This window comes from Saccharophagus sp. K07 (assembly GCF_014336955.1).
Classification (GTDB): domain Bacteria; phylum Pseudomonadota; class Gammaproteobacteria; order Pseudomonadales; family Cellvibrionaceae; genus UBA5868.
Map to the genome: position 1 here is coordinate 230,687 of NZ_QRAI01000004.1, position 57,671 is coordinate 288,357.

A 57,671-nucleotide genomic window follows, 5' to 3' on the forward strand; every position below is an offset into this window, starting at 1 on the left:
TGCCCTCCAATATGCTGCCGACGCAGGGCACCTTTATTGATACCACCCTGGGGTTGGCCTTTCATTCGGACAGCGGTTTTTTGCGCGGCATTCTCGATCGCACCAGTCCCGCCACTCAGGCCAATATCAACGGCGCAGTGATCGCGGCACGGTCGGAAAATGACACCGGTAACAACCCGCACAATCCCATGTACGGCATCCATATGGCCGGGGCGCGCGGTTCTTTATTGGCGCTGTGCGGCTCGCAGAGCAGTGAGTCCGGCGGCAATTCCGCCGCACCCGCCATGCTGGTCAACAGCGAGGTGCGCCCGACCAAAATCGACCGGCCCTCGGATGTCACTGGCTTGGTGGATGTGGGAGATTTGGTGGGACTGCTGAGCAAGGAGGAGGTGGTCGCCGTTATGGAGACCATGTACCACATGTCCAAACACAAGATGGATCGCGTCGCGACTGCCGAGGCTATTCGCCAGGCAGTGCCGTGCAAGTATCTGGAAAGCGCAGGCCTCGCTGAGCGCTACTCCAGCCCCGCCTCTCTGGATCCCTTAGCCGACCCGGATATAGTCGGGCCGAACGGTATCTTTACCGAGGACGAAATGAAAGACGGCGAATTTCGCAAAACCGCCTCGGTGATGAAGCTGGTGATCGAAGGCTATGCCGGCGCCGGCACTATCACCATGGGCGGCTTTGACTACCACACCGGCGACCGCGCCACCGGCGAATTGCGCGATTTACGCGCCGGGCGCTGTATGGGAGCGTGTCTGGAATACGCCGCGCGCAAACGCAAACCTTTGATGCTGTACGTGTTCAGCGACGGCTCGGTGTTCAGCAACGGTATGATCGACGACTCCCCCAACGGCGGCGGTAAGGGTGTGTGGACCGGCGACAGCCAACAGACGGCGGCGTCCTTTTTCCTGGTGTACAACCCGCTGGGCAGGCCCGAACTGTTGGAAGAGGGGACTTCGCGCGCGGCGCGCCATCAGCAAATCGGCTATATGCGACCTTCCGGCGATGTGGAGACCGCCTCCAGCCCCGCTGCTAATAACGTCAGCCAACTGGTGCAGACGGTCATCCTCAACTACATGGCTCTACACGGTGAACAGGGTAATTTTGCTCAATTATTCACCAGTCGCGGCCTCACTCACGGCTTAGGTAGCGCCGCTTCCCTCGACGCTCTCACTGCCTTCCAGCCGATCGTTATTTAACCTGTGTCGGGGGCTGCTCGAGGGCTACTTCGGTAAACCGGGGTGTGGCGCGCAAATTTGCGCTCACACCTCTGGCATCTGGCACCTTACGGGCATTTAGGCGTCTCTTATGAACGGGTTTAGCAAAAACGGCGGAAAGCTTGTCTTATAAGGGATTGAGGAACTGGACTCGCTGTCAAATCGCCATAACAAGTTATGTTTTTAGATTTTTTGTGTCATTTTTGAACAAGTTGTGGCGCATTATTCAACCTGTTGGTTATGATTATGGCTCCTTGATCTGATATTAAGAGGCACATGAATCATCCTATGGAGACTCTCCCTATCTTATTACAAAAGGCGAAAGAAGCCTCTGTTGCGCAAGTGCGGAATACACTTGCAGGCTTTGGCCTGACGGAGCAGCAGTGGCGAGTTATCCGCGCATCTTTTGAATACGGCGAAATGAATGCCCAAGAACTCGCAAAACGAAGTGCGATTCTGGGGCCGAGTCTCTCGCGCATTCTCAACCGTCTGGAAGCCGATGGGATTTTGTCCCGCCGCACTTCCGAAGGTGACCTGCGTGAGCTGACCATCAAGCTCAGCGCCAACGGCAAGCGCCTGCATAACAAGGTGCAACCGATGCTGAACCGACATTACGATGCGCTCGCCGAAAAGATCGGGAGCCGCAAAACAAAACAGTTGACGGAACTCCTGGAGTTTGTGGCTTCCCTGAATGACGCGGAACCCCAGCATTCTTGATAATGCTGCGCCCGGCCAATCTCGGCCGGGCACTCCTCTCCTGCCTACCTCTCCCTGAAATCCTTCTTCTTCGCTGTTTATTTTTCGCACAAAATCCATGCGTTGACTCGATGAGTCAATAACGCAAGGGGATTTGTGGAAATTCAACGGCAGCGAGAGCAGTGCTGTGGCGGTGGGTCCGCCGGCGTCCGTTAATTAGAATTGATCAACTGTTAATCAGTTTGAGTAGTAATGCTTAATCAGTGATGGGGTTTCACATATTTGTCGAGCAGGCTGCGCCAGTTTTGGCGTGCTGCACAATGGCGACGGCGCGCTTCTTCCCAGAGATCTTCAGAGATATTAGCTCGTCGGACTTGCAGCTGGGGAGTGAGCTGGTCGGCGGATTCATCGTTGACTACAGCGCTGGATTCATTGGTCGCGGCACCCGGTGCGTATAAGGCAGTACCGTCGCGATCAAACAGGTCGTGTGCAATCAGGCTGTGTTGGTGAAATTCCCTGGACATGACTGTCACCTCTCTTGCGTAAACGCTGCGAGTTTCCCTGCAACGCTCTGTTCTGTTTTCCCCTTGCCCCAACTTGGATTTGCTGAAGGTGTCTTCTGGGGAAAGATCATCAAAACCTGTTTGTAACTAAGCAACAAGGTGGCCAAGAAATAAAACTGAAAGTAATTCAGTGAATTAGAATTTTGCGCGCGTTTTAGGGGTGCGACATTGGTTGCTAAGGTTAAAAAAGCCGACAGGTTTTTTGCCGTTTTTTGTGAATAGTTGGCAAATTATTGACGAAAAATGTCACTCGGCTATGCCGAATTTAACGAGCATTGCAGCAGAAATTAGTCTACTTTTTTCACAGGAGCCGCGTTTTTCGCGAGTCTGTTCAGTCGGGCTTGAGACAAATCATCTGGGACGAACGACGTTATTTAGCCGATATATGAGCGAGATTTAAGCGTTCAGACCCGAACGATTTGGCGGCCTCGGTAAGACAACTTCATCAGGACCACCCGTGTGAGTGCATTTCCTGCTTTGGCTTTGGCAATCGCCTTGACCTACGTAATTGGAGACTTTTTTCGTCCCCACCTCCCTCAGGCCGTCAGCATAGTGCTGGACATACTGTTGTGTTTTGTTTTGTACAAGGTCTCAAATCACTATCTAAAAAAATTGCGTGAATAAGTTTTAAGCATGTCCGACTCGCGCACGTAAACCAGCTAAAAAAGCCTTATAAATACGCTAAAAACGTCCAACTGCTTTTGTGATGCCGCATAATGATCGCCGGCCCATCTAGGTTGGCAGGTGAATGTCGGCATTGTTGACACTCGCCGGTTTCCGCATAATGCGCCCCTTGTTCCGTTAATGAATCGCCATCTCATGAACACAATCTATTCCCGAATCGCGCAAGAATTGCAGGTTAATATCCAACAAGTGCAGGCCGCTGTCGGCTTGCTGGACGATGGTGCCACGGTGCCGTTTATTTCCCGCTACCGCAAAGAAGTCACCGGCGGGCTCGACGATACACAGCTGCGCAACCTGGAAGAGCGGTTGCAATATTTGCGTGAATTGGAGGATCGACGCTCAACGATCCTGAAATCCATTGAAGAGCAGGGCAAGCTCACCCCTGAACTCGCGGCGCAAATTCACAACGCCGAGACCAAAACCACGCTGGAAGACCTTTATCTCCCCTACAAACCAAAGCGCCGCACCAAAGCGCAAATTGCGCGCGAGGCCGGATTGGAGCCGCTGGCGGATCTGCTGCTGCAGGATCCAACGCAAAATCCCGAAGCCGTGGCCGCGACCTATTTAAATCCCGAACACAAAATCGAAACCGCCAAAGACGCGCTCGACGGCGCCAAACAAATTCTCATGGAGCGTTTCAGCGAAGATGCGGCGCTGCTGGAAAAATTGCGCAACTTTTTGCGCACCGACGGTTATTTGAGTTCGAAGGTGATTGCTGGCAAAGAAGTCGAAGGAGAAAAATTCCGCGATTATTTCGAGCACAAAGAATTATTGGTCAAAACGCCATCGCACCGCGCATTGGCCATGTTCCGCGGCCGCAATGAAGGTGTTTTGGCGCTGGCGCTGGAATTAAAAGAAGACTTGGAACCGACACAATTGCATCCGTGCGAAATCATGGTGGCAGAACATGTCCAAATCCAGGACAAAGGTCGCCCGGCGGATCGCTGGTTGAGTGAAGTTGTGCGCTGGACTTGGCGAGTAAAATTGTTGACCCATCTGGAAACCGACTTGCTCAGCGAATTGCGTGAACGCGCAGAAGCTGAAGCCATCGAAGTTTTTGCGCGCAATTTAAAAGATTTGTTGCTGGCTGCACCGGCAGGACAAATTCCCACTATAGGTCTCGACCCAGGCTTGCGCACCGGCGTAAAAGTCGCGGTGATCGATGCGACTGGTCAGGTGGTAGACCACGGCGCTATTTTTCCAACGCCGCCGCAAAATCGTATTCAGGAAGCCGAAGCGGTTCTGCTGCATTTGTGCAAAAAACACAACATCGGCTTGATCGCCATTGGCAACGGCACTGCCAGTCGCGAAACCGATAAATTTGTTGGCGACTTTTTAAAACGCCATAAAGATTTGAAAGTGCAAAAAGTCATGGTGAACGAGTCCGGTGCGTCGGTTTACTCCGCCTCGGAATTCGCTGCCAAAGAATTTCCGGATTTGGATGTCACCATTCGCGGGGCGATTTCCATCGCGCGGCGGTTGCAGGACCCACTGGCGGAATTGGTAAAAATCGAACCCAAATCCATCGGCGTCGGCCAGTATCAACACGATGTATCGCAAACCCGTCTTGGCAAAGCGCTGGATGCGGTAATCGAAGACTGCGTAAACGCGGTAGGTGTGGAAGTGAATACGGCATCCGTGCCTTTGTTGGCGCGTGTGGCCGGTTTAAACCAGACCATCGCCAGCAATATTGTGGAATTCCGCAATAAAAATGGTGCGCTGAAAAGCCGTCGCCAATTGCTGGAAATTCCACGCTTGGGGGCAAAGGCGTTTGAACAGGCCGCAGGCTTTTTGCGCATCGCCAACGGTGAAAACCCGCTGGACGCATCTGCAGTGCACCCGGAATCCTATTCTGTGGTGGAAAAAATCGCGCAGAAAAGCGGGCGTGAAATCAAACAATTAATCGGTGACACCAGCTTTTTGCGCGCGTTGAAACCGCAGGAATTTGTCGATGAAAAATTCGGCCTGCCAACCGTGACCGATATCATCAAAGAGTTGGACAAACCCGGCCGCGACCCGCGTCCGGAATTTAAAACCGCACAATTCCAGGAAGGTGTCGAAACCATTAAAGATTTGGTGCCCGGCATGATTCTGGAAGGTACGGTAACCAACGTTACTAATTTCGGCGCGTTTGTGGATGTGGGGGTGCATCAGGACGGTTTAGTGCATATATCCGCGTTGTCGGAAAATTTCGTCAAGGATCCGCATTCCGTGGTTAAAGCGGGCGATATTGTTCGGGTAAAAATCATGGAAGTGGATGTGCAGCGTAAACGCATTGCCATGTCCATGCGATTGAGTGACGAGCCGGGACAAAATCGCACCGCGACATCAGCTGATCCCGCATCGAAAAAACGTGCACCACAAAATCGTGAATTTAAAGCGGATGTAAAACAAGGAACTATGGCTGCACTTTTTGAGCAAGCCATGAAGAAAAAATAGTAATATTTTTCGCGCAACGCAACGCGCTCGAAAGATCATATTGTCTTATTAATTAGACGACAATAAAACTGCCCGGCTTCGCTCTGGGCAGTGATTTTCCCACAGATTTTCCGCATTTTTCTGCATTATTTTTCTAATCGCTGTGTAACTGAGAACGGCGTCATCGTTTCACTATCTTCTCTGCGTTAGTTTAATCTGGTTTTTTTTGGAGTGAATTCTGCTTATACGGCGGAGCGCTCAAGAAGTCGTTAAAAACTCAAGAGGTCGTAAAAAAGAAACATCCAGACATCCTAAGAAGCGTGCGTTGATGTTATTGCCGTTGCTTCAAAGGTTCATCAAAAAAGCGGGGGATGTATTATGAATATCGACTACAAATCGCAAGTCGCAAGTCTGAGTAAAGCCAGTATTGCTTTGGTTCTGGCTGCTGCGTTGGCTGCTTGCGGTAGTAATGGTGACGGTTCCAGTAGTTCAAGCAGTAGTAGTTCCAGCTCTAGCAGTTCAAGCAGTGCATCGTCATCCAGTTCTTCATCGAGCAGTTCGTCTTCAAACAGTTCTTCAGCGAGTAGCTCCTCTTCCAGTTCCAGCTCGAGTGGTGTCCCTGATCCTTCTGGTCCTCCGGTGAGCACAGGTCCGGCCAACGCGCCCTACAGTCCGGCATTCCCAGGGCAAACTCGTGTACCGGAAGTACGATCGGATTTTTCTCTCGCTACACAAGTGGTGACCGAAGACTTGTCTAGCCCTTGGGGTATGACGGAATTGCCGGACGGTCGCTTCATCATTACCCAGCGCGGCGGCACAATTGTGATCGTCACCCGTGAAGGCCAGACCTCTGCGGTGGGAGGTCTGCCCACTGTGTACTTCAACGGGCAGGGAGGCTTGCTGGATATCGCCCTCGATCCTGACTTTGCCAACAATCGGCTGGTGTATTTCAGTTATGCCGAAAGCCGCAATGGCGCCAATGGCACCACGGTTGCGCGCGGGCGTTTGGCCGATAATGAGAGCAGCCTGGAAAACGTGACGGTGATTTTCCGCCAAGTGCCGGAGTGGAATTCCAGCCTGCACTACGGCTCGCGTTTGGCGTTTGATCGCAACGGCCTGCTGTATATCACCCTGGGCGAGCGCTCCGATCCGCAACCGCGCCAACAGGCGCAGGATCTCAACTCATTGCTTGGCAAAGTGGTGCGCATTCATCCGGATGGCTCCATCCCTGAAGACAATCCATTTGTAGGTCAGGCCAACCGGCGCGGAGAAATCTGGTCCTACGGTCACCGCAACGTGCAAAGCGCAGCGATTCACCCGGTTAGCGGCGATTTGTGGACAGTTGAGCACGGCCCGCGCGGCGGCGACGAACTCAACCGCCCAGAGGCGGGTAAAAACTATGGCTGGCCGATCATTACCTACGGTATTGATTACAGCGGCGTGCCAATTGGTTCGGGTATTACTCAGCAAGCAGGCATGGAGCAGCCGGTTTACTACTGGGACCCGGTGATAGCGCCGTCCGGAGCCACTTTCTACGAAGGCGAAATGTTCCCGGAGTGGCAGCACAATCTGTTGATCAGCTCGCTCACTCCGGGCGGCGTGGTACGCCTTATGTTCAATGGCAATCGTGTCGTGGGTGAAGAGCGCTTCCTACGCAGCTTCGGCCGCATAAGGGACATAGAGGTCACATCCGACGGCGCTTTCTGGCTGATCAACGACAATGGCCAGTTGGTGCGGGTGTCGCGGGGCGATTAAATGAACGGGCGGCTATCTGGCCGCCTTTTTTATGTTGCGATCAGATGGCCCTCACCCCGGCCCTCTCCCGGAGGGAAAAGGGGAGTAAGCGGTGCAAACCGGCAACATAGGTAACAAAACAAACCGGCCACATGGGTAACACTTTGGACCGGTTCATCGGCACAATCCCTCTCATTTTGAGAAGGGACGTGATGGCAGCACGCTCTCGCCCCCTCTCCCTCCGGGAGAGGGCTGGGTGAGGGGCCTTCCAAAAAACAAAACGCCCGATAGGTTACATCGGGCGTTGAGTAGATTCCTTTCCAGTCGGGAAAGAAATTAAGCCGCCAATTCCAGAATTTTGCGTGAATCTTCCGGTGTAATGTCGCCGTGTTCGCCCAGCGCCACGTAATTGTGTTTCACCAGCATATTCACCAATTTTGGGATGGACTCGCGCGGCACGCCGTAGCTGCTCAGTGTGGTCGGGTTGCCCATGGACTCGAAAAACTGTTTGGTCGCGGCAATGGCGCCGTCGATGATGGCGTCGTCGGAGCCTTGCAGATTCCAGACGCGTTTACCGTACTGAATCAGCTTTTCGCGTTTCTGCGCGCGTTTGTGTTGCATAACGGCGGGCAGCACGATTGCCAGGGTCTGAGCGTGATCCAGACCGTGCATAGCGGTGAGTTCGTGGCCGATCATATGGGTCGCCCAATCCTGTGGTACGCCTACGCCGATCAAACCGTTTAGCGCCAGAGTTGCTGCCCACATGACGTTGGCGCGCACGCCGTAGTCGCGCGGATTTTCCAGAGCTTTGGGGCCTTCTTCGATCAGCGTCAGCAGCAGACCTTCAGCGATGCGGTCTTGGACCTTGGCGTTGACCGGATAGGTCATGTACTGCTCCATGATATGAACGAACGCGTCCACTACACCGTTGGCGATCTGGCGCGGCGGCAACGAGTAGGTGGTGGTCGGGTCGAGAATGGCGAATTGGGGATAAACCAGCGGGCTGCCAAAGCCGAGTTTTTCTTTGGTCGCTTCTTTGGTGATGACCGCGTTACCGTTGCTCTCGGTACCGGTCGCGGGCAGGGTCAGCACACAACCGAGGGGAGTAGCGCGGTGGACCGGCGCATTCTTGGCGAGGATGTCCCAGGGATCGCCTTCAAAATGCATGGCTGCGGCGATCAGTTTGGTGCCGTCGACCACGCTACCGCCGCCGACTGCCAATAGGAAATCCACTTCCCGCTCTTTTGCCAGTTCAGTTGCCTGCATCAGGGTTTCGTAATGCGGGTTGGGTTGGATACCGCCGAACTCAAACCAGGTTCGACCTTGTAAGGCACTGACGACCTGATCATAAACGCCATTTTTGATAATCGAGCCGCCGCCGTAGGTCAGCAAAACCCGCGCATTTTTCGGCAGCAGATTTTTCAGCTCTTGAATCTGCCCTTCGCCAAACGCAATTTTGGTTGGGTTGGAAAAAATAAAATTGTTCATGGAATCTCCGTCGTGCGGTTAATCGTTATCCCAGCGGGTCGGTTTTGGATTTCGTTCTTCGAATTGGACCTGATGCCAGTAGGGATAAATTGGGGTTTTGAAGCTCGCCCGGTCGAGCAGAGCAATTTGTTCAGCCGTCAATTTCCAGCCGACGGCGCCGAGGTTGTCTTGCAGTTGTTGTTCGTTGCGCGCACCGATTACCAGGTTGACTACGCTGGGTCGTTGCAACAGCCAGTTGAGTGCAACCTGCGCAACAGTTTTACCGGTTTCCTGGGCGACTTGATCCAGGGCATCGACAACGTTGTAGAGATATTCGTCGTCGATCGGAGGACCACCGACGGCGCCGCCTTTTTGCAAACGCCCTTCCGGCAGAGGTTGACCGCGGCGGATTTTACCCGTCAGCCGGCCCCAGCCGAGCGGACTCCACACCATGGTGCCGACACCTTGATCCAAGGCGAGCTGCATCAATTCCCACTCGTAATCACGGCCCACCAAAGAATAATAGCCCTGATACACCACATATCGAGCGAGACCGTATTTTTCTGACGTCGCCAGCGACTTCATCAGCTGCCAACCGGAAAAATTGGACGCTCCTATATAGCCGATTTTGCCGCTGGTAATCAGATCGTCCAAAGCGCGCAGCGTTTCTTCCACTGGCGTCAGCGCGTCGAAGGCGTGCATAAAATAAATATCGATATGGTCCGTGCCCAAACGCCGCAAGCTTGCCTCACAGGCGCGAATCAACGCGAATCAAATGGTAGCGCGATGACCCTTTATCGTTCGGGCCAGGGCCGGTAGGAAAAGTGGCCTTGGTGGAAATAATAGCTTGGTCGCGTCGCCCTTTTAGCGCTTCGCCAAGAATCTGCTCGGAAAGTCCGTCGTCGTAAGTGTTGGCCGTATCAAAAAAATTAACGCCCGCTTCCAGGCACAGGCTCACCATGCGCGATGCCTGCTCCACCCCGGTATTACCCCAGGTTTTGAAAAACTCCGACTTGCCGCCGAAGGTTGCGGTGCCAAGGCTGAGAACGGGAACTTTGAGACCAGAACGTCCTAATAACCGGTATTCCATAGAGATACCCCCCAAATGACGTGGTTGGAATGTGTCGGCGATTATGGGGGTGTTGGCGTCGGGATTAAAGAGGTGTTTGCCGTGGGCTTATCAATAGGATTTGTAGGGTTTTGCCCGGCCGGTTTACAAATTCGCGTCACAAAAAAAGAGACTTCGTTGGAAGCCTCTTTTTTAGTATGAACTTTTTTATTATTAATGTTTGCGTGCGTCGCGCACGGCTTCTTTGGCATCACCGTAGGCTTTTTGAGTTTTGCCTTCAGCTTGTTTGCCCGCGCCTTTTAATTGATGTTCGCTGCTTCCAGTGGCTTCGCCAATTTTACGTTGGGTTTTGCCAACTGCATCTTTAACGCCGCCTTTTACTTGGTCTTTGTTCATATCGCAATCCTCGTTTCAGTTTTATCGTTAAGTGATTTATTGCCGATAACCAAAGCGATTAATCACCTCGTACAACTATGACAGGCTCGCTAAAGTGCGGTTCATATTTTTATTTAAAATTTAGAAATAATTTTTATTTTGTATTTTTTACATATTTTATTTAATGAAATTGAATTTTTTGGAAGTTATTTTCTGCTTATTTTTCACTGTATGTGGTGGCGCACAGAGGGCGGAATGATTGACCTTTCCAGTGTTGCACTGGATACTCGCAAGCTTTCTCTCGACAAGAAGGATTTGGCTGCATGATGCGTTATTTGGCGTCTCGTCTCCGTGGCACCGCGAGTGTCGGACCCGGCACTCCACCTTCCAATCTTCTCGGTTTTTATTGGCATTACGTCAAGCAGACCAAATTCTGGTTCGGTGCCGTGATTGTGACCGTGCTTCTGGTTGCGCTGGCCGATATGGTCATTCCAGTGATGATCGGGCAGATCACCGCGTTGGTTCAGGAAGCGGAGCCTGTATCTGCATTACGAGAGCGTTGGCCATTGCTATTGCTGCTGATGGTGGTGATCTTGATTGTGCGGCCTTTGATACAGATGGCGGATACGGCGATTCGTCACGTGGTGGTTGTACCGGGTACCACGAGCCTTATACGCTGGCAAGCGCATTGGCATGTGGTGCGCCAGAGCTGGCCATTTTTTCAGAATGATTTTGCCGGCCGCATCGCCAACCGCGTAATGCAAACCGCCAATGCGGTGCGCGACAGCGTTATGGCCAGCATACGCGCAGGATTATTTATTGCGACTTACGGTATCAGTTCACTGGTGGTGATGTTTGTCGGTGATTGGCGTTTGGCGCTGCCGACCGGTTTATGGATGATTGGCTACGTCTGTTTTTTGCGTTTTTTTATTCCGCGTCTGCTCAAGCTCGCCAAAGTTGGTTCAGAACAGCGCTCGATTGTGATGGCGCGTGTGGTGGATAGTTATACCAATATTCTGACGTTGAAATTATTTGCCCGTGCTGAGGATGAAGATGCGCACGTGCGCGACGCTATCGATAGTCATCAGGACGCCATAGCCGCGCATATGACGATGATGAGTTATTACTTGTTTATGCTCAGTGCGATGAATGCATTGTTGATTACAGGTACCGCAGTCATCGGCGTTTATTTATGGGTAAATGGCAGTGTCAGCGCAGCGCTCGTGGCAACTGCGGTTCCGCTCGCCTGGCAAATTGCCAATATGTCCGGTTGGGTGTCATTTGAGATTGCCGGAATTTTTGAAAACATTGGCACCGTGCAGGAAGGTATGCAAAGTATCGCGGTGCCCCTGACTTTGTTGGATTCGCCCAACGCAAAAGATCTTAAAGTGACGCGCGGTGAAATTTGTTTTTCCTCCGTCGATTTTGCCTACAACGCATCAACCAAAGTGCTGGATAAATTTGATCTGCGCGTCAAACCGGGCGAGCGCGTCGGTATTGTCGGCCGCTCCGGCGCGGGTAAATCCACGCTGATTAATTTGTTGTTGCGCTTTTACGATATTAATTCCGGCTCTATTACCATCGACGGGCAGGATTTGCGCGATATAACGCAGGAAAGTTTGCGTGCGGCAATAGGAGTGGTTACGCAGGATACGTCGCTGTTGCACCGCTCTATCGCCGATAACATCCGTTACGGCAGGCCGCGCGCTACTAATGAAGAAGTGGAAGCGGCCGCGCGCAAAGCGCAGGCGCACGAATTTATTGTCGGTCTGGTGGATTGGCACGGACGCAAGGGCTATGACGCCCATGTGGGCGAGCGCGGCGTGAAATTATCCGGCGGCCAGCGCCAGCGCGTTGCGATTGCGCGCGTGATTTTAAAAGATGCGCCGATTCTGGTATTGGATGAAGCCACCTCCGCCCTCGACAGCGAAATCGAAGTGGCTATTCAGGAACAGCTAATCGATTTGATGGAAGGCAAAACCGTTCTTGCCATTGCCCATCGTTTATCGACCATCGCGCGTATGGACCGGCTGATCGTGCTCGACCGCGGACGTATCGTCGAGCAGGGAACCCATGCGGAACTGTTGGCGCTGAACGGCCACTATGCGGCTCTCTGGCGCCATCAATCGGGTGGGTTTTTGCCTGAAGATCTGCCTGAAGATTAATTCGCCAATATTGCGCAATAAAACCGCCAGCAAACATGCAATCCGGAATTGGTGCGCATGTAGTACAGCTCGTTAAAGTCGTCGACGCTGTAAAAATCTTTTGGCTGGTCGGTGCCGTGGAACACGGCAAAATTCATGTCCTGCTCCTCATTTTTGGCGATATGCCAAAAGCGCGGTAATTGTTCCGGCAGGGAAATCGCCAATACGGAATCATCGAACAACGCATCAATGCCGGCGCCGTCATCGGTGCTGCTACCGGAATCGGCGAAGCGGGAAACGGTGCTTAATTGTTGATTGTCGTTCAGCACGGATAACGAAAATTCATCCCCCTCACGGCCGAGCATATAAATGCGATTACCAATCTGCCGCACTGTAATGGGCGAATAATTAGCTGGTACATTCAGTGTGCGTTTTTCGCTTACATTGCCGCTTTGCGAATCCATAAATTGCAATGCGTATTTATTGGCTTCGCGCACCAATAACAGCAATTGATCGCTGCCGCGGAAAAAATTGCCATCGATAATTTGTCCGCTCAGCCGTTTGCTCGCGCCACCATCTAATGCAACCAACTCAAAAATATCCTGCGCTGCTGAATTGGCATTTAACTGGCGATAACGCAACAGCGCCTGGGTTCCCGCAGTATTAAAACGCGCATGCACAACCCCATAATCACCGGGTTTGGTCAGTGTCGGCTGATAGCTGCGAATGGTTTTAACACCGCTGCGCAAATCCATATCCACTAAACGGCTGGGCTCTTTTGTGGTGGCGAGGGCGCGTGCGCCGTCATGGGCGACCCAAATTCCGGAAAATCCGTTGCTGGAAGAGCCGATCCCCGCAGAGGAATCAAATACAACCGTGCGCTCGCCAGTGTTGGTGTCCACGGAAATTACGCGCGCGCCGCTGGTGGTCAGCAAAATTCCGCGTGTGTGATCCAATGCCAAAGTGGTGGGCGACAATAATTCCGCGCCACTCCCATCAAAGGCGGAATAATTGCCGGTGCTGAGATCGAGTTTGCCGATTTGATGAGTTTCACTGGCGGCGATATAGAGCAGATTATTGTCGTAAACCAAATGGCCGATACGTTTGCCCGGCAATTTCACATTCGCGCTGGTCGCGGTTTCTCCCGGCGTTAATACCTCCACGCCCGCGCCGTTTTGCGGTGCTAAAAACAGGCGTCGGCCCATATCGTCATAGGCGAGCTGCACAGGATCACTGGTCGAGAAAGCACTGGCGTATTGAATCTCCTGCACAAAGCCGGTCATGGAATCTATTTGCGCGTAACGGCCAGCAGTGGCGGCAAACAGAGTGCTGTTCAGATGATCGTAGACCAATGAGCCTTTGGGCTGACGCACTACCTCACTGTCCAGATTGTCGCGAATAGGAAATACGCTTTCGACCGCTGAGCCAAGGCGGAAAAGGGTGTTGGGCGTAGTGAACAGGCTGCTGCCGGTCATAGGGTCGTAGGCAAAGTCGCGAGGTTGCGGCGCTTCTCCGGTCCAGGGGTAGCGCTTCTGCGAGGTTCCTGTTGTGGGGTCTATCACCAGGGCTTCCAGGCGCTGCGGGTGCGGCACCACGATCTGGTTATTCATACCGTCGTAAATCAAGTACGAATGGTCGCTGATCACGTGCTTGTGCCGAATGGGAATGAATTTGCGCTCCAGCACCTCCTCGCCGCGCCAGAACACCATCTCCACCTCGAGTTCTGTGTCAGTACCGGCTTTTTCCAGGTTGATGGAACCGCTCCAGGTCATGCGCGAAGCCGAAGCCGGGTTCATAATCTCGCCGTCGACTATGACCTGGAAGCGTTCGGGATAGTCGTATTCCACCCACAGTGCAATGGGCAGACGGCTATAGCGCTCCAGCTCCAATACGGTGTTGGGTAGGGGGGAGAGCACTTCGTAGGCGAAGGCGACGTTGTTGACCTGTACCGTCAGCGGCTGGCGTGCCTCTGCGCCGCGGCTGTCTTTCGCGATGATGGTCAGCTCGTAACGATTGTCCTTGTCGGCATCCAGCGGCTCCTCAAAGTTGGGGGGCGAAACAAAACGCAGCGCTCCGCTGTGGCGATCCAGCACAAAATACTCAGCATCCTCGCCTGCCAGCTCAAATTCGACCGCGTGACCATCGGCATCGCGAGCCCGCGCGGTAAAAAACACGGACTTGTGGTTTTCATCCACTTCCACGAAAGTGCCGCTCGTCAATTCCGGCGGCGTGTTTACGCTTCTGTCTTTGTTATCGCCACAGGCAGACAAGGCCGAGGCGGCAATGACCGAGAGGAAAAAAGCACGATTACGCATGGAGCCCAGTACCATCACACAATAACAGCGGGAGCATAGCAGCCTACAAATTCAAACGCTCGTGTCAATTTCACGTTTGAGCGGGGGCGGCGAACAGCGCTGGATTCCGCACTTTATGAGTAATAGCCGACGACTAACCGAATAATAGAGAAAGTGATGCTAAAACAGCCATCCGTAATCCTGAGTGCAGGATTGATTTCCATTGCCGCCATTATCGCCTTTGTAAATTGGCTTCCACTTGTTTTGTTAATGCTATTGCCGCTTTTTGCTGCGGGTTTATATCGTGTGGCCCAGCATAAATCCGGTTGGTTGGATGGGGTATTGTGGGTGGCGACTCTGTTGCTGGGATTTTTTATTGCGATTTATCGGCCCGCCGGATTTTCCTATCCGCCAATATGGCAGTTTGAATCCCTCAGCAACTTTACTTTGTATTTGAATAGCGCCAAGGCAATTGGTGGTTATCTGGTGCTGGTTTGGTTGATTAGGGCACGAGCTCAGTCGCCCAGTCTGGCATTATTGCCGTCGCTGCTGATTGCATGTGCTGGAATTGCGCTGGTGATTTCTGCAGGAATGGGATGTGGGCTGGCATTTGCTCCGAAACTGCCGGAAGGATTTGTTTATTTTATCTTGCTCAATTTATTGGTAACCGTGGTGGCGGAGGAGGCTTTTTTTCGCTTGTTGTTGCAAAACCGCCTTGTCCATATGATGGGAAATTCGCGAGCTGCAATCCTTGCGGCTTTAGGTATTACAGCACTTATGTTTGCGCTTGCGCATACAACCATTATTGGCCCGGCATTTTTCCTATTTTTATTCGCCGGCTTTGTTTACGGTCTGGTCTACACCATCACAAAACGATTTTCCATGGCGTTGGTTGTGCATTTCGGCACGAACCTGAGTCATTTTTTGTTATTGGAATATCCCCTGCCGGCGCGGCTACTGAACTTTTAGGCATCCCCGGGCGGATTTTTTGTAAACCAGTCGACAATCATCGGCATTTGCGGCTCAAAAGGGCCGGGAATGGACAGGTTGAGAACTCCTGCGCGGGCGTCGGTGCGGTTTTCAAAATCATGGATCATGCCGCCCGGCGCCAGCACAAAAGAACCTTTTGGCGCATCGTTCCATTGCTCGCCCAATAAAAACGTCATAGTGCCTTCAATGACAAAAAATACATCGTCTTCCGGATGGGAATGTGCACCTGGGCCTTTGGTATGAGGCTCCAGCCACCATTCGGAAATGGAATAGCACGAATCTGTCTCGGCTTCATCGGCTTTAAATACTGCGCTTATGCGCCCCATGGAATATAAGCGTCCTGCACCGGGCGCGAGGATAATGGGTTTGCGTTGCATTAAATAATCTCCCTACCAGTTTTCCAAATCGGGCAAATGATTGGCGACATCCAAATAAGTTTTGGAATTTTCCAGAATTTCCACCACCTGCGGTAAAGGCTCTGGCCAATAACCCGGAATATCCGCTTCGCCTTCACTGATAATGGCAAAGGCCAATTGTTCCTGCGGTGGGCAAAATTCTGCGCTTACACCCGGTTTATTGCCGCGCGCATCTATGCGATACCAGCCGTGATTTTCTAAATAAATGGCGTTAAGACCGTGCAAACAAAATGGTGGTTTATCGTTGGCGATGGTCAATCGCTGATAACAGAGCGCTGCGGGAATATTGTTGGCGCGCAACAGCGCTGCCAATAAATGGCTTTTGGCATAACAAAAGCCTGTGCCGTATTTCAGTACGTCGGATGCGCGGCAGGTTACCGGGTTCATTTGATAGTCCCAGCTGTGCTTGATTTTATCGCGCACAAATGTAAAACAATTTTTGCCAATTTCTTCTGGCGTGTCGCAGCCACTGGCAAGCTCGGCGGCGAGGTTCATGATGTCCGGATGTTGCCAATCAATATAGTGGCTTGGCTGAAGAAATTTTTTGTCGACGGTCATTTATCTGGCTCAAAAAATAATGCGATTTATCTGATAGATCTAAAGGTAACAAAGCGAACCTGGTTTAAAGCCTGAATGTCATGTGACAAAGCCCTCAATTTTTCACCAGTAACGTTGTTTTAGGCGACATTCCGTTTACTATCTGATCAGTTCAAGGGGTCGTTCAGGCCTTGCAGTCGGGTTAGGTTTTACCGTTGGATGTTGTATGAAGTTGTGGATGATAGGCCTTTTTGTTGCTGTATGCCTTACCGGCTGCTCTGCGCAAGCGCCATCCACTATTGATGCGGATCTGCAAAGTTCTTCTACGCCCAATCAGGGCAAACCCAGTTCTTCTGAATGGCCGTATTTTGACTGGGATTCCCTGGGTGACCGGCCCGTTTCTTATAGCCGCAATCTTTGGGTCGAGGCAGGCACAAAACAATATAGCGACGAAAATCTGCTAGTGACGCTGAAAGGAGATGCGCACTCCAATAATCAATATGACATTGCACAGGTGCGCTGGTGGCAGCATTCCGGGCCGGCGGCATTCATCATTAATCCCAATCAGCTGAAAACCCAGGTTCTGCTGCCGCAGGTAGCACAGCCCACTACCGCCGTTTTTCGTTTTGCTGCGATTAATTCCAATGGTGAGGTCAATTCCGACCAGGTCAGCGTGGTGATTCAGCCGGTGGCATCGCCGGTAAAAGTTACCGCCAGCGGCATGTTGGAAGAGGAAGCCGCAATAGAATTTATGATTACCCTTGCGCAACCCGCACAGGAGGTAGTGACATTTAGTTATTTTACCGAGGACGGCACGGCGACGGCGGGAGAGGATTATCTCAGTGTCAGCGGTATTGTGAGTTTTCAACCTGGCCAAGTTCAGAAAACGATTGGCATCCAGGTATTGCAAGATAATAAAGAAGAAAATACCGAGTACTTTTATCTTCATTTAAATGGCGAAATCGCTGGCAAAAAAATCGATGTGAAACGAGTCGGCCTAATTGTTGATCCGCACTCAACGCGCAACTTTTTGTCCAGCATTCCGTACGAAAAGGATATTTCTCCCCGTATTGCAGAATCCCTTCCTGCTCTCGATGGTTTACCGAGACTGCTTTTGCAGACGGAAAATGGTGCTGATGTTCGCCTGTTGGTAGAAGATCCCTGTGGGAATATGGTGATGGCGGAGGGTGGGCAACCTACCTGCCAGGGATTTCGCCCAAATACGCAAAAAGGCCTGTTGCCAGAAAATGTGTTTTATTCTGCTTATCAGAATATTGCGTGGAATTCCGGTGCAGCTAAAGGTGACTACAAGGTTTTTCTGGAACACCTTGCCGGTGCCGCCGTGGAATATAAGTTGTTCGTATTCGGCGTGGAGAGCACCAAGGAATTTAGCGGCGTCATAGCCAATGGTGAGCGTATCGACATCATTCAGCTATGGCATGAGGGATCCATTCCGGCTGGCGGCAATCGGGTGATGGGCAATTTGGTCAATGCTACAAATGCCCAACCGATTGAACAGGCAAAAGTGCGATTTTTGCAGGATGGCAACGAAATTCTCGGTGCCTATCTCCAAGCGAATTTCGATATTTCGTTACCGGAGGGCGATTACCTTATGGAGGTTGAAGCGGAAGGTTATTTGCTTTGGTTGCGTGAAATTACCATCGAGCAGCACCAGCCGCTTAATTTGCAAATCAGCCTGTCACCTACGCTGGTCAGCGGCAGTGAAACCGCACGCATTGTGCTGAGTTGGGGCGAACATCCCGGGGATCTGGATTCTCATTTGTTGGGCTTTGGCGAATCCATGCTGCATGTGTCCTATCGCGCTATGCGAGCCGATGGTGCGAGGTTGGATGTGGATGACACAGACGCCTTTGGACCAGAGACCATTACCATAGAATCCTGGAACCGCGCTCTGTATCGCTATTATGTGGTGGATTTTTCCAATCAGAATTATTCGACCAGTAGCGCGCTTGCCAATTCCAATGCCGTGGTGCAGCTCTATATTGGCAACGAACCTGTGCAGGCGTTTGAAGTTCCGCAAGAGCCCGGCGTTATCTGGCATGTATTCGATTATCGGCCTGCGACGAATGAGCTGACATTGGTCAATAAAATGGTCGCCGATGAAACCGATCTGCTGCAGGAATAAGGATTACTTTTCTGCTGGATGTGTGGTGAATTCGACGGTTTTGGCCGTTGGTTCTGGTTAATCTGGCCTTTTGGCGTTAATCAGCCGAGGCCTATCTATGAAAGCACGACCGGAATACGTATGGGAAAAGTTCTTTCAGGAACCGCGGGAACTTATCTGGCGGATGTGGACAGATGCTGCGCTTTTTTCCGCTTGGTACGGCCCCAACGTCGAAACCGTGGTTCATGAAATGCGCGCGGAAAAAGGTGGTGTTGCGCACATCGAAATGAAATGGGGCGATAGCGCCAGTCAGTATCAAAAATTCGAATACCTCGAGGTACAACCGCAGCAAAAATTAATTTGGCTGCAATCTGCGACCGATAGTGAGTGGAATAGCCTCTACACTTCCAATTGGCCAAAAATCTTACTGGCGACTTTGGATTTCCATAAAGAGGCAGGAAAAGATTGTCTGCATTTCACTTGGTCGCCTTATGGAGATGCAAGCGATATGGAAATCGATAATTTTAAAAAGGCCCGCCTGGATATGGACGCAGGTTGGAAAGCTGCGTTGGCGTTATTTGATGAGGTGCTGAAAAATTCGTTGACAGTTGTGGAACTGTAAGCGGCGGATGACCACACTCCCAATAGTACTGCTGCGAAGTGTGGTCGGAGTGATAATTTATTTCACGCCCAATATTTCGTGATAATCCTTGCGAACCTTGCCCATTTGAGCCAGAAGGGATTTGGCCTCTTCCAGATTGCCAGCCGCTACGGCTTGTTCCAGCAGCGAGATTAATTTCGTTAATTTTTGCATGCCTTCATCAAAGGACACTTGGTCTTCCGCTTTTACCTTTTGTACTTTCGCAATTTCCACTGCTTTAACAAAGGTCATCAGTTGGGCTTGGATAGTGGCTAAATCATTGGCTTCGCGCATGGTCTTGAAGGGTTCCTTCATATCTTCCATCGCATCGTGCAATTCGTTGGAGCGCGAACAGCCGGTGAGCGCGACGAGTAAGGCCAGGCACGGCAAAAAACGTTTCATGGTATCTCCTAAAAATTACTAATGTCTCGCCGCCGAATGTAGGCGGGCAGCGTCAATTGACGCAGACCCGGCAAGCTAACTGTCCCGCCCATAAGCGTCAAGCACACTTTATCGCTTTTGAAGAATAGGTCGCCGGCGTCTATCTTTGATTGATCTATATCATGAAGTTTTTATTCCCAGATGCATTGCTTCCGGTTACATCATAGAAGGAGAGGACCTTGATCCAGCGCTGGCTCGGTCTTCTGTGCCAACTGCTGCCTGGTGTGTCAGGCGCAGTGGTGACTCGCAGGGACGGCAGTTTATGGGCCTCCTGGCCGGAAGGATTGGAGCCGGAGCCTCTGCGCGCCTTTTGCGCTCAGGTGGAAGACGTCAATTCAGAAGCCGGTAACGATGGGCTGACGCGCTTGGCTATGCCCTTGTACAGCGGCAAATTGCATGTGGGGGCGGTCGCTGTGGAACTGCCGCTCCGGGCGGACCAGCGCAGTACCACGGAGCTGCTGTTGCGTTGGTCCCAGGCATGGCTGGAATTGCTGAGCGAAAACCTGCGGGAATCACAGCGCGGCCTGGAAAAAGTGTTGCGCGTGGTAGAGCAGGGCAGTCGCTTTGCCAGCGTCAGCGAAAATGCCACTGCGCTTGCCACAGCACTGGCGGAAGAGATGCATGTGGCGCGGGTTCTGGTTGCCTTGCATTGGCGCGGCAAGGTGCGCGTGGCAGGCGTATCCGGTACGCCGACCTTTGATCACCGCAGTGACATGTTTGCCTTGCTGGAAAAGGATTTAAATTCCGCACACGAAATTCCCTCCGATAGCGAATACCGCCGCTGGCTGGCAACGCGCAATCCACCGCTGGATGCCATATCACTGCCGTTGGCAGACGGCTGTATGGTTTTGCTGTTCCCGCCGGAGCAACCGCCGAGCAACGCGATAAAAGCGCAATGCCGGCAAATTTCCCGTTTAATTGGTCCTTTATTGCAGAGTCAAAACGAGGCGCGCCAGGGATTTTTCTGGCGCTGGCAGACGCGGTTTAAAAAATGGTGCAATGAGGCAAGTGCGCGCAAAAAAACTCTGGCTTTCAGTGCAGGAGCTCTGCTGTTGCTGGCCTTTTTATGTTTTCCCGGCACTCATCGCGTCACCGCCAATGCAGCACTGGAAGGCAAAATTCAACGCGCTGTAGTGGTGCCGGAAGACGGTTATTTGCAGGAAGCCGCTATCAAAGCAGGAGAAGTGATTCAAGCAGGCCAAGTATTGGCGCAGCTGGACAATAAAAGCATTCAGTTGGAAATTCAGCGCTGGCAAGCGGAAAAGCAGGAATACGAGCGCCAGTACAATCGCGAGTTAACCGCATTGAATCCGGTGGAAATGCGCATTGCCAAAGCCAAAATTGCCCAAGCGGAAGCGCAATTGAATTTATATCGCGAACGTTTGCAGCGCGTGCGCATTACTTCGCCTATCGACGGTGTGATAATTAAAGGCGATTTAAGTCGCGCTATAGGATCGCCAGTGCAACGCGGGCAGGTGTTATACGAAATTGCGCCGCTCGATGCCTTTAAATTGGTGATTCAGGTTGCGCAAAAAAATATCCGTTATGTGCAGGAAGGGCAGAGCGGCCATGTGGTCCTGTCCGCACTGCCACACGACAGCATTCCATTTTCCGTCACTTCCGTCGCATCGGTTTACAGCGAGCGCGATAAAGATATCGTCTATCGCGTGGAAGCGGAAATCACCGGGCAATTTCCCAGCTTGCGCCCCGGCATGAGCGGCTACGCCAAAATCGAAACCGGTAAAAAACCTTATGCGTGGTTGGTGGTACATCCACTTTGGGATTGGCTGGTATTGAAACTCTGGCGGTTTTGATCGTGCTGCATATGCAACTCTCCACTGCGCGCGACGACGAACTTTGGCTGGCATTGCAAAATACCCGTCTGCGGCTGGCCAGTCAGGTGGAATTCAGTGAACAAATCCAGCGCGGCCAAGCATGGGTGGTGATTCACGATCCGGTGCGCAATCTGTTTTATAAAACCACGCCGGAAGTGCAGAAACTACTGATCAGTCTGGATGGCGAGCGCACGCTCGCGCAAATATTGGCGCAGCAACCGGAGCTGGCACAGCTGATGCGCGAACGCTCACCGGCGATGCGCACTATTGCCCAATTGCTCGAAGCCGGTTTATTGCAAGGCGATTTCAATTACGACTACGGCGAGGATATCGCCAAGCACAGGGAAAAAAAGCGCGCCCTCGGGCGTATGCGCTGGCAGCGGCCCTGGATGCTGAAATTGCCTTTGTTTAATCCGGACACACAATTGACCTGGCTGTATCAGAAGACGCGCTTTATCTGGTCGCGCGCGGGTTTTGTGGTTTGGGGCATTACGGTTCTTATAGCGGCAATATTGCTGGTGGATTATTTTCCGCATCTACAGCAATTCTGGTCCGCGCGGTTTTTGGACCCGCTGAATCTCGCCTTATTGATTGTGGTTTATCCCTGCCTGAAAGCCCTGCATGAACTGGCGCATGGCCTTACCACCAAAAAATGGGGTGGGCAGGTTTACGAAGTTGGGGTGATGTTGCTGGTATTTATGCCGGTTCCCTACGTAGATGCGTCAGCCAGTACACGTTTTTCAGACAAAAAACAGCGCATGCTGGTCGCCGCCAGCGGTGTGATGACGGAATTATTTTGTGCCGCTGTGGCATTTTTTGTCTGGCTTGGCAGCGACACCCTATGGGTGCGCGATATCTGCATGAACATCATGATCATAGGCGCCGTATCGTCGCTGCTATTTAATGGCAATCCGCTGCTGCGTTTTGACGGTTATTACGTGTTGAGCGACTGGCTGGAAATTCCCAATCTCGGCACCCGCGCCAGCGTCTATCTCAAAACTCTTTGGCAAAAAAAACTGCTCGGTGTCGAAGTCGACAGTTTTCCCCTCGCGGCAGGCGAAAAAAAATGGTTGCTGACTTACGGTGTGTTGTCCGGCGTTTATCGCTTGGTATTGGGCATTGGTATCGCGATCTATATTGCCGGCCATTATTTTTTCGTCGGTGTTTTGCTGGGCATCTGGTCGTTGTTGTTGCAATTGATTCTGCCGCTCAAAAAAGGCTTAACCGCCACTTTTTCAATTGCCAAACAGCAACGCAAATTGCCGCGCTTCTGGCTGGGGCACGCACTGCTCGGTTTAGTCGTTTATCTGCTGCTGTTTGTCGTCCCTGTGCGCCATGCGACGGATGCCCAGGGGATTATTTCGGTCGCGGGTGACCATCAAATTAAAACCGCCGCAGACGGGTTTATTCAGGAAATTCTGGTGCGCAGTGGCGAAACTGTGGAGGCCGGTCAGCCCTTGTTGATTCTGGAGAATGCCTCCCTGCCTGCCCAACTCAAGGTGATTCAATCACGTATCGCCGAGCAGGAGGTGCTGCTCAGTCATTATTTGACCCGAGATCCCGCCCAGGCGGGCTTCTACCGCGATGAATTGCAACACCTGCGGCAGGAGGAGGCCGATCTGCGCGACAGCCTTGCCAATCTCACCGTGCGCAGTGCTGTGGCCGGACAGGTGGAGATTGCGGAGGAGGGCAATCTGCCCGGCCGTTATCTCAATAAAGGCGATAGGGTCGGCCATGTGCTGGCGCGGGGCGGCTATAGCTTGACGGCGGTGGTGCCGGAGCGATTGGGCGACCGACTGTCGCGCGAGGTGCAGGAAATCCAGGTGCGCTCCCATAGCGACCCCCACACAGTGCTGCCTGGCCGAGACATGCGCCCGGTGCCGCAAGCGGGCACCCAGCTGCCCGATCCGCGTTTTGGTTCTCTCTACGGTGGCTCGATCAGTGTCGACACCTCGGATACTTCCGGCACACGCGCCCTGGAGCCGTTATTTCAAGTTGAGGTGCAACTCGATCTGAGCGCGAGCGACGCACCTCTGCCCGGGCGGGCCAACGTTCTATTTATCCACCGCAATGAACCCCTCGGAATACGCCTGTGGCGGGAGCTGCGGCTGTTGTTGCTCGATCGCTTCCAGTGGTAGGTCGTCGGAACTAGGCCAGCCGATTTCTGGCAAAAAAGGCAGAAGCCGCTATTCTCATGAAAATAATGTTTAACCGGAACGCAGTCGACCGGAAATATCCCTTTTATGATCACTCGTTGTATTTCATTTGCCTGCGCATTAGCAGTTGCTACTAGTGCCGCACCACTGGCGGCGCAAAACCTTCCGGCGGCCGACTGTGTTATTACGCCTCATAGAGTTACCGAACTCAGCAGTCCGGTTATGGGGCTGATCGAAGAAGTGCTGGTCGATAAAAGCGATAGGGTCTCGCGAGGACAAGTGGTCGCGCGCTTGGAATCCAGCGTCGAAAAAGCGGCGGTGGATCTCGCCCGTGTACGCGCCACTCTGGATTCGGAAATAGAAGAAGGCAAAATCAATCGCGAATTTGATAGTAAGCGCAAACAACGCATGGATTCGTTATACAAGCAGAAAAATATTTCCGAAGACATGCTCGATGAATTTCTGCGCGAAGAAAAAATCGCCCAGGTGCGCCTGCGCCAGGCAGAGGATCTGAAAAAAGTCCGTCAATACGAACTCGTCGGCATGGAAGCGCGTTTAGCGCAAAAAATTATTCGCGCTCCTTTTGATGGTTATGTGTTGGAGCGAATGAAAAATCCGGGTGAGTTCGTCGAAGAACAAGCCATATTGCGCATCGCCCAACTTGATCCTCTCAATGTTGAAGCGATTTTCCCCATCGAATTATTCGGCCAGATCAAAATCGGCATGACCGCCAAAATCGTTATGGAAGCCTTTCCCTCGAAAATGCAAACCGCCAAAGTTGTGCTGATCGACACCGTCGGCAATGCCGCCAGCGGCACCTTCGGCGTTCGCCTGGAAATGCCCAACCCGGATAATGCAATTCCGGCGGGGTTGAAATGTCAGGCGCAGATTCAGTAAACCATTTATAGCGCGGATAAACCTGATGACTTTCAGGGATCATCACCTGACCCCTGAAAGAGGGATTATGTTATTCCTCTACCTCAACACCTGCTGGATTCCAGTGGGTGTCCATACATTCCGAAAAATTCGGCCCCGGAACATCCGGGATGCTATATCGGACAACCTCGTTTTCATCCTTCCTCAAATACGAGTGCTTTTGATTGTAAGGAGAGCGGGTCAACTCCTCGCAATATCGGGTTACGTATTCTAATGAGCCGGGTTTAGGTCGGGGGGGACGTTCATGGTTTGCACAACTTGCGAGCGTTAATGAACCAGTTAGAAGCAAAGCCAAATAGGATATTTTCATATATCTCTTTCAAATGTAGGTTTTATGTTTGAATTCAACCGCTTTTTCCTTCAGGTTTGAATTCTTGTCAAGCGTACCACCGCAGGATAGCGGTAGGCATCACATCTAGACCGCAGGCTGGGCTAGGGGTTCTGGCTGCCGGCTCCAGCGTGTCATCTAGCGAGAGTGTTCGGCGAAACCTTTGAAAAACCCCAAGTGACTGCTGAAAGCGCCACACTTATCTGCTGATAAATCAATAGTCCGTTGATTTACGCTCACGACGGTTTTTCGTGAATTCCATATTTTTTCCTAAGGCATCCTTCAGAGCGAGCACCTTTAGCCTGTTCACCGATACTGTTTGATTCGATTCGTCACTTGGAATAGGGCTTGCTATAACGCTCGCTCATCGAGATTTTCTGTGCACAGACCTCCGGGTGAATAATCATGAAAAAACTTTTCCTTACCGTGGCATGGGCCACTCTTTGGGTGTCGGGTTCGGCTTTTGCACAACCGACCAGTGAGGCCAAGCCGCAATACAAAACCCCAGAGCTTACTCCCGCCCAAATAGATGATTGGCTGGCAAAGCCAGATAAGGTTTTGGTCATTGATATACGCCGTCCTGACGAACTGATCAAGTTCGGTAGCTTCCCGGTATTTTTGAGCATTCAATACAGCGACCTGGAAAAATACGCCGCTTTTATTCCTAAAGATCGCAGCATCATCACAGTATCCAACCACGCTGGTCGCGCCTTCAGAGCGGGTGATTTGTTGAGCGAAAAAGGATTCAAAGTCGTTGGCGCTGCCGGTTCGGAAAATTACGAACAACAAGGTGGTAAAGCGGTCAGCAAAATCCAGCCGCGCGAGCGTAATCCCGTAACAGCGGCAGCTGCTCAATAACAATTAGGAGATTTTCAGTGGTTGTGCGTGCGTTAAACCTTTTATCTCTGGGGTTGGTGTATTTGTTCTCCAACCATGCCCTGGCCATTCCCAGCGTATATCCCACAGGCGTTACGATTTACGATCCGGCAAAAGCCTATAACAGCTATGTGTTGTTCGCCGGGCAGGATCGTAAAACGCATTTGATCGATCTCAACGGCAATGAGGTTCATCAGTGGAAATACAACGGCTTTCCGCCGGTTTTTATTGATCCGGCAATTAACGGCGGCAAACGCGGGCACGTGCTGGTGCAAATCGCCGGCGAAACCGGTGGTCGGCAAAACAATTCGGTTCAGTCGATTGGCGAAGTGGATTGGCACGGCAATGTGGTGTGGCAATGGGGCGGCGCCAGTGTGCAGGACGCCTACAGCGGGGCAGGCACTGCGACAGATGCCAGCGGTTACGGCACCTCCATCCGCCAGCATCACGACTGGCGCCGCTTGCCCAACGGGAATACGGTAATTCTGGTGAATTACGTGATTCCAGTAACGGGCTGGAAAGCAGAAAAATTGCTGGAAGACGCCGTTTTTGAAGTGAATCCACAAGGCGAAGTGGTATGGAAATGGGCCGCCTTTGAACATTTGGATGAATTTGGTTTCAGTCCAAGTGCTTTGCAGTTGCTGAAAGACAGCGTAACCCGCAGCGATCCGTCGATTCCGTTTGATTATCTGCATTTCAATAATCTGTCTGTGGTCGGTCCCAATAAATGGTTTGATCAGGGCGACCAAAGGTTTCACCCGGATAATTTATTGTTCGATTCGCGCGAAGCCAATGTGATTGGCATTATCGACAAAAAGACGGGAAAAATCGTCTGGCGTATAGGGCCGGATTATCCTTCTTCCATCGGTCAGAATGCGGTGCCGCGCCCGGTCGATCAGATTTCTGGTCAGCATGATGCGCATATCATCGAAAAAGGTTTGCCCGGCGCTGGCAATTTATTGGTATTTGATAACCAGGGGCAAGCCGGTTATCCGCCCGCATTTATCGGCACACAACCGCGTTCGCGCGTGTTGGAAATCGATCCCATCAAAAAAGAAATCGTCTGGCAGTACACGGGCGCTGATTCAGGTCGGCCAGCCTACACGTTTTACAGCTCTTATATCAGCAGCGCACGCCGCTTGCCCAACGGCAATACGCTGATTGCCGAAGGCATGAACGGCAGAATTTTTCAGGTCACGCCCAAAGGGGAAATCGTCTGGGAATATATCAGCCCCTATTTCCGCGAGCCGCGCCCGGAAGATCCGCAACCGGTAGTCACCAATACGGTCTATCGCGCCCAGCCAGTACCTTATAACTGGGTACCTGAAGGTACTCCTCGCTCAGAAAAACCGGTGATTCCGGCATTTCGTCTTCCTGCAAAAAACTGAAATAGCTGTAAAGCTGAAATACTTGAAAAAAAGAAATAGAAATACTATGTCCATTGATAAAAACCGACGCCGTTTATTAACGCAAATTTCTCTCGCATCTGCCGCCTTCTCTGTAGCTCCGACCGGCATTTTCAATACAGCGCAAGCGCGCAGCAAAAATATCAGCAAGCCCAATATTATTTTTATTCTTGCCGATGATATGGGTTATGCGGATCTCGGCGTTTGCGGCCAGCGCCATTTCAAAACACCGCATCTGGACAAACTGGCAAAAGAAGGCGTGCGCTTTACCGATGCCTATTCCAATTCGCCGGTCTGCTCGGCCACGCGTTTTGCCTTGATTACCGGGCGCTATCAGTACCGCCTGCGCGGCGGGTTGGAAGAACCTTTGGCGAGCGCCGCTGGCAATCATATAGGTTTGCCGCCGGAGTGCCTTCAATCTTGCGTCTGCAGGGCTATAAAACCGCATTATTTGGCAAATGGCATTTGGGTTCGCTGCCGCATTTCGGCCCATTAAAAAGTGGTTACGATGTATTTTTCGGCAATTACGGTGGTGCGCTGGATTATTTCACCCATAAAACCGGCGTCGGCGAAAGTGCGCCCGATGGTTTGTATGAAGGTGAGGTGCCAGTGGAAAAGGTCGGTTATTACACGGATTTAATTGCCGATCGTGCAGTGGACTATATCGGCGCGCAGAAAAAAAACGAACCGTTTTTTCTGTCTCTCCATTTCACTGCTCCTCACTGGCCATGGGAGGGCCCGCACGATGTCGAGGTCGCCAAGCAAATCAAAACCCTGTTCCACTACGACGGCGGCAGTCTGGAAACCTACGGAAAAATGATGGAGGCGCTGGATTCCGCAGTAGGCCGGGTGCTGCAAAAATTGCACAAACATGGCCTTGTCGACAATACCTTGGTGATTTTCAGCAGTGATAACGGCGGCGAGCGTTTTTCCGATACCTGGCCGTTTACCGGACAAAAAACCGAACTGCTGGAAGGCGGCATAAGGGTGCCTACCATTGCCCGCTGGCCGCGCGCCATTAAAGCTGGGCAGGTTTCATCTCAAGTCGCAGTTTCCATGGACTGGCTGCCAACCCTGGTGGCTGCGGCGGGAGCACAGCCGGATATCCATTATCCGTCTGATGGAGAAAATCTGCTGCCGGTACTTTTTAATGAGCAAAAAACCATTCCGCGCACGCTGTTCTGGCGCTATAAATCCCACGGTCAGAGAGCCGTGCGCTCCGGCAACTGGAAATATCTGAAAATCGCCGACAATGAATTTCTCTTTAATCTCGCCAAAGACCCGCGCGAACGCGCCGATCTCAAGGAAAAAGAACCGCAGATTTTTGCGCAATTGAAAAGTCAGTGGGAAGAATGGAATGCAACCATGTTGCCGATTACCGAAGACGTGCGCAGTCATTCAGTGGATGGCAAGGTGCAGGCGGATCGATATGGGGTTTAGCTGCGTTGCTGCCCCTCTCAAACAATTCCCGTTATTTGCCATAAACCAACAAAGGATTTTGATATGAAAAATATCTTTGCTGCTGCGCTATTGGCAGCTGCCTTGTCCAGTACTGCCTTCGCCCAGATTCCCGTTACCCCAGCGCCGGACCACGCCGCTCTTCTGCACAGTGCAGATCCGAAACTGGCGCACAACAAACGCCTGGTTTATGACTTTTGGCGCGAGGTTTTTGAGGCGGGCCAACTTGAATTGGCCGAGAAATATATGGCGGAAACCTATATTCAGCACAATCCGAATGTGGCCACCGGCCGCGCGGCGTTTGTGGAGTTTTTTGGCAAGATCAAAAAGCCAAAACCCATTGAAGACAAGGTTGCCGCTCCCCTGGTTGCGATCACAGCGGATGGCGATCTGGTTATTCTCAGTTTTGTGCGGGAATACCCGGATCCGAAAGACCCAGCAAAAAAATACACCACCACCTGGTTTGATATGTTCCGCATTGAAAATGGCAAAATTGCCGAACATTGGGACCCAGCGCTTAAACAATAAACCCCTGCTTGCTCATCTGCTTTATGCCCCTATGAAGCAGAGCTTCTCTTAAAATGCCTTCCAAAATTGGTGCTGTAACTTTCGCAGCACCAAAACAAACAACATGTGAATTAATTGAAACAAGGCGTCGTCTTTTTCGCTGGTGACAAATAGCGAAAAATCTCCAACTTGATGATTTTGCTGCAGAAAAATAAATGGCATAGGTTTTGCGATTGAGCTGTGCCGGCAAGCGATTTTCTCATCATGAATTTCTTTTCATCTCTTTTAGAAAAACTTGGAGAAAAATTATGTCGATCATTGTTTCTGAAAATATTGATAAACCCGTAGAAAAATCAGCCGAGCAATCCGCTGGTGTCAATCGCCGCGCAGTACTGGGCAAGGCCGGGATATTGACCGCTGCCGGTCTTGCGTCACCTCTGTTGAGCAAATCGGCGGGTGCGCACGCGCCGGACGATCACGATCACCCGGGCAAGGATCATGCGCATGCAAATCATGATGATCAATATGGAACGCTGCACACCAAAACCCTCGCCAAAAAATCCTACAAAGCTCGCATCGATTCTGCATCCAAACAATACGCGAACGATATTCCCCCGCACCCCAACAATGGTGACGAGGCGCGTTACCCCAATAAAATTGGCACCGCGACCAAAGGGCTAAAACACGATGCGAATGGGCATGTCGATCCGGAATCCTATGCGTCTTTGTTGAAAGCATTGCGCTCGCGCAAACATGAGGATTTTGAAAAAGTGATTTTGGGCGGCACGCGTCCGCTCGCTGATCCACAAGGACCATTGACGACGGCGCTTGTGGGATCGGTCAATACACAATTTGCAATTCCAGTGGCGGAAAAATTGGATAGTGCAGCACTGGCTGCAGAACATATCGAGATATATTGGCAGGCGCTGCTCCGTGATGTGCCATTCAGTGACTATCACGATAACACCAACAATCCGTTGGTGTGGGCCGCAGTGGATGAGTTGAACCGCTTGCCGGAATACCGGGGTCCTAAAATTAACGGCAAAGTCACCCCGCAAACACTGTTCCGCAGCACCGCTTTGTATGTGGATTACAAAGCGGATCGCAAAGGCAGAAAAGGAAAATACGTTGTACCGCCGGAAACCTTAAAAGGGCCTTATATTTCGCAATTTTTATTGCGCCCCGTTCCAGGTTGGGGAACTTTTGCTGCACAAGCGCAATTGCGTCCCATACAAACCGCAGGAGAAGCCTTCGGCACAACCTATGAAGAGTGGCTGGCGATTCGCAACGGTATAAGTACGGGCAGAACGATCACAACCGAAAATGGCCGCCGTCATGTTATTAATGGCCGCGATCTTGCGTGGGTTGCGCGCAATTCCGGCCCCACTTATTTGCATGCATTGCAAATTCTTTTGGCGGCGCCGTCGCCGGATAATCCGCTCGCTGGAGGAATAGGCGCGCCCTTGAATCCCGCCAATCCTTACGTTGGTTTGACAGCTCAATCAACCGGCTCATCCTTTTCCACCAGCTTTATTCAGGGGTTGGTAGCTCTCGCTGCATCCTTGGCCATTAAAACGTCCTATTACCAAAACTGGTATGTAGACCGGCGGTTGCGTCCCGAGGATTACGGCGGTTTGGTGCATAAGGTTTTGGCGAATGGTGCGGATTACCCAATTCATCCGGATATTCTCAATTCAGATGCAGTTGCCCGAGTGTTCGCAGAATTCGGTAGTTATTTGTTACCACTGGCCAATGATGTGGGCGCACCGACACACCCTGGATATCCCAGTGGCGCTACTATTTCCGCAGCTACTCCGGTGACCTTGTTGAAAGCCTGGTTTGACGAAAGTTATGTGATTCCCAATCCGGTGCAAGTCGATCCGACCGATCCAACCCAATTGATTCCTTGGGAAGGCGAGCCTTTAACCGTTGGCGGCGAGTTGAATAAATTGGTGAACAATATTGGTTTTGGCCGCAACTTTAATGGTTTTCATACCCGTGCGGATATTTCCGCATCTCATGCGTTGGGTGAAGCTTTGGCGATCAGTGTATTGCAGGATCATAGATACACCTACAACGAAACCTTTAAAGGATTTTCTTTTACGCGATTTGATGGATCCAAGGTTACCGTCTGAGCGAAAAATAGCTCCTCCCGGGCACAAGGGAGGAGCTGAGCATTTATTTTTTGATATAAGTCCTACGGTCAAATTCCTCTTCTCCGCCATCCCTGCTAGGAAACCATTGTTCGGTATAAAACCCGGTTAATGGATAATCCATAATGCTTGACGGGTTGCTGTCAAAAGCTGAATGCCAAAATCCAGATTCGGTGAAAATGCAGCCAGCACCATTTAGTCCCCTGCCACTATAAATTCGCCATGTAACGCGATAACGAATTACCGCATCACCTTCTCCAGTAAAGTATTCACCGGTTCCGTCCTCATAAACCATTAAGCGATAGGTGGTGGGTTCAATTCCGTAGTTGGTTGTTAAGGTCACGCTCCATTCACCCAGAACCGCGCTGTAGAACTTCGTACAGTCGACAAAATATGCCAAGGTTCCATCAACGCGGATGCTCAAGTCGTCGTTGGAGGGATCCACCAGTTTGAAGCTCAGATTCTCAAATCTTTGGTCATTGATTTCCTTGAATTCAAACACCAGACGTATGCCATTTTCTGTGGCGGAGAGCGATCCTTCGGCCGGGTCGGAATAGATTTCCAGCTGCAGCCCAGGCGGTGACTCTTCTTTTTCAATAGGCGATAGATATTTTTCGATGGATGTCAGCCAGCGCTCCGGCAGTGGCAATTTGTCCATGATATTCAAAAGTGCCGAATACCAGGATGTCACTTCCTGCTTGAGAAGATCCGGCAAGCTGTAGGTGGTGGTGATGGAAAAATATTTTGCAATACCATGCTCGAAAGCGAAGGAATTTGCGCTGCTATTAAGCGCGCTGATGTTGTTGGCTTTGAGGCTCTGAGAGGATATTCCGATGGTTTCTTTCAGGCTGCGCTCGATTGGGTCTATACAGGAATCCAGTAATCGGTTGTTGGCCTTGATGGATTTATCCAGTTCCACGAGAAAAATACCTGTGGCTGCACCGACAACCAAAATGCCAGGCAATCCTCCCAGCGCTCCGGCGTATCCGCCAATTGCTACCAAGGCGCCGATTTTCCAGGTTCGGATGATGGTTCTTTGTAGTACAGCAATTCCTTGGTCTATGCACACATCTGTGTCGATACTTAACGGAGACGCATTCAACCATTCTGCTTCTGACAGTGAATAGACGGCCCACTCGCCAGGCAGACCTGCTGCCAATATTTTGGTATGAGGTTTGGCTTGTGGAACAATGATGCTGTCATCTTCCACAAGGGCGGTTTGCAGCCTGGAAATAATGATCGCCACTTGTTGCAGCTCTTCTGCCGATAACTGCTGCAGAGCCTCTTTCGCATCGCTTAATTGCTCCAGTGCGGCGGTAATTGCCGCAGATAACTCTGTATCCTGCTCATCCGTTATCAGGTTTTCCAACTGTTGACGGATATCCGTTAAGGTTTGATCAATTGCGGTATCGGGATTGGCAATTTCTGTCCACTCCCCAATGGTGACATCCGCCGAAGCTTTCTGCCCTGCGATGGTGACTTCCAAACGTGCATTGCCCGGATAAACATTGGGAAGCACAAACGTCAGGTTGCCGTTTGCCAAGGTCACCAATTGAACGGGGTCGCCGCGCAAAGTGCCGGAAAAAATCGCCCCTTCTCGCAGCTCCACTCCGCTAGCGCTCAACAAAACCACCTCACCCACTTGGAGATTATTTGGATCGCCCGTTACGAATGTCAAAGTTGGTGCTGTGACAACGCCGGATGAACTTGAAGAAGACGATGTACTGCCAGAAGAGCTGGAAGAGGATGGATTGTTAGATGAAGGCGGGTTATTGGAACCACCCTTATCTGAACCACCACCGTCACATGCTTGCAAAATAAGAACGGAAGTTAATAAAAGGCTGAGCAGACGTGCCAGCGCAAGTCGGAAGGAAAACACGGTCGATACTCCTTATTTATTGCTATTTTATCAGCGCATATGTGAAGCGAATGCTCGCTCGCGCGGAACGGGGGAATGTCGTCCGTGAGTATGAGCCACTTGCTGATTGCTCCTGCCAAGTGCACATTTTCAAGAATAGAACATCCAGCCGTCGCAATAAAAATATCACGACAAGCGTTTGCGCCAGGATTTTTAATAACGGTATTTTTATTTGAATCTGCCTTTTATTACTTTTTAGCTGTATCGTTTCGTATGTGTGCGCTCACTAAAAGTCTTTTGAAATCCTTTTGTCCGAAAGATAATGCAGGTTTTTGAAGCAGGACTCTTCCGGATATGCAGAAGTCGTTGTTTGGCGAAGCGGGCGCGGGGCACTCATCGTCGAAATCCAGCAAACATGTGGGTGTGGCCAGTGCTGATCCCGCATTATCCGAGCTGGCACAATCCCTATCGCCCAATATCCGTCTTGGCACATCGTCCTGGAGTTTTCCCGGGTGGAAGGGGTTGGTGTGGGATGAGGAGTACACAGAGACGACTCTGTCCCGTTACGGTTTAAAGGCCTATTCACAGCACCCGTTGTTCCGCGCCGTCAGTATCGATCGCGGGTTCTACCGCGCGCTCAATCTGGCGCAGTATGCTGAATATGCCTCACAAGTCAGTGATGATTTTCGTTTTGTCGTAAAAGCACCGAGCGCTGTTACCGATGCATTGGTGCGCGATGAATCCGGTAGGGGCATGTGCGTCAATCCGGATTTTTTAAATGCACAGGAAGCCGTGCAGACTTTTGCTATTCCTGCATTGGAAGGGCTCAGGCATAAGTTGGGCGCACTGGTTTTTCAAATCAGTCCTCTGCCGGAAAAATGGTTTGCCCATATGCCGAAGCTGATTGACCGGCTGCATCTGTTATTGCGCTCACTTCCCGATTTAAAGTCCATTGCGCCGGATGGTGTTGTAGCTGTGGAAGTGCGCGATCCGCAGTGGTTGACGAAAGATTTTATCGAGGCTCTGCGCGATGTTCGCGCGACCTATTGTTTGGGCTTGCACGCAAAAATGCCACGCATTGCGGATCAGTTGCCGATTTTGCGCGCGTTGTGGCCGGGGCCTTTGGTCTGCCGCTGGAATTTAAATCCGCTGCACGGTGCATACGGCTACGAAAATGCGCGGGATTTATATTCGCCTTTCGACAAAATGATGGACCCTGATTTGCAAACCCGCGCTGCTCTGGCGCGTGTCATAAAAGGCACAGCAAGTGGTGGTCAGAATGTGTTTGTTACCGTGAGTAATAAAGCCGAAGGCTGTGCACCTTTGTCGGTTGTTGAACTTGCCAAGGCAGTAAAACAGCTCGCATAAATTTACATCAGGAGGCTTCTGATATGTTCGCCATCAAGACGGAAGTGCCCGATATCACCCTGAATGAATATGAATTCCTCAATCAAAAAACCATGTATGGAGGGAAGACCATTGCCGCTGGCGATATTATTTTTCTGTTCGCCAGCGAAAACGAAGGTGGCAATGGTCTGTTCGCCCGTGCGGTGGTGACATCAGCTGTGCCTACACCCAAGCTGAAAAATGTGGAGCGCCAAACGCCGCGTGTCAGCATCAGTGTCAAACGTTTGGCCACAGCAAAACAGCATTTGGGCCGCAAGGAATTGAAACCATTCAACGACTGGAAGGACGGCAGGCCGGAAACCGAGTTGAATTTCAAGTTTTACCGCCAGGCGACCAATAAAATTGTCGGGCTTACCGATGGGGCGACTAAGTTTCTGGAAACATATTTTTAAATGTAAAAGCCGTTGCCTGAGTGCCCGCTTTCATTAGAAGATGCACGGCTGTATTTCTAGTTTTGTCGGGATTTATATGAGTGTTACCAAAAACATCAGCATCATCTTGCGCTTGGAAGGTCTTTTGGTGCTGATTTTGAGCTTGCTGGTCTATGCGCAATACGGGTCGGGTTGGACTTTATTTGCAATCCTGTTTCTGCTGCCGGATCTTTCACTTTTAGCGTATTTTTCCGGACCGAGAATCGGCGCGGCAGCGTATAACGCTGCGCATTCCTATATTGGAGCTTTGTTATTGGTGACCTGGGGGTTCCTGTTGGGTGGATCGCTTGCCTTGGCGCTCGGCATTATCTGGGTGGCTCATATAGGTTTTGATCGCGCCATGGGCTACGGCCTTAAATCGCCGGAAGGTTTTCGGTTTACTCATCTCGGTTTAATTGGACAGTCTCGCTAGTGCCTTTAATTCGACCTATCGCAATCTGCATATTTCACAACAACGGCGAGATTCTGGTGAGTCAGGGGTTCGATCACGTCAAAGGAACCTATTTTTATCGCCCTCTCGGGGGCGGTATTGAGTTCGGTGAAATCAGCGCGCAAACCATCGTGCGGGAAATTCGGGAAGAAATTGGGGCGGAGGTTATCAATCTTCATTTAATCGGTACCTTGGAAAATATTTTTACCTTCCAAGGTATTCCCTCCCACCAGATCATCCAGGTTTACGACGGTGAATTCGTCGACCCTCCTTTTACCAGTGCCGTCCGTTGTTGGCATGGAAAGCAATGGTGACAAGTTCGAAGCGATCTGGCGGTCCATCGACTCATTCGAAGAGGCTGAACTTGTCCCAGCCGGTTTGTTGAAGCTTCTTCAAACGCATTTCTGTCTTGCGCCATAAATTTGGCATTCATTGGGCTTTCCAATCCTTTCTTTTTTATCCGTCAAAACTCTGTCTAATTTCGCAGCGCTCGTTAGCCGGCAAATGCTAGCGACCGCGCGTTTTATGCCGTTCGGCTCTTTGAATGGCGCGTGATGCATCGCTTGGCTAGATTTAAAAGACATCCAAGAAGGCGAGAAGGAGGGATCCCTATCGTCAGAGATTGCTTCATTAAAGCGCTGGCTGCGCGGTAAACAGCTCCTTATCCAGCCGCGGTGAAGCAACCTCTGCAATAGACAAATAACGTAGGTGTAGAGGAGCCTCGCGTGAGGTTATTCAAAAAAAGACCGCGCAAATTGCTGACAAAAAAAGCCGGGCCAGCGGTCGCGCATTATGCATCCTATTGGTTATTTGAGCCATTGGAGCCACGAGTCTTACTGTCGGCGGACGCGATCGGTGGCAGTTACGATGGCTACGACGATGATTTTGCTAGCGATGGTATTTTGCAATCGCCGGAGGAACTGCGCAGTCAGTTGGAATTCAAGCTACAACATAAATTGCAGGATCTGCACAATGGCGATTTAGCCAACATCCGTATCACCTTATCTCAACCGGAGACCTGGAATCTTCCGCCAGTCGATCTCGATGCATTTCAGAGTTTGTTATCGCCTGCGGAATCCCCGCGAATTGAATTGATTATTGTCGACAGTGCAACACCGGATGCAGACAAACTGTTGCAGGAATTGCGCAGCGATTCCTCCGTGCAATACCAGGTGCATTTTCTCAACGGCGAGCGCGGCGGTGTTGCGCAAATCAGCGAAATTCTGCAGCAATATTCTCACGTCGACGCCATGCACGTAATTGGTCACGGCGCTGCAGGGGTGCTGCAGCTCGGCAGCGATACTGTGCACAACGGCAATCTCGCACAACACCAAAGTGAATTTGAAAATTGGCGCCTTGCATTGGCAGCGGATGCGGATATTTTGTTTTACGGCTGTGATTTGGCAGCGGATGAATCCGGACGAATTTTACTAAATGCGTTGGCAGATTTTACCGGAGCGGATATTGCGGCCAGTGATGATAAAACCGGCTCTGCCAATCTCGGCGCAGATTGGCAATTGGAATTTCATATCGGCAAGGTGGATGCATTGCTGCCGTTTGCAGGCGCTATGGAAGCCAAATGGGATCACAGTCTTGCAACAATTGTGGTGACGTCCGATGCGGACACCGCGCTGCCATTTGGCGTTAATTCCGTTAATCAATTGCTCAATCGCGACAATATCACGCTGCGCCAAGCCATCCAGGCGGTGAATTACGATTTCCAATTTGTCAGTTCGAAAGTCGTTCACACCATTGCATTTGATCTAGATGGTACGGATTACACAATCACGCTCACCAAGGCGCTGCCGGATGTGTCCGCGACTGTGGTGATCGACGGCACGACCGATCCCAATTTCACAGATGGTACGCCCGTAGTGACTTTGACGGGTAATTCCAGCCTGCTGACCTTGACCGGCAACAATATTGAAGTGCGAGGATTGGTGCTGACGGGTTCGGGTGATGACGCCCTTATTATTAAAGGCCGTCGCAATATAATTGCCGGTAATCACATCACCGATAACGCCATCAGCGGAATTTATATCAACGGCGGCTCCCACAATATGATTGGTGGCGATTCTGCCGGAGACCGCAATGTCATCAGCGGCAATGAGCTTTACGGCATTTATATTGGCGTAGGCGCGCAGGGAAACCAGGTTATTGGTAATTACATAGGAACATCCGTTGATGGTCAGTCGGAATATGGCAACGCATCATCTGGCATACGTATAGCGTATCTGTCTACAGCGGCGAACGCTGCCACCACGGTTATCAGTGGGAATGTGATTTCTGCTAACGGCAATGGCGGGATTTACTTGGGTGTAGAGTCATCCCGTGTCGATATTCTGAATAATTGGATTGGTTTAGCAGCTGATAAACAAACCCCGCTGGGCAATGAAGGTGATGGTATTACTATCAAAGGCGGTGGTTTTCCAGCGGGCGCAACGAGCAATATTTTGATACAAGGCAACACCATCGCCTATAACGAAAAAGCTGGTGTCAGCGTGGAAAACAGCTCCGCCTACGGTGTGCGCATTGTGCAAAACCAGATTTATGACAACGGCGGTTTAGGGATCGATCTCGGTGCTGATGGCGTAACTCCCAACGACAAGGATGATGGGGATAATGGACCGAATTCGCTGAATAACTTCCCGGTGATTAACACTGTTGAAGTTGACAATGGGAAGCTGAAAATCAGCGGTAGCTTGAATAGCCGGGATGGCAACGGCTCTTTTGATATTCATTTTTATTACACCGATACCGAACATAGTTCCGGCCATGGCGATGCCAAAGTCTATATAGGTTCCATCAAAATTACGCCAGCACTATTTGCCAATACGACAAATTTCAACGCAGAATTCAGCACAGTTGTGCCGGACAATATTTATATTACGGCGACAGCCACTTCCTCGCGCGGCACTTCGGAATTTGCGGAAAATGTGCATCTGCCAATCGGCAACGCGGATCCTATTAATATCGTGCCGACCGGAGAGGTCACAATCGTCGGCTCATTGGTGCAAGGCGCATTATTGACTGCAGCAAATAACTTGGTGGATGCCAATGGTATTAGTGCGCCGATCCGCTATCAGTGGTACCGCAATGGCACCGCTATTGATGGCGAATCAGAGTCGACATATAGGCTGACGCAGGAAGACGTAGGCGCGAACATTACAGTAGTGGCCAGCTATGTCGATGATGCCGGTTTCGAAGAAGAAGTGCAGAGCGCCGTGTACGGACCTGTGCAGAATATCAATGACGATCCCACCGGCAGTGTTGCCATTATTGGCGAGGCTAAACAGGGTGAGAAACTGACAATAGAAAACCTGTTAGATGATTTGGATGGCCTGCCAGAGGAATACAGTTATCAATGGTTTCGCAATGGTATGCCGATTGCCGATGCGACGGGGGATAGTTATACGCTGACGCAGGATGATGTCGGCTACAAAATTACCGTCTCGGTGACCTATATCGATGGCCAAGGTACAGAAGAAACTGTCGCCAGTGATGAAATCGGTCCAGTTGAAAATGTAAACGATCCGCCGACGGGAGCTCCGGTCATCAATGGTTCCGCCGTCCAAGGACAGACTCTGCAGGCCAATCCCAGCTTTTCCGATGGCGATGGTTTAAATGGCAGCTTTGTATTTCAATGGAATAGAGACGGTATCGCTATCGAAGGAGCGAATGGACAGTCTTATACATTGACGCAAGCTGATGTCGGTTCGCGGATAAGCGTCACAGTGTTTTATACCGATGCGCAAGGCACGGATGAAAGTATCACCAGTGATCCGACGGACATAGTAGAAAATATCAACGATGCGCCGACCGGTAATTTATTGATTGAAGGCGTTGTTCGCGAGGGACGAACTCTTTCAGTTGAAAACACGTTAAACGATTTGGATGGCAATCCGGCATCATTTAATTACCAATGGTTGCGCGATGGGGTTGCCATTGCCGGTGCAACCGACGATACCTATACCCTGACACAAGACGATGTCGGTAGCACTATTACGGTCGTCGCTACTTATGTGGATGGCGGGAATACAACGGAAACCGTAACCAGTGATCCAGTAGGTCCCGTGCTTCCGCTGGATCAGGCGCCTACCGGCGGACTCGCCATTACGGGATCGCCGACTCAGGGACAGATCCTGAGCGTGCAGAACACCATCAACGATCCGGATGGCAACCCTTCGAGTTTTACCTATCAGTGGTATCGCGGCGGCGTGCCGATTGCGGGCGAGACGGGTGCAAGCTACCAGCTGACTCAAGCCGATGTGGGCAGCATTATTACAGTGTCGACAACCTATGTTGATGGTTACGACAATCAAAAAATTGTTTTCAGCACAGCTGCAGGTCCGGTCGCCAATATCAATGATGCGCCAACCGGCAATTTGTTTATTGAAGGTGAGGCAAAACAGCACCAGATTTTAACAATTAAAAACACCTTAATTGATCCGGACGGCAACCCTGCCGATTTCAGTTATCAGTGGTTCCGCAATGGTGTGGCGATTACCGGGGCAACCGGTGAAAGTTATACCCTGACGCAAGCGGACGTCGGCCAGAGCATTACGGTAAAAGCCACCTACGTCGACGGCGGCGGATATACAGAAATGGTCACCAGTGTTGCGACGGCGCCTGTAGCCAATGTCAACGACGCACCTACAGGTTCCGTTCTGATCAGCGGAGAGCTTGAAGTCGGCGGCCTGCTGACGGCCACGGCTGATATCGAGGATATGGACGGCTTACCCGCCACCTTGAATTACCAGTGGTACCGCGACGGCGTTGCCATCGATGGCGCAACTGCGGCCACCTATCAAATTACCGCAGAGGATCTCGGCACGCGCTTGTATGTGCAGGTGAGCTATGTGGATGAGCAGGGCACACCTGAGCATATGGCCAGCGATCCTACCGCAGAGATCGGTCATATCAACGCACCGCCGGTGGGAGAGGTTCTGCTCGACGGTCTGGCCCGGGAAGATCAGATCCTGACCGCCAACCCCAATTTCACCGATGCCGATGGCATATCTGGCGAATTCTCCTATAGCTGGTATCGCGATGGTGTCCTGATCCAAGGGGCAAACGGCGCGACCTATCAGTTGACTGATGCTGACGTAGGTACGCGGATTTCTGTGCAGGTTTCCTATGTCGACGACTTCGGTAAGCGGGAAACGCTGACCAGCGCTATGACCGCCCCGGTGACCGCTGTTAATGACGCGCCCACGGGAACCGTGACCATTTCCGGCGTCGCCATTCAGGGTGATGTGCTGACCGCCAGCCACACGGTCGACGATATCGACGGCATGCCGGCTGCGGTGCATTGGCAGTGGTATCGCGACGGGGTCGCTATCGCCAACGCTACCGGCAGCAGCTATCAACTGACGGCGGCGGATGTGGACGCGGTGATTACCGTCACTCTGAGCTATGTCGACGGCCAGGGCTTTAACGAAACCGTCTCCTCCGAGCCTACAGCTCCGGTCGCCGCCATCAATCTGCCGGCGCAAGGGCAGGTGTTGTTGAGCGGTTCTACGACGGTAGGCAGTCTGCTGATGGTAAGCGCCAATATCACCGACGGTAATGGACTTGCCGGACTGTTTGTTTATATCTGGCAGAGAGACGGCGAGGTGATCCCGGGAGCCAGCGGCGATCGCTATCAGATCACCGAGGCAGACATAGGCACCACCATCTCCGTGCTAGTGACCTTCACCGATGCCCGCGGTTTTGAAGAAATGGTGATGAGCAACGAGCTGGCTATTCCTGTGCCCGGTCCAGTACAGGAACCAGAGCCGGAACTTGAACCCGAACCAGAACCTCGACCCGAACCACAACGCCCTGAACCTCCACGTCCCGTAGACGTGGTTCCTCCTGCTAGGGAAGCTCCATCTGCACCGCCAGCGGCACCGGAGGCGTCTGCCCCAAGTGAGGCGGAACAGCCGGAGTCCGGCGAGGGCAGTCCAGTAGACGAGCCATCGGACGGTGATGTGACCATTACTGCGCCGGACCGCAAAGTCGATGCGAGCAAACCCTTGTTCGGCCGCGCTGATTTATCGGCAGATATGATCGGCTTTGCCATGGTCGGCAGTGAGACCGAACAGGAGCTGCGCCAGCGGCTGGATAGTTTCACCAATTCCTTGGCGAGCGGTGTGGACAAGTTGCTCACCAGTGGAGGCCCGTTGCAAAGCGTTTTGTCGGGCTTGCAGGAGTCCCTCACCCTGCTCAGTCAGAGCTCCTATTCCGACGATCTTGCCGATGCCGTACAGGCCATCAAGGAAAACCGTCCATTGACCACCGCCATAGTAGGTGGCACCGCCGCTGTGTCCACCGGCTTGTCCGTCGGCTATGTGATCTGGACCCTGCGCAGCGGAATTCTGATGACCGGCCTGCTGAGTTCGCTACCTGCCTGGCGTTTTATCGATCCCCTGCCAATATTAAGCGGCAGGGTCGAGGTTGAAGAGGAAGAAGACGAAGAGTCGCTGGAATCCCTGGTGGCGGATAACCCACCCCCGCAAGCGCGCAGCGGAGCACAATGATTTATGTCGATTTTTACCCGGGTCAAACAAAAGAGCACCCAATACCGGCTTGCAGTTGGCCTGACCAGTATTACCGTAACCCTGATGCTGATCGGCGGCTTTATTGGCTTGGTGCCGGATCACCACCAGCTGCAACTGCAAGCGCGCGCCCAGGTGGCGGAAGCGGTGGCGGCTAATAGCACCTTGTTGATCACTCACGCAGACCTCACCCGCATGGAGGCGGTGCTGCATCAAGTGGTCAAGCGCAACCCGGAAATCCTCTACGCCTTGATCAAGCGCCAATCCGGTGACGAAGTCGCCAAGGTGATGCGCACGGACGATCAAGAGGCGCAGGCCTATGCGCAGCCGGATCAGGTCGCCGTTCCCATTTGGGCCGGGCCAGAGAAATGGGGCACAGTGGAACTCTATTTCAAGCCGGCTTTTGCTCGCGGCATTGTCGGCTTCTGGCAGCAGCCGATGGTGCGTTATATCGCGTTTGTCAGCCTTATCAGTTTTGTCTTTTTCTTTTTCTACCTTGGGCGCATGTTGAAATTGCTCGACCCGTCGCAGGCGATTCCCGACCGGGTGAGATCGGCGCTCGATACCATGGCGGAAGGTTTATTGGTGCTGGATGCCAAACAAAATATTGTGCTCGCCAATCAGGCATTCGCGCGCTTTTTGGGGAGTAATGCTGCGGATCTGGTCGGCGTCAACTGCCGCAAATTTCATTGGTCGAATACCGACGATTCGCCTTTCGATATCAAACAATCCGCCTGGGCCTGCGCGATAAATAGCGGCAAACCGGTAACCGGTCAGCGCATTCGCTTATTGCTGGACAACTATGACACGCGCACTTTTATGGTGAACTGCTCGCCGGTACTGGCCAACAGCGGTAAAGCAGGTGGTGTGCTGGTGAGTTTCGACGATGTAACGGAACTCGAGGAAAAAGAAATCGAGCTGCGTAAATCCAAAGAAGAAGCGGAAATCGCCAACCAGTCGAAAAGTATTTTCCTCGCCAATATGAGCCACGAAATCCGCACGCCCATGAACGCCATTATGGGTTTTACGGAAGTGCTGCAGCGCGGTTACGGCGACGGCGAACACTATCGCCGCTACTTGGATACCATCGCCAAAAACAGTCGTCACCTGCTGGAATTAATCAACGATATTCTCGATTTATCCAAAGTCGAAGCCGGCCAGATTGATGTGGAGCGGCGCGCGTGCGCCCTGCACCACATTATTTTGGATGTGGTGGAAGTGTTGGGAATTTCCGCGCAGAAAAAAGGCATCGAATTAATTTACAAGCCAGCCACCGATTTGCCCGCGCTGATTCAAACCGACGCAGGCAGAGTGCGGCAGATCATCACCAACCTGGTCGGCAACGCCATTAAATTTACGCCGCAGGGCAGTGTCACCATCGTCAGTCGCTACGAAAAAAATTCCTCTGTATTTGTCGAAGTGATCGATACCGGAATCGGTATGACAGAAGAGCAGCAGCAAAAAATATTCGATCCCTTCGTCCAGGCGGACAGCTCCATCACACGTCGTTTTGGTGGTACTGGTCTCGGTCTTACCATCAGTAAAAAATTCGCCATGGCACTGGGCGGCGATATAGATGTGACGAGTGAAGTTGGCAAAGGCTCGCGGTTTATTTTGTCGCTCGATCCCGGCGATTGCAGTGGCGTTGCCATGCTGACACCGGAGCGCATTCTGACATCGCACAGCGAGCAGGTGCAGGAGCAAAGCGACTGGCAAATGCCGAACGTGCATGTGCTGGTGGTGGACGACAGCGAAGAAAATCGCGAGCTGATTCGCCTGGTATTGAGCCATCAAGGTGTCACCGTGACCGCGGCCAGCAACGGTGTGCAGGCGTTGCAACTGGTGCGCGACAATCAATATCAACTGATTTTGATGGACGTGCAAATGCCAGAAATGGACGGCTACACCGCCGTGGGCAAAATGCGCGAATTGAATATCAAAACGCCGGTGGTGGCGCTAACCGCGCACGCCATGAAAGGCATCGAACAAAAATGTCTGGATGCCGGCTTCGACGGTTATCTCGGCAAGCCGATCAAGATCGACAATTTGCTGGAAAAAGTGGCCGGATATATCGGCGGTAAACGCGTGGAACGCACCGCGCGCGCAATTCCCGTGTTGCATGAGAGAGTGAGCCAGACAAAATCCGCGAGCAAGCACCACGACGACAAAGCGCCGGTTATTTCGATTCTGCAAAACAACGAAAAATATCGCCCGATTGTCAGCAAATTCGTGCAGAAATTAGAACTGCAAATTCAGGAAATTCACGACTTGCACAGGGCAGGCCGCTACGCGGATCTGGCTGTGCTCGCCCACAAAATAAAAGGTTCTGCCGGAACAGTCGGATTTTATGCGTTTACCGAACCGTTCATCCGGCTGGAGACCGCCGCGCAACAGCGGGATGATGAAAAAATTCATCAGGCTGTGGCCGATATTGAACAACTTTTTCAACGAATCGATCGCTCGCTGCTGCAGCCGGAAGACGATTCGTCATCAGCTTCAGGAAGGGTAAAGTCCAATGACTGACAATCCCGTTAAAGACATACCATTTTGCGATGCGCTGATCATGATGATCGACGACGAGCCATTGGTAATGGAAGTGCTGCAAACCTGCCTGGAAGAGCACGGTTATAGATTTTTTAGCAAAATTGAAGACTCGCGCCTTGCGGTGGAAGCCATTTGGGAGCAGCGTCCCGATGTGGTGTTGCTCGATCTCAATATGCCGGAAATGGACGGATTTGAAATTCTGCGCGCTTTGCGCAGTAATCCGGATACGCGATTTTTATCCGTTATTGTGCTCACCTCGTCCAACGACTCCAACACCAAGCTCAAAGCCTTGGAACTCGGCGCAACGGATTTTCTCGCCAAACCTGTCGATCGCAGCGAATTGGTATTGCGCATTAAAAATACCCTTACCGTCAAAGCCTATCAGGATCAATTGGCTTTCTACGATACTCTGACACAACTGCCCAACCGCAAGTTATTGCTCGACCGTTTGGATTGGGCGATTAAAGCCGCTGCCCGCGACGGTGGTGAAGTGGCCGTACTCAATGTGGCCATAGATCGTTTTCAACAAGTCAACGAATTATTGGGCACCCAGGCTGGCGATGAATTGTTGGTGGAAGTCTCGCGCCGGTTGCTGAAAAGTTTGCGTGATACAGATACCGTATCGCGCGCCAATCACGATCCTTGGCGCAATATAGCGCGCCTGTCTGGCGATGAATTTTCAATTCTGCTCACCGATTTAAAAAGCAGCAGCCAAATTGTGGCGATCACAGAGCGCCTGCGCCAATGTCTGCGCGAGCCTTTTAATATCAAACAGCGGGAAATTTATATTACCGCGAGTATCGGCATCGCCATGTATCCAAAAGACGCCGATACCACCGATACCTTGATGCGTCACGCGGGCGCCGCAACCGCTTACGCCAAAGAAAAAGGCCGCGATTGTTATCAATTTTATTCCGCCGAAATCAACGCTGCGGCACAACAGCGCATGAACCTGGAGCACAGTCTGCGCCGGGTATTGGAGCGTCAGGAATTGACTCTGCATTTTCAACCGAAGGTTTGTCCGTTTACCGGCGCGGTCAAAGGTGCAGAGGCTCTGGTGCGCTGGTATAGTCCGGACTTCGGTTTTATTCCGCCCAATGAATTTATTCCTATCGCAGAAGAAACTGGGATAATCACCCAAATCGGTGAATGGGTATTGCGCAAAGCGTGTGAGCAGAACGTGATTTGGAGTCAGCAGGGACTCAGGCTGACTATGTCCGTCAATGTGTCAGCGCAACAATTTCGCGACAATAAATTTCCTGTAATCGTGCAAAAAGTGCTGAGCGAGACCGGTATGGATCCGGAATTATTAATTCTGGAAATTACCGAGGGCGTATTGATGGGAGATACCAACCGCGTCGGGGATTTGCTATTTAAAATCAAATCTACCGGGGTACACCTGTCGATTGATGACTTTGGCACAGGATATTCATCACTCGCTTATTTAAAAACCTTTCCCATCGACGAACTTAAAATCGATCGTTCTTTTATTGTTGACACTCCAGCGGACAGCGATAGCGCTGCCATAGTGCGCACCATAGTCGCTATGGCACGCAGTTTGGATTTGAGCGTAGTGGCTGAAGGTGTAGAAGAGGAGTCACAGTTACAGTTCCTGCGTGAACTCAGCTGTGATTTGATTCAGGGCTACTACTTCGCCAAACCTTTGCCAGCAGCGGAGTTCGAGGAATTTTGTCGGCAGCGCGCCGGAAAGGCCGCGAGCGCGAACGACACCGTCAAAGAAATGAAAGCTGTCAAAGAGGAAAAATCTGCCAAAGGGCAGCAAATACCTCGCTCAGGTGATGCGTGAGCAGAGGAACTATCCTGCCGTGTGGCAAATCCCGGGTTGGTCTAAGCTTAAGCGAGAGGAATTGGAACCGAGGTTTCACTGGTTGTACGTTGGATCGAATCAATGAATAAAATCAATGAATAAAATCACGTCATCGCATTGCAGGTCTGTGCCGCGTCGAATCGGTAAACTCCTGACGGTCGCGGCGTCCACTTTCGGGCTGACAGCCTGTTTGCCAGGTGGTGGAGCAGTGCGGTCGGAAGTTTTTATCGAAGCGATTCCGACCACATCCCTCACCAGTTCAATGCCTTATTCACAACCGGTGGATGTGCGAAAGAATCCCATTCAATTGGGTTTTGACGACGGGCCTTTTTATGTGTCGCCCGCCAGCAGTCTTTTATACCGTGGTGAGCATCTTGGTCATCTGCGTGATCAGGGGCACCTGAAGCCAGGTAGCTTGATAGTGGAACATCGCACTGTCTCCTGGCAGGGGCCACTTCTGACCTTGCCACACTTGGATGAAGGCCGAGCCTACAGTGCATCCGTATGGGTTCGGCCAATCGATACGGATCAACCTGCGCAGGTCAAATTGGTGTGGACACGAGTCGTGGCGGGGGTTCTCAACACCATGGTGCTGGCGGAAATTACCGCACAGCCGCGTGTATGGCAAAAGGTGGAAGGTGAATTTTTTGGCCCTACCTATTCAGCCACCAGCGTTAATGTGTTATCGCTCGACGTTGCCGAGGCAGATGTCAGATATTTAGTCGATGATTTTTTGGTGACCTATGCCGAACTGTCCGCTGAACTGCAAGAGGCGGCCTTTGCCGCCAAGCGGAAAGGCAAAAACTTTATTGCCAACGGTAGCGTAGAAGAGGGGATAGAGCCCTGGACTCACCAAGGTGGATTTATCAGCCGCAGTACCGCTTTTGCGCATACTGGTTCTGCCAGTTTGTTGATCGCGGGGCGCACCCAGGAGTGGAATGCGCCCATGATGCCGGTGCTGGGCTTGGAGAATAACAAACAGTATCGCTTCAGCATTTACGCGCGTTTGGTTGAGGGCCCGCCTGTTCATATGCAGCTGACCATGAAGCGCACAACCGGCGGGCAAACCACATTCGCACCCCTCGGTACTGGCATCGCGACTAGTACGGGTTGGAGCGAAATATCAGGTACTTTCAAATCGAGCTCGATCAGCGAAGCGGATCACGTAGCGGTTTATTTGGAAGCTTTAAATCCAACGGTCAGCTATTTTGTCGATACATTCACGGTCGAAGAAGTGCCTGAGTAATTGTTTTGATAGTGCGCAAATCGGAAGAGGCTGGTCGCCGATCTGCGCTTCAATATTTCTCTCGCAAATTCCGCTCATCGCTTTCCATTCATTTAAGTCTTTTCACCATACAAACATAGGGAATGTGTTTGTTTAAGATATTTGCGTAAAGAATAGGCAAAGCCGCCTTCCGACAAATATGAAAAATCAGGAAAAACGCGTTTACGATTTGTGACCGCAAATCTGATCGCGGCCGCTTTTCTTCGCATCGTATAAGGCTTCGTCCGCACGTCCCAGCGCCTGACTAAAACTTTCACCTTGACGAATATTCGCGACACCAAAGCTCGCGGTGATGACCAGCTCCGGATTGCTGAAGCGCAATTGTTTAATTTGCGTACGCAACTTTTCGGCAACGCGGTAGGCTCCGTCGGCATTGGTTTTGGGACAGATTACGACAATTTCTTCGCCGCCCCAGCGCACAGCGGCATCACCCTCACGCACGATCTGTTGTACTAAAGTGGCGACGCTTTTGAGTACTTCGTCACCCACTTCGTGGCCATAGGTATCGTTAACCTGTTTGAAATGGTCGATATCCATGACGACTAATGCAGTTCCTGCCAGCGAATTGCGCAGTGCAAATTCGCTGACCACGTCCAGGGCAGCGCGGCGGTTGAGCAGTCCAGTGAGCGGATCGTACATCGACAATTTTTTGAAGTGCGCGGATTCGGAGTCCACTTCTTCGAGCTTTTTCAACAAGCCGAACATTTCCTCGTGGCGCTGCTTCAGCTGCGAGCGCAAACGTAAGAAGTTGTAGAAAAGTCCAACGATGATGAAATAGGCAATAGACCCACCTATCCACCAGCTCAGATTATCCTCAGTGAAAAACGGTGCAACGGCGGAATATTCCAGCACGTCGAAATAATGCTGGCCGACGGGCAGAGGGGTTTCGATATCGAACCCAAAATGCACAACATTGTCCCGAGTCGGCAGGCGCATTTCGGGATCTTTGATTTGCCGCATTTCAATCCACCAGGGCGCGACTTCAAATTTACTCAAGGGGATTTCGTAGATATAAGCGCCTTTGCGAATGGGCACTTCCACTTGGTGAAATTTGGTATCGGGAATGCTGGGGTCGTTGATAACGTTGCGGTAGGAAACCCGGAATTTTTCCGCCGAGCCTTTGTATTCCACCGTCAGCCGCAATTTGGTGTAAGCCCTAAAATCTTTGCCATTGCGTGCGCCATCCCCCATTTGGATATTCATTCCGCAAAAGCGCACGCCGCTACTTTGCAGAAACAGGCAGCTGAAGCCCTGACGTTTCTGATCAATCCAGTTCAATGCGGTACCCGCACCTCTGTCGCTATACAGCGAGCGTACTCCGCCATCATCGATCAACTGAAACGAACGTTCGGAAAAACTGGCCACAACTGTTGCGGCAATCCATATCGACACAGCCAGTAATAGAAAGGAAATGGAGACTTTCACTGATTCTTATAACTCCGGTCACAGTCCCTTGGGGCGGATAGCCGCTCGGACAAAAAGGGTCTCTCCGGAAGTCTAGCAAAGCTTGAGCGAACTGCCCGAAAGTAGGGCGGTTAGCTTCGTGCAGGCAGTCTTCTTATTGCGGTGAGTAATCTTCGTGAAAGCGCTATTCGCCGGAAATTTGTTTTTGCATTTTGATATGAGGTACGCCCAATTCCAGAAAGGCAGAACCTTTGGCTTGATACCCAAGAGCCTGGTAAAAGCCTGCTGCCGGGAGGCGCGCGGATAATTCGATAGAGTGAAATCCCAAAGCCGCAACGGTTTGCTCGGCAAACAGTACCAGGGCGCGGCCGATACCCTGTCCGCGCATCTGTTCCGTCACCGCCATTTGCCGCAGTTTTATCCTGTCGGGTGCGATAGGTTTGCATATAACGCAGCCGATAAGAGCGCCGTCAGCAAAAGCGGCGAAGTGATATTGCTGGTCCTCGCCGGCGAGATCTTCCGGCGAAAGCACAAGGCCGAGAGGTTCGCGCAATACATGGCTGCGCAGAGTCAGACAGTCGTGGTATTCGCGGGAACCGAATTGGATTTGTTTCAGCGTCATGGAAGTTGTCAGGCATCCTTGCCTGCAGGGAGAAATCAGAAAGGATCTTTGACGTTGGAGATCATCTGCTCGTCATTGGATTTGGTGAGAACCAGCATTTTGGGACGCTCTCCACTCATGTCGTAATAAAACACGTAGGGTGAATTGTCTGCCTTTTCTGGGAAATAACCGCGATAGCGACGATTGCGCACGTCAAAGAAAGCGCGGCCAGGGTCGACGGAAACTTCCGCGCGATACAGATTCGGCGCGATTGGCACCATAGTGACTGGTGTGTCTATGGAGCGGCTGCGAATAGTGACCTTGATAGTGTCCTCGTCCCGATAGATTGGTGGTTCGCCTTCCAAAACCACTTGGCTGAGATCCGGAGCGTCGTCCACTACTGGAGTGCGGCCCGATTTGACGCGAGCTTTTGCCACGGTTGCAGGCGCAGCCGGTGCCGTGTTGGTTAGTGCTGCAGCAACAGGTGGCGTAGCTTCAGCAGCGGCGGACGCAGGTGCAGCTGTGGTGGCAAGTTCGGTTTGTGTGGAAACAGCAGCTTGCTGTTCAGCTGCGAGCTGAGCCGCCATGGCAAGAGCCTGTTCTTCTGCCCGGCGGGCGGCTTCTCGGCGCGCTTCCTCAGCTTGGCGTGCAGCCTCTTCAGCGCGGCGGGCTTCCTCTTCCATCGCCAGGCGCAGACGCTCATTTTCTTGCTGCAGCGCTGCCAGCTGTCGTTGCATAGCGCGGTCGCGCGCTTGTCTTTCCGCGTCGGCGCGCGCTATGGCTGCGGAAATTTCCTTTTGCGTCTGGGCGATATTTTTTGTGGCTTCGGCCAGTGCTTGTTGCAGTTCCTGTTCTTTGCGTTCGAGGCGGCCTATAGCGGCGATACTGGATTTGATCGCCAGATCCGCAAGCGCAATGCGCTGAGCTTCATTGTCGAGGGCTTCTTTTTGTTCGGCGGTGGGAGAATCGCCGAGCGATTCTTTCATACGCGCCAGCTGAACTTCCCGGGTTCTTTTTTCGTCTTGAAGCTGCTTGAGCTTTTCCTCACTGGACTGGCGCTTGTATTGGGTGAATTCAAATTCCTGCTGAAGTTTCTGAACCGCATCGCTATGCGTCTGAAGGCGGGCTTCGAGACGTGCAAGGGCATCCGGTGCAACGGCGCTGGCGGCCGCAGCGAGGGTCGGTTGGGTTGCGCAGCAGACCAAAAGGCAAAAAGCGTGGAGCAGGGAGCGTTGTAAACTCATAGCCTGTCTCTTTCTCTTTTATTATGGGCGTGGGTCATTATCCCAAAAGCGGGTCACATTTCAATCAAGCGCGTCAGAAAGTGTGGAAAGGGCGGGCTTTGCATGAAAATGGCGCCTACTTCGTCGCAAATCTGACTTTCGTAAAACCGCCTGTAGAAGCGGGATTTTTTTACTCCGCTGGCGCGCGCGGTCTCGCTGTAAGGGTTCACTTTGCCCGATGGCTTAGGCCGGTTGGCGGCGGTGCTAAATGAGCAGCTCTTGCCGGATCGGGGACTTTTCTGAATACTGCCCGGCCCGATGAGGCACCAACTTGCCAACAGGCCCCGCTATGCTGAGTTACCGCCACGCTTTCCATGCAGGCAATTACGCCGACGTACTCAAACACACCGTTTTGGTACAGATCCTTCGCTATATGCTGCAGAAGGATAAGCCCATCTGCTATTTCGATACCCACGCCGGAGCTGGTTTTTACGATCTGACCACAGAAGAAGCCAATAAGACCGCTGAATATCACCGCGGCATCGAATTGTTATGGCAGGAGCGTTCCCTACCGCAGGCGCTGGATGACTATCGCGAGTGCGTAAAAGCCGCGTGCGGCGAGCATCTGACGGCCTATCCCGGCTCTCCCTGGTTCGCCCAGCATTTGCTGCGCCCGCAGGACAGGCTGGTGCTGTGTGAGCTGCATCCGGCGGACCGGGCGCAGCTGGAGCAAACCTTTGGTGCCAGCAAAAATGTGCAGTGTTACGCCGAAGACGGTTGGCAGAAGAGTCTGGCGTTGGTCCCCCCGCCGGAACGGCGCGGCTTGGTGTTGATCGATCCGTCTTACGAGTTGAAAGAGGAATACGGCAAGGTCGTCGAGCATGTGAAGCAGTTGCACCGCAAATTTGCCACGGGTGTGTACGCTATCTGGTATCCCATTGCCGACCCGGAACGCACAGCCTTTTTGCTGCGCCGCATGCGCAGCAGCGGCATCAAACGCATTGTGCAGCTCGAATTGGGGGTGACGCGGGATCATCGTGAAGCGGGTATGACTGGCACCGGCATGATCGTGATCAACCCGCCTTGGAATCTCGCCGAGGTCATGCAGCCCGCGCTGGAGTTTTTCGCTCGTCGTTTGGGGCCATACGCCTACAGCGATATCGTCGAGTTGGCGGGGGAATAACTGACGGGTCGCCGTCATATGGACGGAGCACCCTGCCGGACAGTCCAATATTCAGGAAGCGCAATATGAGTTCACGCCCAGAACACGTTGAGTCGATCGAGCTGCACGACACTGACGGTATTGGTTCCAATCCTTCAGCCAATCCGCATATTGAAACGCTGATCGCCAAGCGCATCAGTCGGCGGCAAGTGTTGAGCGGCAGCTTGGCACTTGCCGCAGGTGGGTTTCTCGGCGGTTCCCTTATGCCGCTGGAAACCTCGGCTCAATCAGGGTCACGAGTCCGATTGGGTTTTAAAGAAGTGCCTGCCTCCAGTGATGACACCCTGGTGGTTCCGGAAGGCTACACAGCGCAAGTATTGGCTCCCTGGGGCACCCCCATATTCCCGGGCGCGCCGCGTTTTGCCGAAGATGCCTCCAACAGCGCCGCCGATCAGGAGAAGCAGGTTGGCTTCAATCACGACGGCATGCAGTTCTTCCCCATGCCGCGGCTGTGCAGCAATCGCGGGCTGTTGGTGATGAATCACGAATACACCGACGCCAACATGATTTACAGCGCCGAACAGGGCGGGCGCATCACACCGGATGCGGCGGGCCGCGAAAAAGTCGCCAAGGCCCTCGCTGCCCACGGGGTCACGGTGGTTGCCGTCCGTCACTGCGGTAATGGCAAGTGGGAGATCATCAAACACGATCCGCACAATCGCCGTATCACCGGCAACACGCCGATGGCTTTCTCCGGGCCGGTGCGCGCCGACCATCCCCTGCTCAAATCCACCATCACCCCTTCGCCGCGCGGCACACTGAACAACTGCTCCTGCGGCAAAACTCCGTGGGGGACCTACCTCACTGGGGAAGAGAATTGGAATGCTTATTTCGGCACGGATGACTACAGTTGGTCAGCGACCGCGCTGGAAGCGCGCTACGGCGTGAGTTACTCGGGCTTCGGTTACTACTGGCACAGGGCGGAGGCGCGCTTCGATTTGAGCCAGAACCGCAATGAACTCAATCGCTTTGGCTGGGTGGTGGAGATTGATCCCTTCAAGCCCAAATCCACCCCGGTCAAACGCACCGCCCTCGGCCGTTTCAAACATGAGGGCGCGACCTGTATGGAGCACAAAGGTCGGGTCGCGGTTTATATGGGCGACGATGAAAACGGCGAGTACCTGTACCGATTTGTCAGCGCAAAACCCTGGAAAGAGCACCTAGCGAACGGCGAAAGTCCGCTCGACCACGGCACTCTGTATGTCGCGCGGTTTCACGACGAGGGCACTGGTGAATGGTTGCCGCTGGTTCACGGCGTCGGCCCACTGACAACAGCCAACGGCTGGCAGGATCAGGCAGATGTTCTGATTCGCACGCGTATGGCGGCGGATGCGGTCGGTGCAACGCGTTTGCATCGCCCTGAGTGGGTGGCGGGGGATGCTCGCACTGGCGATCTTTACGTCACGCTTTCCAACGGCGCAGGCAACAATGCGGCGGTGAATAGCGGCAGAGCGTCCAACCCCTACGGTCATATTGTGCGTTTCCACGAGGACGAACACTCCGACACGGCCTTTAACTGGGAAGTATTTTTGTTGGCGGGGGACCCTATATACGACCCGGCTGTGCCTATGGGCCAGACCGTTTTTGGTTCTCCCGACGGCATTATGGTGGATGGCAGCGGCATCGTCTGGATCCTGACCGATGTGTCCAACGGCTCCCTGAATATGCCAATGCGCGGTTTCGACAATATCGGCAATAACGCCATGTTGGCCGCCTTGCCCGATACCCGCGAAGTGCGCCGCTTTTTAACCGGGCCGCGCGGCTGTGAAATCACCGGCGTCACCATGACGCCCGATCAGCGCACCCTGTTCGTCAATATCCAACATCCGGGTGAATCCACCACTTATTGGAATGAGCAATACGGCCCGCCTTCGACGGCAAATCCCTCTGCGGTAAGCTCCTGGCCCTTCGGCCGACGCCCGCGCTCCGCCACAGTTGTCATTCGCAAAAAAGACGGCGGCAAGATCGGGCAATAAAAAATCCATTTGCGGATAACACATATTGAATCAAGGCGGCCAGCGCCCCCAGCGGGCCGGAGTGCCGCGCACGTCTATATGGATAAAGGGGCCGTGGTGGGGCGTGCTTTTGTAGGCGCCCAACCCGCCCACCAAATCCGGCCGGTTGCGGCGCAGCACAAAGGAATCGGCCCATTCATACAGCAGCACCGCATCTTGGCGATCCTGTTTGCCATCGTGGTTGATATCGTCCATAACGCCGTCGTTGTCGACGTCGATATAAATATCCGCCGCACCGCCGTAGATGTGGTAACTGTTGTTGGTCGAGTTGCCGATCGCCCGGTTGTAATAGGGCGTGCGGTAGCCGCTCATCACCACAAAACTGGGGGTGTGAATGCCTCGCTCATTCACTTCCTGCAGAAATTCTTCCAGCTTATTCAGCAGTTTCGGCTGTAGCACCAAATATTTGGGAAAGCCGCCTTTTTGTTTGCAGAGAAATTGCCCGAGGGTGAAATTGGGTGAAATCCGCAGATTCTGGTTGGCTTCCGTTACTTCGATAAATCCCTTGGGAGCCTGATAACTGCTCAGGTTGTTCAGTGCGCTTGGGTACTGGCCAATGCGATAGCCGTTGAGCAAACCGTTGTTGATCTCCTTGGCCGGGCGCATCACAAACAGCCATACCGAAATCGTCTGATAGCCCGTGGCTGCGGCGGCAGAGCGCAAATACACGTCCACCCGGTGTGTACCCGGCGTCTTCGGCGCCAACCAGCGGTAATAGGCCTGCTTCATCACCAGATATTTGCCGTCCACCTGAATGGCAAGGCGATCCAGCAGATGCCCCGGCGCAGCGAAGGTCACCTCCTCACCGGGCATAACGGACTCGAAGTTGATGGCATAGTGCAGGGCGCGACCATTGACCTCCATCGGAAAGGGCGCGCGGGCCGCCACGGCACCAGCAACAGGAGCGGATAGCGCGGGGAGAGGGAGCAGGCTCAAACAGAGCGCCAGCCAAGCGATTTTTGTAACAGAACTCATTCTGGTGCGATCTGGGGACGAGCAAGGTTTACTCTGGGTACAGCGGCGCAGCCAGGGCCGCAGCCAGGGGTGGATCACGTTCATAAATATCGTTGCGAAAGTTTAATTGGTCCTGACTGTCGGCCCAGGCGGTCCAGTATTCGATATGCACGGGAATCGGATTTTTGAGGAATACCGTACGCAGCTTTCCTTTGGCAACGATTTCATCAATTTGTCTCCGGCTTAGGCCATTGTCCTTAAGTAACCACGCGGCGAGATCCAACGGCTCGGCCACTCGGACACAGCCTGAACTGAAGGCCCGGTCCGATTTGCGGAATAGCTCGCGCGAGGGAGTGTCGTGCAAATAAACGTCATGTGCATTGGGGAACATGAATTTCACTTGTCCCAGCGCGTTGTATGGCCCGGGCCCCTGGACCAACTGGTAGGGAAAATTGCGGGTATTAAATTTCTTCCAGTCTACGCTAGCGGGGTCCACTGGATTTTGATTGTGGTCGTATACCGTAAATCCCATGCGAGTTAGATAGTCCGGGTCCGCCTGGATATCGGGCAACTTGTCGCGCACGATTAATTTAAAAGGCACGGTCCAGCTTGGGTTAAACACTATGTAGCGGATGTGATCGCTGAAGACCGGGGTGCGGCGATAGTCGCGACCGACGATCACCGGCTTGCGCATTACGGTCTCGTTTCTGTCGATCACCTTGAGTTCAAACCCGGCGATATTCACCAATACATATTTTTCGCCAAAGTCCTTCGCCAACCAGCGCCAGCGCTCCATATTGTTGATGATGGTCTGGCGTCGCTCCGCCGGCGTTACATTCAGCGCATCTATGGTTTTAGGTCCTATCACCCCGTCAGTATCCAAACCGTGACGGGCCTGGAACTGCTCAATCGCGGCGACCAGTTCTTCATCGTAAAACTCAGGGTGCGCAAGCGGTTCTGCGATATTGAGATCGCCCCAATAAACAAGCCGCTCACGAATCGCTACCAAGCGGCGATCATATTCATTAGGTCTGATGGAAGGGTGACGCGCCAGCGCCTGCCATTTGGGAGCCTTCTCCAGGTCGAAATTCTCTAAAAATCGTCTCATCCGGAAATAACGAACTTGGCGCGGGCGCAACACCAGAAGGCGTTCATTGACATTCCTGGCGTTGGTCAGCCTTTCCACTACGTCTACCAGATCGCGCTGGCGGCGCGTGGCGGACCAATCGGTGGAAATACTTTCCGGATCAACTTTGCCCATCAACAAATGACGGGTCAGATTGAACGCTGCATCGGAAATCAGCAGGTCGTATTCCACATAATTAGGCGACGCTGTCGCTTGTTGATCAGCGTAATTTTTTAAGCGCTTGTAGTGATAATCCTGCGGCAGCAAACCTTCGCTACCGATGCGACTGATTTCGTCAATCAAGCCGAGTGCCTGCGGCGTCAGCCTTTGGTTTGCGTCATGCCAGGCCGGCTGAAAATTGCGTTCTACATAAAATTCCTGCAGCGCCGCTTGGTTGAGCAAGGGAATGCCAAAAACCACCAGTCGCTGATCTGCGATGCTGGCTTCTATATGGTTGTGAAGGTTTAACGGCGGTACGTCCGGCTGTGTTTTCACATCATTTTGTGCGCAAGCTGATAAAAATAAAAAAATCGCCAACGGCAAAACGATGCGGCACAGAAAAAAGCGAAACATAAGTTAACGGATTAGAAAATTGGTATAGAGAGTTTAGCTTGGTGGGGCTGAGGTTAGGAAATATTCCTGTGCTAGGCTGATTTTTTTAAATCATTTAAGGAAGGGCACGTCCATGTGCACATGCTTGCGAATTTAAATTATTGAGTATCGCCTTCGCGTGGTTGGCGCTGAGCAAATACCCAATCCCACAATCCCGGCTCCAAAAATGCGCGTTGCCATAACAAATGACCGTGCTCCAAATTGTCGAATTTGGTTACCCAAGCGCAACCGCCCTGGCCGCGAATATGTTCAACTGCGCGATCCGTATCCTGGTGGCTGTTGGTGTAATCAATGGAAGAACTGAAAGCCCACACAGGTACCTTGTTTTGCGCAATGCTGTTGAGGAAGGTCAGAGCCGGTGTATGGCCTGCCATCGGAATAGCCGCTGCGACCAGATCAGGTCGGCGCTGCGCCAACTCCCAAGTGCCGCCACCACCCATGGACACGCCGGTCACATAAATACGCGCAGGGTCGACCTGGTAGGTTTCGATAATGTTTTCGATCAGCTCGATCAAAGCCGAACCGTATTTTGAAGGCTGTGAATTAACCTGGAAGAAAGGCCCGCCGTTGGACGACCATTCATTGGAATAGAAATTACAGTCAGCCGACTGAACGCAATGTGGCAACACAATATAAGCCGGATATTTCTGGCGATTTTCGGCGGTGAGCAGACCGGCAGTAGAACCGAGCAGGAAGGGCGCACCATCCACCAGAATATTGCCGT

At 52.2% G+C, this 57,671-nt stretch carries 42 protein-coding genes and 1 pseudogene (2 of these 43 running past the window's edge); 26 read left to right on the forward strand and 17 right to left on the reverse strand.

Features of this window, described 5'->3' with window-relative positions:
• Together DWB84_RS13340 and hpaR are read left to right on the forward strand one after the other, a co-directional pair.
• Positions 1-1,202 carry the 3' portion of a general secretion pathway protein GspF gene (locus tag DWB84_RS13340; RefSeq protein WP_187410309.1) on the forward strand. Its footprint begins 340 nt before the window's first position, so the window shows 1,202 of its 1,542 coding nt (coding positions 341-1,542); its start codon lies beyond the left edge, outside the window; its stop codon occupies positions 1,200-1,202.
• A gap of 306 nt (positions 1,203-1,508) precedes the next feature.
• Positions 1,509-1,937 (forward strand): homoprotocatechuate degradation operon regulator HpaR, encoded by a 429-nt coding sequence (gene hpaR / locus DWB84_RS13345; RefSeq protein WP_187410310.1) that lies wholly within the window; start codon positions 1,509-1,511, stop codon positions 1,935-1,937.
• Between the two features lie 239 nt (positions 1,938-2,176).
• Here the strand turns inward: hpaR and DWB84_RS13350 are convergent, their stop codons facing one another.
• Complete coding sequence (locus tag DWB84_RS13350; RefSeq protein ID WP_187410311.1) at positions 2,177-2,440, reverse strand: hypothetical protein; 264 nt, start codon at positions 2,438-2,440, stop codon at positions 2,177-2,179.
• An 858-nt stretch (positions 2,441-3,298) separates the two neighbouring features.
• On the opposite strand from DWB84_RS13350, the gene DWB84_RS13355 reads away from it, so the two are divergent.
• On the forward strand, positions 3,299-5,602 hold the full coding sequence (locus DWB84_RS13355) for a Tex family protein (protein WP_187410312.1): 2,304 nt from the start codon (positions 3,299-3,301) through the stop codon (positions 5,600-5,602).
• 357 nt (positions 5,603-5,959) lie between these two features.
• Entirely contained in the window at positions 5,960-7,336 is a 1,377-nt protein-coding gene (locus DWB84_RS13360; protein WP_187410313.1) for a PQQ-dependent sugar dehydrogenase, read from the forward strand.
• A 315-nt stretch (positions 7,337-7,651) separates the two neighbouring features.
• Here DWB84_RS13360 and DWB84_RS13365 read toward each other — a convergent pair whose 3' ends face one another.
• The 4 genes from DWB84_RS13365 to DWB84_RS13375 form a co-directional block, all read right to left on the reverse strand.
• On the reverse strand, positions 7,652-8,803 hold the full coding sequence (locus DWB84_RS13365; protein ID WP_187410314.1) for an iron-containing alcohol dehydrogenase: 1,152 nt from the start codon (positions 8,801-8,803) through the stop codon (positions 7,652-7,654).
• A gap of 18 nt (positions 8,804-8,821) precedes the next feature.
• Positions 8,822-9,523, reverse strand: a complete 702-nt coding sequence (locus DWB84_RS13370) for an aldo/keto reductase (protein ID WP_222868184.1) — start codon at positions 9,521-9,523, stop codon at positions 8,822-8,824.
• A gap of 7 nt (positions 9,524-9,530) precedes the next feature.
• Entirely contained in the window at positions 9,531-9,872 is a 342-nt protein-coding gene (locus tag DWB84_RS18895; protein ID WP_222868185.1) for an aldo/keto reductase, read from the reverse strand.
• Positions 9,873-10,064: 192 nt separating this feature from the next.
• Positions 10,065-10,247 (reverse strand): CsbD family protein, encoded by a 183-nt coding sequence (locus DWB84_RS13375; protein WP_187410315.1) that lies wholly within the window; start codon positions 10,245-10,247, stop codon positions 10,065-10,067.
• Between the two features lie 302 nt (positions 10,248-10,549).
• Here DWB84_RS13375 and DWB84_RS13380 point away from each other — a divergent pair, with 302 nt between their 5' ends.
• Positions 10,550-12,391, forward strand: a complete 1,842-nt coding sequence (locus tag DWB84_RS13380; RefSeq protein WP_187410316.1) for an ABC transporter ATP-binding protein — start codon at positions 10,550-10,552, stop codon at positions 12,389-12,391.
• On the opposite strand, the gene DWB84_RS13385 is transcribed toward DWB84_RS13380, so the two are convergent.
• On the reverse strand, positions 12,388-14,685 hold the full coding sequence (locus tag DWB84_RS13385; RefSeq protein WP_187410317.1) for a cadherin repeat domain-containing protein: 2,298 nt from the start codon (positions 14,683-14,685) through the stop codon (positions 12,388-12,390). The two genes, DWB84_RS13380 and DWB84_RS13385, sit on opposite strands and share 4 nt — an antisense overlap.
• Positions 14,686-14,841: 156 nt before the next feature.
• Between DWB84_RS13385 and DWB84_RS13390 the strand changes: the two genes are divergently transcribed.
• Entirely contained in the window at positions 14,842-15,633 is a 792-nt protein-coding gene (locus DWB84_RS13390) for a CPBP family intramembrane glutamic endopeptidase (RefSeq protein WP_187410318.1), read from the forward strand.
• On the opposite strand, the gene DWB84_RS13395 is transcribed toward DWB84_RS13390, so the two are convergent.
• Together DWB84_RS13395 and DWB84_RS13400 are read right to left on the reverse strand one after the other, a co-directional pair.
• Positions 15,630-16,031 (reverse strand): cupin domain-containing protein, encoded by a 402-nt coding sequence (locus DWB84_RS13395; protein WP_187410319.1) that lies wholly within the window; start codon positions 16,029-16,031, stop codon positions 15,630-15,632. The genes DWB84_RS13390 and DWB84_RS13395 overlap by 4 nt on opposite strands.
• Positions 16,032-16,043: 12 nt before the next feature.
• A complete protein-coding gene (locus tag DWB84_RS13400) occupies positions 16,044-16,628 on the reverse strand; it encodes a transglutaminase family protein (protein ID WP_187410320.1) in 585 nt (194 codons plus the stop codon).
• A gap of 205 nt (positions 16,629-16,833) precedes the next feature.
• On the opposite strand from DWB84_RS13400, the gene DWB84_RS13405 reads away from it, so the two are divergent.
• Both DWB84_RS13405 and DWB84_RS13410 read left to right on the forward strand, forming a co-directional pair.
• Positions 16,834-18,753: a Calx-beta domain-containing protein gene (locus tag DWB84_RS13405; RefSeq protein ID WP_187410321.1), complete on the forward strand. Its 1,920-nt coding sequence runs from the start codon at positions 16,834-16,836 to the stop codon at positions 18,751-18,753.
• A gap of 97 nt (positions 18,754-18,850) precedes the next feature.
• A complete protein-coding gene (locus DWB84_RS13410; RefSeq protein ID WP_187410322.1) occupies positions 18,851-19,354 on the forward strand; it encodes an SRPBCC domain-containing protein in 504 nt (167 codons plus the stop codon).
• 57 nt (positions 19,355-19,411) lie between these two features.
• Here the strand turns inward: DWB84_RS13410 and DWB84_RS13415 are convergent, their stop codons facing one another.
• Complete coding sequence (locus tag DWB84_RS13415) at positions 19,412-19,774, reverse strand: cytochrome b562 (protein WP_187410323.1); 363 nt, start codon at positions 19,772-19,774, stop codon at positions 19,412-19,414.
• A gap of 218 nt (positions 19,775-19,992) precedes the next feature.
• Between DWB84_RS13415 and DWB84_RS13420 the strand changes: the two genes are divergently transcribed.
• From DWB84_RS13420 to DWB84_RS13450, 7 genes and pseudogenes are all read left to right on the forward strand, one after another.
• Positions 19,993-21,627, forward strand: a complete 1,635-nt coding sequence (locus DWB84_RS13420; RefSeq protein ID WP_187410324.1) for an efflux RND transporter periplasmic adaptor subunit — start codon at positions 19,993-19,995, stop codon at positions 21,625-21,627.
• Entirely contained in the window at positions 21,570-23,786 is a 2,217-nt protein-coding gene (locus DWB84_RS13425) for a hypothetical protein (protein WP_187410325.1), read from the forward strand. Before DWB84_RS13420 ends, DWB84_RS13425 begins: the two co-directional genes overlap by 58 nt.
• Before the next feature lie 105 nt (positions 23,787-23,891).
• Entirely contained in the window at positions 23,892-24,701 is an 810-nt protein-coding gene (locus DWB84_RS13430; RefSeq protein ID WP_187410326.1) for an efflux RND transporter periplasmic adaptor subunit, read from the forward strand.
• A gap of 772 nt (positions 24,702-25,473) precedes the next feature.
• Positions 25,474-25,926, forward strand: coding sequence for a rhodanese-like domain-containing protein (locus tag DWB84_RS13435; protein ID WP_187410327.1), 453 nt, complete (start codon positions 25,474-25,476; stop codon positions 25,924-25,926).
• Between the two features lie 17 nt (positions 25,927-25,943).
• On the forward strand, positions 25,944-27,332 hold the full coding sequence (locus tag DWB84_RS13440; protein WP_187410328.1) for an aryl-sulfate sulfotransferase: 1,389 nt from the start codon (positions 25,944-25,946) through the stop codon (positions 27,330-27,332).
• A 199-nt stretch (positions 27,333-27,531) separates the two neighbouring features.
• A pseudogene (locus DWB84_RS13445) lies at positions 27,532-28,790 on the forward strand (sulfatase-like hydrolase/transferase).
• 63 nt (positions 28,791-28,853) lie between these two features.
• The gene (locus DWB84_RS13450; RefSeq protein ID WP_187410329.1) at positions 28,854-29,336 is read left to right on the forward strand and encodes a nuclear transport factor 2 family protein; all 483 of its coding nucleotides are present in this window, start codon (positions 28,854-28,856) and stop codon (positions 29,334-29,336) included.
• Here DWB84_RS13450 and DWB84_RS13455 read toward each other — a convergent pair.
• Positions 29,326-29,565, reverse strand: a complete 240-nt coding sequence (locus DWB84_RS13455; protein ID WP_187410330.1) for a hypothetical protein — start codon at positions 29,563-29,565, stop codon at positions 29,326-29,328. The two genes, DWB84_RS13450 and DWB84_RS13455, sit on opposite strands and share 11 nt — an antisense overlap.
• 58 nt (positions 29,566-29,623) lie before the next feature.
• Here DWB84_RS13455 and DWB84_RS13460 point away from each other — a divergent pair, with 58 nt between their 5' ends.
• Positions 29,624-31,450, forward strand: a complete 1,827-nt coding sequence (locus DWB84_RS13460) for a twin-arginine translocation pathway signal protein (protein WP_187410331.1) — start codon at positions 29,624-29,626, stop codon at positions 31,448-31,450.
• A gap of 43 nt (positions 31,451-31,493) precedes the next feature.
• On the opposite strand, the gene DWB84_RS13465 is transcribed toward DWB84_RS13460, so the two are convergent.
• Positions 31,494-33,347 (reverse strand): hypothetical protein, encoded by a 1,854-nt coding sequence (locus tag DWB84_RS13465; RefSeq protein ID WP_187410332.1) that lies wholly within the window; start codon positions 33,345-33,347, stop codon positions 31,494-31,496.
• A gap of 333 nt (positions 33,348-33,680) precedes the next feature.
• Here DWB84_RS13465 and DWB84_RS13470 point away from each other — a divergent pair, with 333 nt between their 5' ends.
• The 8 genes from DWB84_RS13470 to DWB84_RS13505 all read left to right on the forward strand — a co-directional run bounded on the left by DWB84_RS13470 (position 33,681) and on the right by DWB84_RS13505 (position 47,751).
• Positions 33,681-34,694, forward strand: a complete 1,014-nt coding sequence (locus tag DWB84_RS13470) for a DUF72 domain-containing protein (protein ID WP_187410333.1) — start codon at positions 33,681-33,683, stop codon at positions 34,692-34,694.
• Positions 34,695-34,717: 23 nt separating this feature from the next.
• A complete protein-coding gene (locus tag DWB84_RS13475; protein ID WP_187410334.1) occupies positions 34,718-35,125 on the forward strand; it encodes a hypothetical protein in 408 nt (135 codons plus the stop codon).
• Between the two features lie 76 nt (positions 35,126-35,201).
• On the forward strand, positions 35,202-35,576 hold the full coding sequence (locus tag DWB84_RS13480) for a DUF4260 family protein (RefSeq protein ID WP_187410335.1): 375 nt from the start codon (positions 35,202-35,204) through the stop codon (positions 35,574-35,576).
• Positions 35,576-35,908: an NUDIX domain-containing protein gene (locus tag DWB84_RS13485; RefSeq protein ID WP_222868188.1), complete on the forward strand. Its 333-nt coding sequence runs from the start codon at positions 35,576-35,578 to the stop codon at positions 35,906-35,908. Before DWB84_RS13480 ends, DWB84_RS13485 begins: the two co-directional genes overlap by 1 nt.
• Positions 35,909-36,319: 411 nt before the next feature.
• On the forward strand, positions 36,320-42,115 hold the full coding sequence (locus DWB84_RS13490; RefSeq protein WP_187410336.1) for a DUF4347 domain-containing protein: 5,796 nt from the start codon (positions 36,320-36,322) through the stop codon (positions 42,113-42,115).
• Positions 42,116-42,118: 3 nt separating this feature from the next.
• Positions 42,119-44,656 carry a response regulator gene (locus DWB84_RS13495; protein WP_187410337.1) on the forward strand — a complete coding sequence of 846 codons (2,538 nt, stop codon included), beginning with the start codon at positions 42,119-42,121 and terminating at the stop codon, positions 44,654-44,656.
• The gene (locus DWB84_RS13500; RefSeq protein ID WP_187410338.1) at positions 44,649-46,484 is read left to right on the forward strand and encodes an EAL domain-containing protein; all 1,836 of its coding nucleotides are present in this window, start codon (positions 44,649-44,651) and stop codon (positions 46,482-46,484) included. Before DWB84_RS13495 ends, DWB84_RS13500 begins: the two co-directional genes overlap by 8 nt.
• A gap of 115 nt (positions 46,485-46,599) precedes the next feature.
• Positions 46,600-47,751, forward strand: coding sequence for a carbohydrate binding domain-containing protein (locus DWB84_RS13505; protein WP_187410339.1), 1,152 nt, complete (start codon positions 46,600-46,602; stop codon positions 47,749-47,751).
• Between the two features lie 201 nt (positions 47,752-47,952).
• Here the strand turns inward: DWB84_RS13505 and DWB84_RS19405 are convergent, their stop codons facing one another.
• The 3 genes from DWB84_RS19405 to DWB84_RS13520 form a co-directional block, all read right to left on the reverse strand.
• Positions 47,953-49,215 carry a GGDEF domain-containing protein gene (locus DWB84_RS19405; protein WP_187410340.1) on the reverse strand — a complete coding sequence of 421 codons (1,263 nt, stop codon included), beginning with the start codon at positions 49,213-49,215 and terminating at the stop codon, positions 47,953-47,955.
• Between the two features lie 163 nt (positions 49,216-49,378).
• Positions 49,379-49,816, reverse strand: coding sequence for a GNAT family N-acetyltransferase (locus DWB84_RS13515; protein WP_187410341.1), 438 nt, complete (start codon positions 49,814-49,816; stop codon positions 49,379-49,381).
• A 35-nt stretch (positions 49,817-49,851) separates the two neighbouring features.
• Entirely contained in the window at positions 49,852-51,039 is a 1,188-nt protein-coding gene (locus DWB84_RS13520; RefSeq protein ID WP_187410342.1) for a hypothetical protein, read from the reverse strand.
• 328 nt (positions 51,040-51,367) lie between these two features.
• Between DWB84_RS13520 and DWB84_RS13525 the strand changes: the two genes are divergently transcribed.
• A complete protein-coding gene (locus DWB84_RS13525) occupies positions 51,368-52,201 on the forward strand; it encodes a 23S rRNA (adenine(2030)-N(6))-methyltransferase RlmJ (RefSeq protein WP_187410343.1) in 834 nt (277 codons plus the stop codon).
• 65 nt (positions 52,202-52,266) lie between these two features.
• The gene (locus DWB84_RS13530; RefSeq protein ID WP_187410344.1) at positions 52,267-54,216 is read left to right on the forward strand and encodes a PhoX family phosphatase; all 1,950 of its coding nucleotides are present in this window, start codon (positions 52,267-52,269) and stop codon (positions 54,214-54,216) included.
• A 30-nt stretch (positions 54,217-54,246) separates the two neighbouring features.
• Here the strand turns inward: DWB84_RS13530 and DWB84_RS13535 are convergent, their stop codons facing one another.
• From DWB84_RS13535 to DWB84_RS13545, 3 genes are all read right to left on the reverse strand, one after another.
• On the reverse strand, positions 54,247-55,230 hold the full coding sequence (locus DWB84_RS13535) for a D-Ala-D-Ala carboxypeptidase family metallohydrolase (protein WP_187410345.1): 984 nt from the start codon (positions 55,228-55,230) through the stop codon (positions 54,247-54,249).
• 28 nt (positions 55,231-55,258) lie between these two features.
• Positions 55,259-56,830: a L,D-transpeptidase family protein gene (locus tag DWB84_RS13540; RefSeq protein ID WP_187410346.1), complete on the reverse strand. Its 1,572-nt coding sequence runs from the start codon at positions 56,828-56,830 to the stop codon at positions 55,259-55,261.
• A gap of 215 nt (positions 56,831-57,045) precedes the next feature.
• A protein-coding gene (locus DWB84_RS13545) for a dienelactone hydrolase family protein (protein ID WP_187410347.1) crosses the window boundary here: on the reverse strand, positions 57,046-57,671 show its 3' portion. 445 nt of this gene lie beyond the right edge of the window; the window shows 626 of its 1,071 coding nt (coding positions 446-1,071); its start codon lies off the right edge, out of view; it ends in the stop codon at positions 57,046-57,048.

Coding starts and splice junctions, on each gene's coding strand:
- hpaR (WP_187410310.1), top strand. CDS start 1,509: ATGGAGACTCTCCCTATCTTATTACAAAAGGCGAAAGAAGCCTCTGTT.
- DWB84_RS13350 (WP_187410311.1), bottom strand. CDS start 2,440: ATGTCCAGGGAATTTCACCAACACAGCCTGATTGCACACGACCTGTTT.
- DWB84_RS13355 (WP_187410312.1), top strand. CDS start 3,299: ATGAACACAATCTATTCCCGAATCGCGCAAGAATTGCAGGTTAATATC.
- DWB84_RS13360 (WP_187410313.1), top strand. CDS start 5,960: ATGAATATCGACTACAAATCGCAAGTCGCAAGTCTGAGTAAAGCCAGT.
- DWB84_RS13365 (WP_187410314.1), bottom strand. CDS start 8,803: ATGAACAATTTTATTTTTTCCAACCCAACCAAAATTGCGTTTGGCGAA.
- DWB84_RS18895 (WP_222868185.1), bottom strand. CDS start 9,872: ATGGAATACCGGTTATTAGGACGTTCTGGTCTCAAAGTTCCCGTTCTC.
- DWB84_RS13375 (WP_187410315.1), bottom strand. CDS start 10,247: ATGAACAAAGACCAAGTAAAAGGCGGCGTTAAAGATGCAGTTGGCAAA.
- DWB84_RS13380 (WP_187410316.1), top strand. CDS start 10,550: ATGATGCGTTATTTGGCGTCTCGTCTCCGTGGCACCGCGAGTGTCGGA.
- DWB84_RS13385 (WP_187410317.1), bottom strand. CDS start 14,685: ATGCGTAATCGTGCTTTTTTCCTCTCGGTCATTGCCGCCTCGGCCTTG.
- DWB84_RS13390 (WP_187410318.1), top strand. CDS start 14,842: ATGCTAAAACAGCCATCCGTAATCCTGAGTGCAGGATTGATTTCCATT.
- DWB84_RS13395 (WP_187410319.1), bottom strand. CDS start 16,031: ATGCAACGCAAACCCATTATCCTCGCGCCCGGTGCAGGACGCTTATAT.
- DWB84_RS13400 (WP_187410320.1), bottom strand. CDS start 16,628: ATGACCGTCGACAAAAAATTTCTTCAGCCAAGCCACTATATTGATTGG.
- DWB84_RS13405 (WP_187410321.1), top strand. CDS start 16,834: ATGAAGTTGTGGATGATAGGCCTTTTTGTTGCTGTATGCCTTACCGGC.
- DWB84_RS13410 (WP_187410322.1), top strand. CDS start 18,851: ATGAAAGCACGACCGGAATACGTATGGGAAAAGTTCTTTCAGGAACCG.
- DWB84_RS13415 (WP_187410323.1), bottom strand. CDS start 19,774: ATGAAACGTTTTTTGCCGTGCCTGGCCTTACTCGTCGCGCTCACCGGC.
- DWB84_RS13430 (WP_187410326.1), top strand. CDS start 23,892: ATGATCACTCGTTGTATTTCATTTGCCTGCGCATTAGCAGTTGCTACT.
- DWB84_RS13435 (WP_187410327.1), top strand. CDS start 25,474: ATGAAAAAACTTTTCCTTACCGTGGCATGGGCCACTCTTTGGGTGTCG.
- DWB84_RS13450 (WP_187410329.1), top strand. CDS start 28,854: ATGAAAAATATCTTTGCTGCTGCGCTATTGGCAGCTGCCTTGTCCAGT.
- DWB84_RS13460 (WP_187410331.1), top strand. CDS start 29,624: ATGTCGATCATTGTTTCTGAAAATATTGATAAACCCGTAGAAAAATCA.
- DWB84_RS13470 (WP_187410333.1), top strand. CDS start 33,681: ATGCAGAAGTCGTTGTTTGGCGAAGCGGGCGCGGGGCACTCATCGTCG.
- DWB84_RS13475 (WP_187410334.1), top strand. CDS start 34,718: ATGTTCGCCATCAAGACGGAAGTGCCCGATATCACCCTGAATGAATAT.
- DWB84_RS13480 (WP_187410335.1), top strand. CDS start 35,202: ATGAGTGTTACCAAAAACATCAGCATCATCTTGCGCTTGGAAGGTCTT.
- DWB84_RS13495 (WP_187410337.1), top strand. CDS start 42,119: ATGTCGATTTTTACCCGGGTCAAACAAAAGAGCACCCAATACCGGCTT.
- DWB84_RS13500 (WP_187410338.1), top strand. CDS start 44,649: ATGACTGACAATCCCGTTAAAGACATACCATTTTGCGATGCGCTGATC.
- DWB84_RS13505 (WP_187410339.1), top strand. CDS start 46,600: ATGAATAAAATCACGTCATCGCATTGCAGGTCTGTGCCGCGTCGAATC.
- DWB84_RS13515 (WP_187410341.1), bottom strand. CDS start 49,816: ATGACGCTGAAACAAATCCAATTCGGTTCCCGCGAATACCACGACTGT.
- DWB84_RS13520 (WP_187410342.1), bottom strand. CDS start 51,039: ATGAGTTTACAACGCTCCCTGCTCCACGCTTTTTGCCTTTTGGTCTGC.
- DWB84_RS13525 (WP_187410343.1), top strand. CDS start 51,368: ATGCTGAGTTACCGCCACGCTTTCCATGCAGGCAATTACGCCGACGTA.
- DWB84_RS13530 (WP_187410344.1), top strand. CDS start 52,267: ATGAGTTCACGCCCAGAACACGTTGAGTCGATCGAGCTGCACGACACT.
- DWB84_RS13535 (WP_187410345.1), bottom strand. CDS start 55,230: ATGAGTTCTGTTACAAAAATCGCTTGGCTGGCGCTCTGTTTGAGCCTG.